The following is a 57,671-nucleotide window of genomic DNA, read 5'->3' on the forward strand; positions in this document are numbered from 1 at the left end:
ATATTTTTATCTTCACTTCTTCTATTGAAGTAACTCTATAGCCGTTTACTATTTTTAAAACAAGACTATGAAAGAGTTACTCTGGAAACATATCACAAACGTTCGTAAACAAGCACCACTGGTACAAAGTATCACCAATTATGTGGTAATGAACAACACGGCAAATGCACTTCTTGCTGCAGGCGCTTCACCGATTATGGCTCACGCACATCCCGAAATGCAAAGCATGCAAGCGATTTGTCAAGCTCTGGTGATCAATATTGGTACCCTTGATGAATATTGGGTTGAATCGATGAAGCTTGCAATTACTGCTGCAAACCAAAATAACAAACCTTGGATTCTGGATCCTGTAGGTGCCGGAGCGACCGCTTACCGGGATGAAGTTTTAAGTGAACTTCTTGCGATGAAACCCACAGCGATACGTGGGAATGCTTCAGAGATTCTAGCTTTGGCAAAGCACAATAAAACAGCAACTAAGGGTGTTGACAGTACCTCATCAAGTCTTGAAGCCGTTGAGGCAGCGCAATTTCTAAATGAAAAATTTGGTGCTGTTGTAGTTATTTCTGGTGCGGTAGACATCATTGTTTCCGAAGCAGGTATTACGCAATTAAAAAACGGCGATTCACTGATGACTAAGATCACGGGGATGGGATGTTCTGCCACAGCGCTTTTAGCTGCTTTTATCGCTGTTATTCCTAATAGAACAGAAGCAGCTATTGCAGCCACAGCCCTAATGGCGGTTGCTGGTGAACTCGCAGCTCAAAACAGTACGGGCCCCGGAAGTTTGCAAGTTGGAATTCTAGACAAATTGCATAACATTTCTGAAACTGAATTTTTAAACACCACTACAATCTTAGCTTAATTATGGAAAAACCATTTCCATACCAGTTGTACTTGGTTATTTCTGAAGAAGCCTGTCTTGGCAGAAACTTCCTAGAAGTTGCCGAAGCTGCGGTTCAAGGTGGTGTTGATCTTGTTCAATTACGAGAAAAAAACGATACTCCTCAAGAATTTCTGAATAAAGCTTTTGAACTTAAAGAACTTCTTGACCGCTACGAGGTGCCGCTCATTATCAATGATAATCTGGAAATTGCGACACAATGTAAAGCGGCTGGAATTCACGTAGGCAATTCAGATATGCTACCTACAACAATCAGAAAGTCTTGGGAGTCTGGCACGATTTTAGGCTATTCCATAGAATACCTTGAGCAACTTTATAATGAACAAACCTATACTTCTGATTATTTAGGAATAAGTCCGGTATTTAGCACCTCAACAAAAACCGATACGGTGACGACTTGGGGTTTTGACGGAGTGCGAAAAATCAGGTCTATTACTCAAAAACCTCTGGTTGCAATTGGTAATATGAATGCGTCTAACGCCAGACAAGTTGTAGAAGCCGGCGCTGATTGTATCGCGGTGGTCTCGGCAATATGTGCAGCACCAAAACCTAAAAACGCAGCGCAACTCCTTCGGAAAGAAATTCAGAAAGGATTAAAAAACAGAGCCAATCTCCTTAATTTATAGTTTATGACAAAGTATCAGTATCCCACAGTTCTGAGTATTGCCGGCTTTGACGGTAGCGGTGGCGCGGGTATTCAAGCCGATCTTAAAACCATCTCAGCCTTGGGCTGTTATGCTACTACTGTTCTTACTGCGCTTCCGGTACAAAATACCACCGGGGTTCAATCGATTTTCAGTATTCCTACTTCGGTTGTAAAAGAGCAACTCGATTCTATTTTTGACGATATACTGCCTTGCGCTATAAAAATAGGAATGGTGCACACACCAGAATTGGTAGAAACGATTGCAGCAACACTCAAAAATTATCCAAAAATCCCAGTGGTTTTTGATCCGGTGATGGTGGCTACAAGCGGACATAAACTTATCGAAGATGAAACAATAAAAAGCATTACTGAACTGCTTTTCCCACTGGCAGATGTGATTACGCCAAACATGGATGAAGCTGCAATTCTTGCTCAGATGCCTGTTGAAACCATTGAAGACATGCGAATCGCAGGAAACAAAATCCTTGATTTAAGTTGTAAATCTGTACTTCTCAAAGGCGGCCATTTAAAATCTGATCTTTTGACCTCGCTATTCTTTGGTCCTGATAAAACCGTACATGAGTTTGAATTTGAAAAGTTTGAAACTCAAAATATGCATGGCTCGGGATGCACGCTTTCTTCTGCTATAGCTTCCTATCTCGCACAAAAGAACAGCCTTTTGAATTCGGTCACCAAAGCTCAGGAATATGTACATCAGGCAATTTATCACGCTAAAGATGTCAAAATCGGAAAAGGCAACGGACCTTTAAATCATTTTTTCAATCCTCAAAAATTAATCAAATATGAGTTGGAGTAAAGAAAGCTGGAAACGTATTGAAGGTATTTATACCGAAATTCTAAATATGCCTTTTATCACACAATTGACCGAAGGAACACTTCCGCTAGAACAGTTTCAATTTTATGTTTTACAAGACTCCAGTTATCTGGAAAATTTTGGTCGAGCGCTTGCTTTGATCGCGGCACGGGCGCACGATGTTGAAGATATCTTGACATTCACCCGTTTTGCTGAAGGTGCCATCGTTGTTGAAAATGCGTTGCATGAATCTTTTTTCAAGGAATTCAATATTGATAAAAGCGGCCCTATAGGACCTACTTCACACCATTATGCACATTATTTAAAAAGTACAGCTGCCCTAGATCAGGTCGAAGTTGCAATGGCGGCGGTTTTACCATGTTTCTGGATTTATAAAAAAGTAGGCGATGAAATTCTTAAAAATCAGAAAACAAAAAACAATCCATATCAAAAATGGATTGATACTTATGCCGGTGAAGAATTTGGAATCCTAGTCGATCAGGCAATCAAAACTTGTGATCGTGTCGCCGCAACCTGCACTTCACAACAACAAGAACGTATGCACGCTGCTTTTTACACTGCGAGCCAACTAGAATTTATGTTTTGGGATAGTGCTTCCGCTTTACGGAAGTGGCCCTTTTAACGGCTATTGTTAAATAATTATTAATTCAAATAAAAAATTGTCACGCACATCAAAAAGCAGCGTCTTTTAAGTAGTGTTACAATTAACAAAGTGATTTTCATTTTATTTATTTGGATTAGCCGCCATCAGAATTGAAAATTAAATTTAGCGTTAATTATATATTCAAAAGCCCCAAGCTGCTTAGCTTGGGGCTTTTTCATTTTAAAAACGCAGTATATTAGGCTAAATCGTTTAAACCACTAAAGATTAAGCTTTTAACTTAATTTTAGCATTACTACAAAAACCCACCTCACTGCTGATTCCGTAAGTCTAATTGAATTAAACAAAAGATTTTTCAAATTTTCTAATCAAAATCAGCATTTTATGAAGACAATTTTTACAAAAATTAGCGTAATCGCAATTGCGGTTTTCACGCTTACTTCCTGTAATAACGATGACGATATTAACACGATCGTGATTGAAGAACCGACCTGTAGTGACGGAATTATGAATGGAGATGAAACCGGCGTCGATTGTGGTGGTTCGTGTATGCCTTGTGAAATGGCAACCAATCCTGGAAGACGCGCAGACCTTTATGTGACCAATAATACCGATGGAAACATCACAAAATACAGTGTGTCTGGTGACTCTATTGTAACCTACACCACAACTTCAACTGCAGCTGAAGGAATTTATTACGACGCAGATGCAGACCTTCTTGTACAAGCTTCAAGATCGGGTTTGATGCTTGACGCGTATGCAGGTACAAGTACTCTTGGTAATGCAACTATAAATGCTTCGTTCAGCACTTTTACAGATTTGAATAGTCCGCGTGAACTGGCTGTTAGCGGCGATTATTACGTAGTTGCAGATAATGGTGAAAACAAATTCTTTGTATATTATAAAGCAGGAAACAGCTTTGCGCTCTACTATACTGTTGAAATTCCGTTCCCGGTTTGGGGAATCGCTTTTAAAGGAAATGACCTGTATGCTGTGGTGGATACTACGAGTGATCTTGCAGTCTTCTCAGACTTTATAGTAAATGCGATGGATGGCATGATGAATCCTTCCAAACGCGTTACCATTGAAGGTATCGTGCGCACACATGGTCTGACTTATGATGGAACCAATGATGTAATGATTATGACCGACATAGGTGCAGCATCTAATGCTACAGATGATGGAGGCTTCCACGTGATTAATGACTTTTCAACAAAATTTGATGCGCTTTCTGATGGAGATGTGCTGCCTGTAGGGATGCAAACCCGTATTGCAGGTGCTTCAACCTTAATGGGAAATCCTATTGATGTCGCTTATGATTCTGAAACCGGTGCAGTTTATATTGCAGAAGTAGGTAACGGTAAAATTCTAGGATTTACAAATTATGGTGATGGCGGAGATATAAGTCCAAGCTTAGAGATTGATTTGGCGACAGCTTCTTCAATTTACTTTTCAAGCGATGAAACTGATGGAAATACAGGTATGGCGTCAATGAATCAAATGACGCGTTTATACACCACCTCTACCGCAGACGGAACTATTACAGTCTACGATGAAACAGGTGCTATGGTCAATATGATAAGCAGTGCTTCCTCAAGTTCTGAAGGTATTTATTATAATGCTTTAAATGATGCGCTGTTGTTAGGATCTCGCTCAGAAGGTGAGTTACAATATTATAGTGATTTTTCAAGCCTTACCAGCGGTGCAAGTGCTACAGCTGCTTTCACAGCAGATCTAGCGACTTCAAGTCCACGTGAAATTGCGGTGTACGGCAACAAGGTAGTAGTTGCAGACAATCCTGCAAATATGTTCTATGTGTATTCTTACAATGGTAGTTCATTTACTTTAGAAAACACCTTTGATCCCGGATTTCCGGTTTGGGGCGTTGCCTTCAAAGGAGACGATTTGCTAGCAGTTGTTGATACCACGAGCGACCTAGCCATTTTTGAAGATTTCTTCAGTAATACAATGGATGGAAGCATAACACCTACTAAACGTGTTACGATTTCAGGAATCACGCGTACTCATGGAATTACTTATAGTGCTGCTGATGATGTTCTGGTAATGACAGATATTGGTCTTGCTGCAGGTGGTGCCATTGACGGTGGAATTAACGTGATCGCAGATTTTTCAACGGTAATAGATGCGACCAGTGATGGTGGAACGATTAGCACTGCAGATCAGAACATCATTGAAGGATTAAGCACCTTAATGAATAATCCTATCGATGTTGCTTACGATCATAAAACAAAGACCATCTTTGTTTCAGATATTGCTACCGGTGCAGTCCTTGGTTTCAGTAATGCACTTACCACAAGTGGAAATATTGCGCCTTCAGTGAACAATACATTAGCTTCGGCTTCGTCACTTTATCTTTACAACAATTAAACTAGTTGTAGTTCTTAAAATTGAAAAAGGCCTCAAATGAGGCCTTTTTTATTGATATCGCTTAGAAATTGATATCCCGAAGTATTCCTAAAAAATCGATTCTTTTTATTACGAATGCTTGGAGGGGCTACTATAAAAAATCTTCAATAAAAGAATACAGCAGCAAGAGCCATCCCGTAGCAAGCAGCAAACCACCTAAAGGTGTTACCGGTCCCAAGAATTTCCATTTCTTACCAGAAGCTCCACTTATACACAAACCATAAATGGAGAACGAGAATAAAAGCGTTCCGAAAACAAAGCAATTGATCATCACTTCTTCTAATACGGTATTAAAATTTAGATTGAAACTTAAAATCAAAAGCAGTATGGCGTGATACATCTGGTATTTCACTCCCGTTTCAAAACTAGCCATTTGATCGGCTGTAAAACGCTTTTTCAACGCGTGCGCTCCGAAGGCGCCAAGAACGATGGCCAAAAAACCGTAAAACGCTGCAAAAAACTGACTGAGTAAAATAGTTTCCATATAAGTCTTCAATTTTGAGGAATGCAAAGGTAATCGCTTACATTTAGTAAAGGCTGCTTTGAAAGAAACAAATCAATCTTCTATTCTGCAGCGCTACCAATTGACTGAGTTTATGATTAAATTTATAAAGCATAAGCTAGAAAATTTCTATATTCTACATATGAACTTAAAAACATACGTCAAGGACGTCCCGGACTTTCCTAAAGAAGGAATTATTTTTAAAGATATTTGCCCACTTCTCGCTTCTTCAAAAGCTACAAACTATGCGATTGATCAACTCGCCAAAGGTTTACACGAAATCAATGTGACAAAAATTGTAGGCATTGAGAGTAGAGGCTTTTTACTAGGCTTGGCTCTTGCTCAAAAGATGGGAGTTGGTTTCGTTCCTATTAGAAAACCCGGTAAATTACCCGGAGCAATTATCAAGGAAACTTATGCTTTAGAATATGGTGAAGACACTATCGAAATTCAGGAGAATGCGATTCAAGAAGGTGATCAGGTAGTAGTTCACGATGATATTTTAGCTACCGGCGGGACGGCTGCTGCTGCTTGCAAATTGATAGAGCAATGTGGAGGCACCGTAGTGCAATGTAATTTTTTACTAGAATTAGGTTTTCTAGATGGAAGAGCAAAACTTGAAGATTATGCTTTACATAGCTTAATGCATTATTAGTCTAATGCATTTTTAGTGACCCATAGTTTATAACCAAAAAGAGCCAACTGTACTTTACTGGCTTTGGCTAAGTCTACTTCTTTTTTGGTAAGGCTAGGTAGTATTTTTTTATTGATCCTGGCTAATGTTTTAAAAAATCGTTTTTTCATAGTTGCGATAGCTTCTAACAAATTAGAGATTCAGATTACTCAAATTTAGACATTTAACAGTACTCTGTGCGCGCTTCCAGAATATGTTAAGACTTATTTGTGATTATCCAAATATTGTCTCGATGATTGTTAAAACTAAAGTGACCATACTATTGATTTTTTGATTGTTAAAAATTTATCTGACCACAAATACGGAAGTAAAAACAATATCTACAAGGTTTTCATCAAATATTAATGTATTTAAATACAGTATTGTAATTAAAAAAATGCGTATTCTAAAAAAATAAAACCCCAACAGTTTAATCCGCATTTCAATCGTCAATTAAAAACGAAGTTGAAGTTTATAATTAAAACATTTCAAGACGTTATTTAAGTACTTTTCAAATTCTCAAGGCAAAAAAGCGCTCTTTTTAATTGAAAAAATTGATTTTCATCTTTTTGAGCACAAAAAAACCGATGTTAGTAAGTGTAACATCGGTTTTCAATTTTGATTGATGAATGGGTTATTTTAATCCTTTTTTGATTTCTTAGTATTGATCTCAATAACACCTTCTGTGTCATCATCTATATACTTTTTATACTTCTTTGTTGGCTCTTTTCCTTTTAGAACACTTATAGATTCGATGGTTTTTATATCTATTGATTTAAAGTCAAAGTCTTTATCTTCGATTACCTTACCATCAATAACAAAAATTACGTTTGAAGCATGCTGCGGTTGGCGCACTCTGTAATATATGTTTTGAGATTGTTTGTTATTAGCATTGCTATACTCTGAAGCATTTATAGGGCGCTCTCTTTGTACAAAAACACTATCTGCCTCCAGAAGCATCCGTTCTTTCAATCTAATACGCAGTTCTTCTTCACGCTCCTGCATTTCAGCACGGCGTTCTTCCATACGTGCTTCAATTTCTTCTTTGCGTTTTTCCATTTCAGCCTGGCGCTCTTGCATTCTAGCCTTCATTTCTGTGTTCCACTCAGTAGAATCCTTCAGCTTTTCCATCATTTCCTCTCTACGCACCATCATCTCTTCTCTATGCTCTTCCATTTTAGCACGTTGAAGTTCCATTTCTGCGCGGCGTTGTTCAAGTTCTTCTTTAGCCATTGCACTGCGCTGCACTATTGAATTCTGACCAGATACCACTCCAAAAGTCCCATCTGCACTTCTATAAACAGCGATAGGTATGATTGCGTTTTCGTCTCTGTTGTAACTAGCCGAAGCTTTATTCCCGGTTTTGCGATCCTCAACCTCAATTTTAATTCTTGAGATTTCTCCTGCATCATTATATTTCAGTCTAGAAAATCGCATAGCTACATCATACTCGGTGTCTAACTCACTCACGATAGCTTTGATCTCACTTTCAGAAGTTGACGGTGTTATGATCTTTTTAAAAGGCTTAGATCCCGATCGCTGCGTTTTTTTAGAAGGTTTGGCCGGAGCATCTTCTATAATCTCCGGTAAACTCATTTTCGCTGTACTTTGAGAAGGCGAAGACAAGGCATTTTTAACCTTAGCATCTAATACAAATCCTTGTACACCTTCTTTTGTAATGAGCGTCTTTGTTATTCCGTTTTTAACGTCTACGATTGCTATACTGGAATCATCATAACTTAATGCATACTCAAATGCTTCGGTTTGCGCGTCTTCAGCTTTTAACTCCAGATTCTTTTTAAAATCATTCTCTCCTTCAAATCGCGTATAAATGGCAAAGTCGGTAATTGTCCCCGATGCATCACGCTGCACTTCTTGTATTTTTAAATCTACCTGAGGAATTTCAGTTTCAAAATACTGCTCTATTGCCAACAGTTCTTCAGCATTACTTGAGGAAGTTAAATACATTACAGCAGCCGTGTTTTCTGTAGTCGACAATGCCCTTTCTGAAGTGTACTTGATCTCTTCCTTTACGTTAAAACTCCACATAAATGCGCCAAGGATGGGCACGACGAGGAGCATTTTCCATTTTCTAAATTCGCTTGATGATTGCTTGTTTAACATAACTATTCGTTTTTTGATGAATGATTGATAAAAGGAATTGGTCAAAGCCGGCGCCAGTTTGGGCGCTGCTACCTTAACCAACGCGAGTTGGTAACTTTTTTGATTTTGAACTTGATTCACGGTCGCAGCATCGGCCAGATATTCCAGATTTTCTATTACCGCGTTTTTATAAAGCCAAGCCACAGGATTGAACCACTGTGCCGTAAGTGCCAGCTGTACCAGCAAAACGTCTATACTATGATTTTGACGGGCGTGTTCCTGCTCGTGCATAATGATCATCTCCAGATCTTCTTCAGAATGCGCGCGCGCATCGAGCACAATGGTATTAAAAAATGAAAATGGAGAATCTAAACCATCAACCTGTACAAACCGAAAACCATTAGAAGTATATTGTCTTGATGATTTTATAAATGAGAAAATCTGATAAAGTTTTCTCCCGAAAGCAATCAGCATAACCGCCAGTCCTATCCCATAAATTAGTGCTGCTATTTGCCAGAAATCTACACTTGGTTCATTTGAAGCATTTACAGCTACCTGCGTATTTGCGTCAGATAAGAAATCAAAATCCATCGCAGGCATTTCTTTATAGACCGTTCGCTTTAACACGAGCAACGGAGCCAAGAAAGAAGCGACTATTCCGGTTAACAGGAACTGTCTGTTTGATCTAAAAAAGGTTTCATCTTTCAATAAAAAGATGTAGATCATATAAAAGAACAACAGTATCACACCGGATTTAAAAAGGTATATGAGTGCTTCCATCTTATTTTTTATTTTCTATGATTTCTAAAATTTCGCGAAGTTCATCTGCAGTGATTTTTTCTTCCTTTGCAAAAAATGAAACCATGTTTTTGTAAGAACTGTCAAAAAAGCGTCGGGTCGCTTCATTCCAAAAGCGTTTTCCATAAGCTTCTCTGCTAATTACCGGGTAATATTGATGTGTTTTTCCAAAAGCCTTGTGCCCCACAAAACCTTTTTCTTCAAGATTACGCACGATTGTAGAAACCGTGTTATAATGCAAATTCTCATCCTCTAAACCTGCCTGAACCTCCTTTACAAAGGCTTTCTCAAGCTTCCATATAATGTGCATTATCTCTTCTTCTTTATTGGTCAATTTTTCCATCTGGAGGTTTTTAAGTTGATTCTTGGTGAACTAATTAAAAATATAAAGAACTAAATCTCAACGAGCCTTTATACATATTTCCTTTCAACAAACATAAAACGAAAAAATTAGTTACACAACTATTTTTATAGTTATGTTAGGGTTTTGCTTTTTGATGCGGTTTATTTCATGCAGATATTATCCTATTGTTTAACTTAGACAACCGCAACTTTTACCCTATTTTTACAAAAACAGCTAACCTTTGGATCTACTCGAAAATTTCAGAATACTCGATCTTGTCGATATTGTTTTGGTGGCTACCCTACTCTACTACTTATATAAACTGGTAAAGGGAACTGTCGCCATAAATATTTTTCTGGGAATTTGTATCATTTGGGTGATGTGGAAAATCACACAATTGCTCCAGATGGAAATGCTGAGTACCATTCTGGGACAGTTTATAGGTGCTGGAATGTTTGCACTTATTGTGGTTTTTCAACAGGAAATCAGAAAGTTTCTACTTATGATTGGGTCTACCAATATTGGTCGTAAGACAGGCCTTTTAAAACATATCAAATTTCTTCAAGACGAAGCGCAAGACACTTCTAAAACAAAAGTTGAAGAAATCATTGATGCCTGCGATAAAATGGGACAGACGCGTACCGGAGCGCTAATTGTAATTCAGCGAACCACACAATTAGATTTTGTCAAGCAAACGGGAGATCAAATGAATATAGAAGTGAATCGTCCCATTCTTGAAAGTATCTTCTTTAAAAATTCGACACTACACGATGGGGCTGCCATAATTGAAGATAACACGATTGTCGCCACACGGGCAATTTTACCGGTTTCTAATGAGCGTAATATTCCTTTGCGTTTTGGCTTACGACATCGCGCTGCAGTAGGCATTACTGAAAAAACAGATGCGGTTGCATTGGTAGTGAGCGAAGAGACCGGAAACATTAGTTACCTTAAAGATGGTGAGTTTGTCTTATTTAAAAACTTAACCGAACTTATTGAGATTTTGAGAAAGGACCTTAGCTAAACTCCTATGAAAACCGAGAAATCAGATAGCAAACTCGTTGTTGTTGATTATTGCAGAAACTGCTTGAAAAACCTTCCTCCTAATGCGGCTTTTTGTGACAGTTGTGGTGGCAAAATAATCAAGAATCGCATCACTTTTAAAAATCTTCTCGAGGATTTTAATGATCGGTTTTTGAGTATTGACGGCGCCTTCCCTAAAACATTTCTAGCGCTTTTTACCAAACCTGAAGATGTTATTGGAGGTTACATCAACGGGGTAAGAAAAAAATACATTTCTGCATTTGGCTATTTTGCTTTATCACTTTCTTTTGCGGGTATTTACGTGTTTGTGATTAAAGAATATTTTATAGACGATTTTTTTGATGAAATGGCAGTACCCGCTACTCAAAATCAAATTCAGATGAATTTGGTCAAAAAAATAACCCTTGGCTTAACAGAATATCAAGCCTTATTGAGCATACTTAGCATCCCTATTTATGCTTTAATTTCACGCCTTGTTTTCTGGAATTACAAACAATTCAATTACTTAGAGCATATGGTGATCTACCTCTATGCTTTTAGCCACATCAACCTTACTTTTTATGTTCTGGTTATTTTAACCATGTGGTCGTCTTCTTTATATAGCATGTTTAGCTTTCTGGCGATGTTTGCCTATATTTTCTATACATGCTATGTACTTAAGCGCCTTTATCGTTTAAATATGTTCAACCTTATTTTAAAAACCTCCTTGTTTGCTGTAATCGGGAGTGTTTTCTTGATCATAATTTCAGTGATCTCCATTGCCATTATGGTTAAAATGGGAATGTTTGACGAACTTTTTGAAAGTATAAAGCAAGCCGAAGCTAGCAAAGCTTAAGCCGGCTCTTGATTGGCTGCAAACTGCACCTCGTGCAGATTGCGATAATGACCGTTCTCTACTTGTAGAAGTTCTTTATGGCTTCCCATTTCAACGATCTGACCTTTTTCCATCACGATGATTTTATCTGCTTTTTTGATGGTTGCAAGACGGTGCGCAATCACAATAGATGTACGGCCTTTCGTGATTTTATTGATGGCTTTCTGAATTAAATATTCACTGTTAGAATCTACTGATGAAGTGGCTTCATCTAAAACCAGAATACTTGGATTGCTCACATAAGCTCTTAAGAATGCGATAAGCTGACGCTGACCACTAGATAACATGGCTCCGCGTTCTTTTACATTATAATGATAGCCATTAGGCAAACTGCTTATAAATTGATCTACCCCAATCGCCTTTGCGGCGTCAACGACATCTTCTTCACTGATTTCAGGGTTATTGAGCGTGATATTATTCAAAATAGAATCAGCAAATAAGAATACATCTTGTAATACCACTGCAATTTCAGAACGCAAAGAAGCCACCTGAACATCGCGAATGTCAACACCGTCTATCTTAATGGTACCGCTGTCTATTTCATAAAAACGTCCAAGAAGATTAATGATCGTAGATTTTCCGGCACCGGTAGAACCTACAATTGCAACCGTCTCTCCTGCTTTTACTTCAAGATTGATTCCGCGTAAAACTTCTTCATCCTGCACATAACTAAAACGCACATTCTCAAAACTGAGATCACCTTTTATTCCGCTTAATAAATGCGTGCCATTATCTTCTATACGGGCTTCAGTTTCTAGAATACCAAAAACTCGATTTGCTGCCACCATTCCCATCTGCAGTGTATTGAACTTATCTGCAATTTGACGTAAAGGCGTAAAAAGCATTTGAGAAAATTGAATAAACGCAGTAACCAGACCTATCGTGATCACGTCGCTTTGTGCTGCTCGTAAACCACCATACCACACGAGCAAACCAATGGTTATTGAAGTGACCATTTCTGCTATGGGAAAAAAGATTGAATTGTACCAGACCGTCTTATTCCAGGCCTTCATATGCTTTTGATTGATCTCATTGAATTTCTTACGTTCAACCGCTTCACGCGAAAAGATCTGAACGATTTTCATTCCGGTCACACGCTCCTGAACAAACGAATTAAGATTGGCGACTTGCGTACGCACTTCTTCAAAAGCTACTTTCATTTTCTGCTGAAAAACGCGCGTCGCATAAAGAATAAACGGAAGTATCGCAAAAACGATCAATGACAACTGCCAACTCTTATAAAGCATTACTCCTGCAATGACAAGCATTTTAAGCAGATCACTTATAATCATAAACAGCCCCTGACTGAAAATACTCGCAATGGTTTCAATATCATTTACGGCACGAGTTACCAGTCTTCCTACAGCAGATTTATCATAGTACTGCATTTTGAAGTAGATCATATGCTTAAAAAGCTTGGTACGAATATCAAGCACCACTTGTTGTCCCAGCCAGTTGGCAAAGTAGATAAACAGCAGCTGAAAGATAGATTCTCCCAAAAGTACGAGTAGGCTCAACCCAATATAGTAGATTAGGTTATCCATATCTTTGGGCTGCATCCCTTCATCAATCGCATACTCGATATATATGGGTCTAAGTACAGCACAAATAGATATCAATACTGCCGATATCGCAACAAAATACATGCGTACTTGATACGGCTTGGTATAGCTTAAGAGCTTTTTAAATAAGCCAAAATCAAATGCATTTCCTTTACTACTCGCCATATTTTTCAAAAATTTCTTTAGGGTAAGCCACTTCAGTGAGATATAAACCGTGCGCCGGAGCCGATGCCCCAGCCTCAGATCGTGTTCGGCTAGCTATAATAGTTTTTAAATCTTCAGGCTTTAATTTGCCCTGCCCGATTTCAAGCAGCGTGCCTACTATTGCCCGCACCATATTGCGTAAAAAACGATCTGCAGAAATACTAAATTTCAATTGCGCACCATCTTGATCCCATCTCGCTTCAGTAATCTCGCAAATGTACGTTTTAACGTCTGTTTTTGAACGGCTGAAACACTTAAAATCTTGTCTTCCCAAAAGGAATGCAGCTGCTTCATTCATCGCATCAACATTCAAAGGTTTTTCAAAGTAATAGGATTGATTGACCAAAAAAGGATTTTTGCCCGTATGAATTTTGTATTCATAACTTCGACGTACCGCATCAAAACGCGCATGCGCTTCGGCAGAAACCGGCTGTAACGCGTTTACAGCGACAGCTTCCGGCAAAAAACGATTCAACCTAAACTTTAAATGCGATAAGGCTTCAACGGAATAAGACTCTTCAATCTCAAAATGTGCAAAAAGCTGTGTCGCGTGAACGCCGGCATCTGTGCGGCCGGCACCAACCACAGCAATTTCAGACCGTAATAAAGTTGATAAGGCTTCCTCTAAAACCTCTTGAACCGTAATACTTTGTGGCTGCCTTTGCCAGCCGTGATATAATGTTCCGTCGTATGCTATCTCAATGAAATACCGCAAGCCTCTTGTTTGTGATTGAAGGTGCAAAGATACATCTTTGTAGCAGCTCTGAAAGTAGAGCCTGCTTGATACTTTTGTTATGAAAAAAATACTTTTACTTAGCGACACGCACAGTTACATCGATGACCAAATTTTAAAACATGCTAAAGCAGCAGACGAAGTTTGGCACGCAGGAGATATTGGAGATCTCGCAGTCACTGAAGCTTTAAAAAATGCAGCACCTTTAAGAGCGGTTTTTGGTAATATTGATGATCACGAGATCAGGAAGGAATTCCCTTTGAACAATCGGTTTTCTTGCGAGGGGGTTGATGTTTTAATTACGCACATAGGCGGCTATCCGGGCAGATATTCTCCGGCAATACGAGAAGAATTAAAGGCTGATCCTCCTAAATTATTTATTTGCGGGCATTCGCATATTTTGAAAGTTATGCCAGATCGCAAATTGAATTTACTTCATATGAATCCCGGAGCTATTGGAAAACATGGTTTTCATAAGGTACGTACGATGCTTCGGTTTACAGTAGATCAAGGCAAGATTGATAATCTCGAAGTCATTGAGATGAAACGCTAAATGAATTACGGCAGAAAAAGCGCTCAAAGCATGCGTTATAGAAACAAATCTTCAATTCTAAAGTAATCTGAGCGTATTAAAATTCAATGAAGAATCCTATAAAAAAACCTGCTAGTTGGCATACTAGCAGGTTTTTCGCACTAATTAACTAAGATAGTAGGTCTATCGCAACCGGTCAACAGATTTTACAAGATCCTCATCCCGCTTGATTGCTTTGTTGGCCAAAGCGATAAAAACGATAGAAATGAGGGGAATAAGCATCCCAATACCTTTCTCTGGGGCCGCCGCCCCTCCAGATAAGAGTTGTGACTGGTAAACCAATACACCTAGCAAAATAAAGTTCAATATTATATTAAGTCTGCCCAGAACAAACTGAAGCTTTCTATTTTTAAATAAAAAAATCGCAATTAACGATAAGAACGCGCTACCAAAAAACATAGCTACCAACTCTACATGATCTACAGCGTAAACAGGCGCTCCGTCTGTTGTGCCATATACCGGAATCGCGAAGTGCAAACCAGCGGCAACAAGAGCTGCAAGAAATAAGTAAATACTTTGTATACGTTGAATCATTGCTTATGTATGCATTGCGGGTGACAAAAATAAAAACTTCTTTTAGACTAGAGCCAAATAATTAAAAAATATTGTTGTATACTTGTATCCATAATGGTAACCGCTTCTATGTAGGTTACTTATCTTGCCAAAAAAATTATTAGATCTTCTCTCAAATTTTTTTGTTCGCATTCAAACCAATTCAATTACAGAATTTCATACCTATAATTAATGTTTACTATTTCAGAATTAAAAGCTAAAAAGCTGCCTGAATTACAAGAAATCGCAAAGGGATTAGACATTCCTAAATACCGATCGCTCAAGAAGTTAGATCTGGTTTATAAAGTTCTTGATCATCAAGCCGCAGACCCCAAAGCGGTTGCAGAAGTTATAGAAGAGACTTCTTCTGAAACCCCTACAAAATCAAAAGCGCCTCAAAAGAAAACTCAAAAAAGCGCCCCTAAGAAAAACACCCGCTCAGCATCTAATGACGAGAAAAAAGATTCTTCTAAGGACACCCCTCAAAAAGAATCTTCTCAAAAAAACGAGACTAAAACCAGCGGTAAAACTGAAGAAAAAACCGAAAAGCCACAGCGCAAACCAAGACAAACAAAGGCTTCTTCAGACAACGACAACACGAAGCAATCTGACAACAACAGATCAAAAAATAACCGCTCTCGTAAAGACAACAATTCGAATTCAAATAATAATTCGAATAACAATAGAAATTCTAAGGACAACAACTCGAATAACAACAACAATTCGAACAGCAACCGCAATAACAACAATCGCAACAACAATAACTCGAATAATAACAACGGGAACAAAGACACCCGTAACCGTTACAGAGAGCCTGATTATGAGTTTGACGGCTTAATTGAAAGCGAAGGTGTTCTTGACATTATGCAAGACGGTTATGGCTTTTTGCGCTCAAGTGACTATAATTACCTGTCGTCTCCAGATGACATTTATGTCTCACAATCTCAAATTAGATTGTTCGGTTTAAAAACCGGAGATACAGTTCTTGGAGTTATTCGCCCTCCTAAAGAAGGTGAAAAGTATTTTCCTTTGATCAAGGTTTCAAAAATCAATGGTTTGGACCCAAGTGTGGTACGCGACCGTGTTTCTTTTGAGCATTTGACTCCGCTATTCCCTAAGGAAAAATTCAATATTGCTGAACGTCAAAGCACGATCTCAACACGCATCATGGATTTGTTTGCTCCTATCGGGAAAGGACAACGTGGTATGATCGTATCACAACCTAAAACCGGTAAAACGATGCTTCTAAAGGATGTTGCCAATGCAATCGCAGCCAACCATCCTGAGGTTTATCAAATGATCTTACTTATCGATGAGCGCCCTGAGGAAGTTACCGATATGCAACGTAACGTAAAAGGTGAAGTTGTTGCTTCAACTTTTGATAAGGAAGCTCACGAGCACGTACGCGTAGCCAATATCGTTCTTGAAAAAGCAAAGCGACTGGTAGAATGTGGTCACGATGTGGTTATTCTTTTAGATTCTATCACGCGTTTGGCTCGTGCTTACAACACGGTTCAGCCGGCCTCTGGTAAAATTCTGAGTGGTGGTGTTGACGCCAACGCGCTTCACAAGCCAAAACGTTTCTTTGGTGCTGCTCGTAATATTGAAAACGGAGGTTCTCTTTCAATCATCGCTACTGCGCTTACTGAAACCGGATCTAAGATGGATGAAGTAATTTTTGAAGAATTTAAAGGAACCGGTAATATGGAACTTCAGTTGGATCGCAAGATCGCTAACCGAAGAATCTTCCCTGCGATCGACTTGACTTCTTCAAGCACGCGCCGTGATGACCTGTTACTTAATGAGAACGCCATTCAGCGTATGTGGGTGATGCGTAAATATCTTGCAGATATGAACCCTATTGAAGCTATGGAATTCATCAGCGATCGCATTAAACAAACTAAAAACAACGAGGAGTTTCTAATCTCTATGAACGGGTAGAAACTAATCTCATCTTAAATGTAAAAGCGGCATCTTATCGGGTGCCGCTTTTTTTGTGCTCTTATTTAGGCTAAGCAAAACTCGCACAATGCAAGAACCACTTAACATCGAAAGAACTATACTATTTAAAATGACTTTCAGCAACCGATTAATTCGTATTACTGAAAACAAGCATACAAATATATAGACAACAAAAAAACTCCCACGCAATTTGCGAGGGAGTTCTCTTAATTCTTAAACAGGACTTATTAAAGCGCGTTTACGTGCTTTGCAAGTTGAGACTTTAAGTTAGAAGCTTTGTTATCGTGAATGATATTGTTCTTAGCTAACTTATCGATCATAGAAACTACTGAAGGAAACAAAGTCTCTGCTTCTTTCTTATCAGCTTCACGTAATTTTTTCATTGCATTACGTGTAGTTCTACTCTGGTAGCGATTTCTTAAACGCTTAGTCTCGCTGTTTCTAATTCTTTTTAAAGATGACTTGTGATTTGCCATTACCTTGCTCTGTTTTAAATTGTAGCCCGTAGGGGAATCGAACCCCTCTTACCAGGATGAAAACCTGGCGTCCTAGCCGATAGACGAACGGGCCATTAAGTTTAATAACGCTCACACATTAGGTGTGAATCTTTTTCGTAGTCCGTAGGGGAATCGAACCCCTGTTACCAGGATGAAAACCTGGCGTCCTAACCCCTAGACGAACGGACCATTATTTTGCTTAATTGCGGATGCAAAAATACACATATTTTATTACCGCACAATAGCAAAACAAACTTTTTTTAAATTAATATGCTTTTGCAAATAAAACACGCATTTTAGCGGGTTTCCCACTATAAACACAAACACCTTCTTCCTCTTTAACATTCAAAGGAATACAGCGTATTGTCGCTTTAGTTTCGGTCTTTATGCGCTCCTCAGTTTCTTTGGTTCCGTCCCAAAAGGCACTTACAAATCCGGTTTTATTCTCAAGAATATCTTTAAACTCATCATAAGTTTCTACTTCGGTAATATGCGTATCTCTAAAGCTCTTAGCCTTATCAAACAACGCCTTCTGCATTTCAACCAACAAATCCTGTACGCGACTTACGATATCGTCTTTAGAAACCGTCTCTTTAGTTAGTGTATCTCTACGTGCTAATTCTACAGTACGCTTTTCTAGGTCACGCGGTCCAATTGCGATTCTCAACGGAACGCCTTTTAACTCATACTCATTAAATTTCCATCCCGGTTTATGTGTATCTCTATCATCAAACTTCACACTTATTCCCAAAAGTTGTAATTCGCGTTTAAGCTCTTTTGCAACCTGCGAGATAGAATCTAGTTGCTCTTCCCCCTTATAAATAGGAACGATCACCACTTGAATAGGTGCCAATTTAGGCGGAAGCACCAATCCGTTATCATCGCTATGTGTCATCACTAAAGCCCCCATCAATCGTGTAGAAACTCCCCAACTGGTTGCCCAAACATGTTCTTGCCCACCTTCTTTAGTAGCAAACTTTACATCAAAAGCTTTTGCGAAATTTTGCCCCAAAAAATGCGAAGTACCAGCTTGCAAAGCCTTTCCGTCTTGCATTAAAGCTTCGATACAATAGGTTTCTAAAGCACCTGCAAAACGTTCACTTTCGGTTTTTGTACCGCGTACTACCGGAAGCGCCATAAAATGCTCAGCAAAATCAGCGTACACACGCATCATTTGTTCAGCTTCGGCAATAGCCTCGTCTTTAGTTGCGTGAGCAGTATGCCCCTCTTGCCATAAAAATTCAGCTGTGCGTAAAAACAAACGCGTACGCATTTCCCAACGCACCACATTTGCCCATTGATTTACTTTAATTGGTAAATCTCTATACGATTGAATCCATTTTCTATACGTATCCCAGATAATCGTTTCTGAAGTTGGTCTTACGATAAGCTCTTCTTCTAGCTTGGCTTCCGGATCAACAATGATACTTCCATCCTCATCATTCTTTAATCGATAATGCGTAACAACAGCACATTCTTTTGCAAAACCATCTACGTGACTCGCCTCTTTACTGAAATAGGATTTAGGAATAAATAGCGGGAAATACGCATTCTCGTGACCGGTTTCTTTAAACATGCGATCCAGCTCTGCTTGCATTTTTTCCCATATAGCATATCCATAAGGCTTGATTACCATACAGCCTCTAACACCGGAATTCTCGGCTAGATCTGCCTTAACAACCAGTTCGTTATACCATTTTGAGTAATCTTCTGCTCTTGTGGTTAAATTCTTTCCCATAATTATTTCTTTGGCACAAATATTGTGTCTTTATAAATGATTTTAAAGTTTTGCAACAAGTTTGTTAAATGCACAAAATTGACGGCAAAACTAGCTAAATTTACAATGTATAACAATAAATAACTGATGATATGCGCGGCTTGACAATTACTTCAAATACACTTTTAAAACCTGCTTTAGGTTTACTTGCGCTTGTAGGGTTAATTTCTTGCGGGCCTTCTCAATATACAATGAACGACAGCATTTACGGCGGTCGATCAACAGTTTATGAAGAGCCTACCCAAGAAGTTGCCAGCACTACTGCAAATGGCGGTGTATATGCAAATTACTTTAATCAAGGTGCTGCAGATCTAGATGCTGCACAACAGTCAGGAGATATTTTTACAGACATCGATTCATACAGTTCGAATTCTGAATATACAACTGAAGAAGCAATACTAGATGAAGGTTTAGCTTATCAAGCACAACCGGGTTGGGGTGATGTCGTTGACGACATTACTATAAACATTTATCCAAACTTTTATAATCGTATAGGTTTTGGCGGATTTTACAGACCTTTCTGGAATACCGGTTGGGGCTGGGGTGGCTGGAGCTACCCTAATAGCGGCTTTGGTTGGGGCGGCTGGTGGAATCCTTACAATGGCTACGGCTGGGGCGGTTGGGGTAACCCATATTTTGGCTATGCTTACAACGGCTGGGGCTTTGGCGGTTGGGGTTATCCATATGGTGGATGGGGCTTCGGCTGGAATGCACCTTTCTATGGATATTATGGCTACAATATTTATTTTGGAGCTCCATTCATTAGAAACAGATACTACGCAAGATACAACACAGGTAGAGTCGCTTATTCTAATTCAAGACGTGCAAATAGCCTTTACAGCAGCAGGTCAAACGCCAGAAGTTCTGCAACACGATCTTCGCGTAGATCTAATGTAAACTATGCAAGAACCAGCAGAACTTACAGCAGAAATAATGTTGGTGTTAATACCAACCGATTAAGCAGAAATTCGAGCAATTCTTCTCGTGCTACTAACGCAACACGTACTTCTAGCAACTCTTCAATATACCGAAGTAATGCCCGAAGAACCTCTAGTAATACCATTACCAGAAATTCTAGCAGATCTTCAACTCCTGTACGCGCAACACGCTCTAGCACTTACTCACGAAATTCTGTAAGCACTCCTACAAGATCATCATCTAGATCGGTTAGAAGCTCTACCCCTACACGAAGCGCTTCACCAGCAAGATCTAGCGGTGGTGGACGTAGTAGTGGCGGCCGTAGTAGCGGTGGTTCATCACGAGGTGGCGGTCGCGGAGGTCGCGGATAAAATTCTGTTTGATATTTTCAAATTAAAGAGATGAAAAAATTACTCACACTCCTAATTATTGGGATAAGTGCTCAATACACTTTTGCTCAAAATGTAGCAGACGCCGTGCGCTATAGCACTCAAAACATCACAGGTACTGCACGATTTCGCGGTACCGGTGGCGCCTTTGGAGCGCTTGGTGGTGATGTTTCTGCGATTAATGTAAACCCGGCAGGTTCTGCAATATTTAACCGAAGTTTTGTATCGCTATCCTTATCCTCAGATACTTTTGATAATCAAACGTATTATAATGATGGCATTACTGCAACTGAAGATTCAGATCTTGACCTGAATCAGTTTGGCGGCGTATTTGTATCGAATGGAGCCGCTGGATTACGCAAATTGACTTTCGGCTTTAATTACGACCGCACTACCGATTTTGACAATGGCTTTATTGCTTCCGGCACGAGCAACAATTCCATTTCTGATTATTTTTTAGGTTATGCACAAGGTACTTCTTTAGACCTCTTGGAGCTACAATCTGACGAAACCATTGATGATCTATATCAATATCTAGGAGAAAGTGCAAGTTTTGGTGCCCAACAAGCCTTTCTAGGTTATCAGGGTTACTTAATCGATCCTGTTTCTTCAGACCTAAGCAATACGGAATACACCAATGCACAAAATGGAAACACATTTGATCAAGATTATCAATACACAACTTTTGGTAACAGCAGCAAGTTTTCGTTTAATGCTGCAGCACAGCTGAGTGATCAATTTTATTTAGGACTTAATCTTAACGCACATACATTTGATTTCACAAGGAATACCATTTTTTATGAAAGCAATACAGGCACCAACAACGCCGTAACTAACGTGCGTTTTGATAATGAATACAGAGCTTTTGGAACAGGAGTTTCTGCACAGTTTGGAGCGATCTATCACGCTTCTTCCAGCTTGCGTTTGGGAGCATCTTATGACACACCTACCTTTTACACGATTTCAGAAGAAACTGAACAATACCTATCGACGGCAGGAGCAAATGGCAATATTATTCTCGATCCTGATGTTATCAATATTTATGAAGACTACGATCTAGTAACACCAGGAAAATTAACCGCTAGCATCGCTTATGTTTTTGGACAAAGAGGCTTTTTAAGCTTTGATTATTCTTATCAAGATTATGGCTCAATTCGATTTAGACCTGATAGCGATCCCTTTTTTGATGATCTGAACAATCAAGTCAACAACCAACTAAAACCAGTCTCCAGCTTTAAATTAGGAGGAGAATTCATCGCCAGCAATTGGAGTTTTAGAGGAGGATATCGCCTTATTGAAAGCCCTTATGAAAATGAATATACTCTTGGAGATATCACCGGGTACTCTTTAGGTATTGGATACTCTTTTGGCAACACCAGAATTGACGTAGCTTACGACTGGGCAAAACAAGATCAAAACCCATCGCTTTATGATGGCGCATTTACAAATACAGCATTTATTGACACTATAAATAGCAGTATTTTGGCTTCGGTATCTTTTCAGCTTTAGATAAGTAGTAAAAAGATTTTTATGATTAGATAAATTAGACCTTCTGAAAGCAATTTCAGAAGGTCTTTCTTCTTAAAAACTAGAAAGCAGTAATTCATAAAATGAGTGCTTTTTCTTGAGTATTTTAAATTGTTAATTTAACTATCTTTGCAAGCCTTTAGCCCAAGCGGCGACTAATAGCTCTATGAAAATGAATATTGAGAACGAAGAATTGAAAGCAATTGACGAAATAGGTGATAATCACCACAATACATCGGCAGAAACTCCGTTAAGAGACGATGCCTTCGAGCTGAGCGACTCTGAAAAGATCGAATTAATCAAAGAAGATGTGACACGCATTATGCAAACTTTAGGTCTGGATCTTGAAGACGATAGTCTTAAAGGAACTCCTAATCGTGTTGCAAAAATGTTTGTAAACGAAATTTTTGGAGGTCTAAATCCTCAACGAAAGCCTAAAGCGTCAACGTTCAAAAACAACTATAAGTACGGCGAGATGCTTGTAGAAAAAAACATCACCGTCTATTCTACCTGCGAGCATCATTTACTTCCTATCGTAGGAAGAGCACACGTAGCTTACATTTCTAACGGAACCGTCGTAGGGCTTTCAAAAATGAATCGTGTGGTAGATTATTATGCAAAACGTCCTCAGGTTCAAGAGCGCTTAACAATGCAAGTGGTTCAAGAACTTCAAAAAGTTTTAGGCACAGAAGACGTAGCTTGTGTTATCGATGCAAAACACCTTTGTGTCAACAGCCGCGGAATTCGCGACATTGAAAGCAGCACGGTCACTAGTGAGTTTGGCGGTAAATTTAAAGAAGAAGCGGTTAGACGTGAATTTTTAGATTACATCAAACTTGAAACTCCATTTTAATCTTACTTTTCTATTTTTAAGATTTTAGAACTCGCATTCCAATAAAAAATTAAGCACTTTTTAAGTTTATGGCGCCTTTAAACCAGAAGCAAGAAATCAAAGTTTACAATTCACTAAGCGGAAGTAAAGAAACTTTTAAACCGCTTCTAGAAGGCAATGTTGGGATGTATGTCTGCGGCCCTACGGTTTATAGCAATGTGCATTTGGGCAACGTGCGCACATTCATGTCTTTTGATATGATTTTTAGATACCTCAAACATTTGGGCTATAAAGTGCGCTACGTGAGAAACATTACAGATGCCGGTCACTTAACCGATGATGCTGATGAAGGCGAAGACAAAATCGCTAAGAAAGCGCGTTTAGAGCAAATAGAACCCATGGAAGTGGTGCAGCAGTACACCATCGACTTTCATACGATTCTTCAAAAATTCAATTGCCTTCCTCCCAGCATCGAACCCACTGCAACGGGACACATCATTGAACAGATAGAAATCATCAAAGAGATCATTGATAATGGTTTTGCTTACGAGAAAAACGGATCGGTTTATTTTGATGTTTTAAAATTTAATGAAAGTCACGATTACGGAAAATTAAGCGGCCGTAATCTTGAAGATATGATCGCAAATACGCGCGAATTGACTGCGCAAAGCGAAAAGAAAAATGCTCAGGATTTTGCACTCTGGAAGAAGGCAGAACCGCAACACATCATGCGCTGGCCTTCTCCTTGGGGAGATGGTTTCCCCGGTTGGCATTTAGAGTGCACCGCGATGAGCACCAAATATTTAGGCGAACAATTTGACATTCACGGCGGCGGGATGGATTTAAAATTTCCGCATCACGAGTGTGAGATCGCTCAATCTGAAGCTTCAAATGGCAAGAATCCTGTGAATTACTGGTTACACGCCAATATGCTTACACTTAACGGTAAAAAAATGTCTAAAAGCGACGGGAACAACATCTTTCCCGCACAGATCTTTACCGGTGATAGTCCGTTTTTGACCAAAGGCTTCTCTCCTAGCGTTGCTCGATTCTTTGTTATGCAAGCGCATTACCGCAGCGTGTTAGACTTTAGCAATGACGCCTTACTTGCAAGTGAAAAAGGTTTCAATCGACTTATGGAAGCCGTAAATCTTCTAGAGGCGCTCCCCACATCAGAAAAAAGCAGCATAGATGTTGAAACCTGGAAGCAATCGTGCTACGATGCAATGAATGACGATTTCAATTCTCCAATTTTGATCGCGCAACTTTTTGAAGCTGCAAAATTCATTCATCAAATTAAGGACAGCAAAGCAACAATTACACAAACCGATCTTGAAGATTTCAAAACAACCATAAAAGCCTTCGTTTTTGATGTTTTAGGATTAGAGGATGTTAACGCAGCAGCCGAAGCCAATACCGATAAATTAAACGGAGCGATAGAATTATTGATTCAGCTTAGAAAAGAAGCGCGCGCAAACAAAGATTTTGCAACCAGCGATCAAATTAGAGATCAATTATTAGAACTTGGCATTCAACTTAAGGATGGTCGTGAAGGAACAACCTACACCCTATCTTAAAACTCTAGTTTGGTGAAAAGTTTAGCTAAAAAAGTACTCATTTTTCCCATTCGGTTATATCAAAGATTTTTATCTCCGCTTCTCCCTCCTGCCTGCCGGTATTCACCCACGTGCTCTCAATATAGCATAGAAGCCATTCAGCGTCACGGCGCACTAAAAGGCAGCTGGCTTGCCATAAAGCGTATTGCAAGCTGCAATCCCTGGGGAGGCTCAGGTTACGATCCCGTTCCACCGGCAGGTGATGAAAAGTCACATAAAATGCCTAAAAAAGATTAAATAGCTTTTAGGCTTTGTTATATTTACAGCATAAAATTTATAAAGCTTATGCTGCCTTTAAAAATGACCTGGAATCCTTCAACAGGTTTAGATCTTGGATTTTTCACAATTCATTACTACAGTTTAATGTTTGTCATCGCTTTTTCTTTGGGCTGGTACCTGATGAAAAAGGTCTATAAAAATGAAGGGGTTGAAGAAGAAAAACTTGACCCTTTATTCATTTATTCAGTATTAGCTATACTGATTGGCGCGCGTTTGGGCCACGTATTTTTCTATCAAACCGAATTGCTTTGGCAAGATCCACTCTCTGTCTTTCTTCCGTTTAGATTTGTACCGGAGATCGAGTACACCGGTTTTCAAGGTTTAGCCAGCCACGGTGCTGCGATAGGAATGATCGTAGCGATGTATCTCTATAACAAAAAAGTACTACATAAAAGCGTACTTTGGCTGCTTGACCGCGTGATTTTACCGGTAACACTAGGCGCTATTTTTGTGAGAATTGGGAATTTTTTCAACTCTGAAATGGTAGGTAAAATAACCGATTCGAATCTAGGAATTAAATTTGTTCAAGATCAATACAACAAGTATGAAGTGCAGCGTTTGACAGGAATTCCTAACGAACACAAAGCATATCAAGCGCTAACTGATGACCCTCAATTTGCAACTTATATTGCAGATATTCCCTACCGTTTCCCGGGGCAGTTGATGGAATCTTTTGGATACGTTTTTGTTTTCTTAATCCTTATGCTGGTTTACTGGAAAACCGGATTACGCAAAAAAGAAGGCTTCCTTTTTGGTCTTTTTCTAGTACTACTCTGGACCGTTCGCTTTATCGTAGAATATTTTAAACGTGCTCAAATTGAAAATCGCGAAGACTGGATCTTCGGCTTCAACACCGGCCAGATCTTAAGTATTCCATTTATAATTATAGGTATCGTTTTAATCTTTAGAGCGCTTCAGCAAAAAAACGCTCCACAATACTAATCAGCCATGCTTAAAAAAGCCTTTCTCCTACTTACTTTAGTTTTATCGCTCATTTCGTGTAAAAACAAAGAAGCTGAACCTAATGAAATTTCTCAGGAAGAAATCACCTTTACCCAAGACGGAAAACTTCAGATCATTAAAGAGAACCAAGAAAAAGTATTTTTAAATATTGAAGTAGCAGAAACGGAGTACGAGACCGAAACCGGCCTGATGTATCGGGAGTCGATGGCACAAAACAGAGCGATGCTTTTCATTTTTGACGATGAGCGCCCGCACAACTTCTACATGAAAAACACCTACATTCCACTCGACCTATTTTTCATTACTAAAGACAAAACCATAGCGACCATCATTGAAAATGCGAAGCCAATGGATGAAACTAGCCTTCCTTCTAAAGTGCCAGTAATGTATGTTTTAGAAACGAATGCAGGTATTGCCGAACTTTGGGATATCAAAGAAGGCGACAAGGTGGATTGGAAGCTAATGAGATAGCAAATATGACCTCTAGAATTCTCTTTTTATTTTTTGTATTATATAGCATTTCTACTACCGCCCAACGGGTAAAATATCATTTTGATATAGAGGGAAAAGAAATAAAAGAAAAGGAATTTGACAAACTTTGGCGTGATCGCGATTCGGCATATTCAAGGTGGGATTATGAAACTAAAGACAGCAGCCGTGTGGCGCGACTAATCCCGCAATACACACAAGGTGTTGTAAACCGTAATCAACTCAAAGAGTATTTAGAAAAAGTCACGCACAAGAAGTTTGATAAGAGCACAATTTTTTTCATCTGCTACACGTATGTTAATGATCTGTGCAGCCAATATTCAACAAACAACTATACTAAAAAGGTTATAAAACACTGGAAAAATTACACCGACAATAGCAAAGCTTTTATCGAAGAAAATTACCCAAACATAGTTATTCTAGAGTTCTTTGAATCAGGCATAACACTTGAGAACAATCCCAATGATAGTACAGAATACTACTATTCTGATAAAGAAGATTTTTTAAGAGAACTAATGTTTAGAACTCCTGCTTGGTGCGGTTCACAAGCCTTGATAAAACCCAACGGCGAGACTTTAGTTCATAATGGAGAATCATATATTCCCAGCAGAATACAATTAATAGAAGATAGAAATTGGAATTTATTTTTCCCTAAAGAATGAATTATCAAAGCATTCTAGATAGCATCCAAAAGGAAATAAGCTCATTCAAGAACACCGGAAAAGTGGCCACTTATATTCCGGAGCTTGGTAAGGTGGATGCTCATAAGTTTGGCTTACATCTTCAATGCGTAACTGGTGAACATTTCGCTTTAGGCGATGCAGAAGAGCGTTTTTCAATACAAAGCATCTCTAAGGTCATAAGCCTTTCATACGCTTTAAAATTAGCAGGAAACAGCATCTGGCAACGTGTTGATGTTGAACCCTCAGGAGACCCTTTCAACTCTTTAGTTCAACTGGAATACGAAAAAGGCATTCCCCGCAATCCATTTATCAATGCCGGGGCTTTGGTCATCACAGATATTCTTATGGGACACCTCAAAAAACCAAAAGAAGACTTTTTACACTACGTGCGTGACATCGCAAATGACCAAACAATAACTTACGACGAAAGCGTCGCAGCTTCAGAAATGAAGCATAAATTTCGTAATGCCTCTCTTGCCAACTTAATGAAAGACTTTGGCAATTTACAGCACAACGTTGATGATGTTCTGGATTTTTATTTTCATCAATGCGCCATCGCCATGAGCTGCAAACAGCTTTCAGAAGCCTTTACTATTTTTTTAAACTATCCTAAGGGAGACCATAGCAAACAAGCGCGCACGCTTGAACCCATTCTTGCAAAACGCATCAACGCCTTGATGCTTACCTGTGGTTTTTATGATGAATCTGGAGAGTTTGCATTCCGTGTAGGTCTTCCCGGCAAAAGTGGTGTAGGAGGAGGCATCGTAGCGCTACACCCCAAACAGTATTGTATCGCGGTTTGGAGCCCTCCTTTGAACGCAAAAGGCAATTCTGAATTAGGAATGAAAGTTCTCGAACTTTTTACATCCAGAACAGGTATTTCGGTTTTTTAGAAACTGTTAAAAAACAAAAAAGCTCGATTCAAATGAATCGAGCTTTTTTGTTTTGCGAACTTAATCAAGTTAAGCCACTGGCTCTTCTTCCTCTTTTTGTTTTTCTGGCTTTAATGCTTTCTTCTGTATTGTATCAAACATTACAGGAGTTGCAATAAAGATCGAAGAATAAGTACCCACGAGGACACCTACAATCAAGGCAAACATAAAGCCCATTATACTCGCACCACCAAAGATAAAAATAGCCAATAATACAATTAAAGTGGTCATAGACGTATTCAACGTACGACTAATGGTACTATTGATTGCCTGATTGATTATAAGTCCCATTTTACGGCTTGTGCCGTATTCTTTCATAAACTCTCTAATACGGTCAAAAACAACCACGGTATCGTTAAGCGAGTAACCAATAACCGTAAGAATTGCCGCGATGAATGACTGATCAATTTCCATATTGAATGGCATAAATTGATAGGTCAATGAGAAAATTCCTAAAACAATTAAAACATCATGGAATACTGCCGCAACAGCTCCTAATGAGAATTGCCATCTTCTGAATCGTAATAAAATGTATAAGAACACAACTACTAACGAACCTAAAACAGCCCAGAAAGAATCTTTCTTAATGTCATCTGCAATAGTTGGCCCTACTTTGTTATACTCTAAAATACCTACTTTATCTTCAGTTGAACCACCTTTTACAAACTGCGTGAAGGTAAGATCTGATGGAAGATAGCTTTGTAAAGCAGTAAATAATTTCTGCTGAATATCATCATCTACTTCTGAAGCTTCTTCATCAATACGATACTTTGTAGTAATCTTTAATTGATTTGCTTCACCGTACGTTTTTGCCTGAGCACTTTCGAGTTCAGCGATAAGTTTTTGCTCAACTTCTGTTGCATTTACAGGGTTTTCAAAACGCACCGTGTAATTACGACCTCCAACAAAATCAACACCTTGATCCAGACCGTTAGTGAATAAAGAGATCAAACTTACAACGATAAGAACACCACTAATTATATAAGCAATCTTACGTTTAGCAAGGAAATCTCTATTGAAGTTGGTAAATAGATTACGTGTTGCTCCTGTAGAGAACTGTAATGACTTACCATTCTTACCATAACCGTCAATGAAAAGACGTGTTACAAAAATTGCAGTGAACAACGAAGTACCAATACCTATCATTAAAGTAGTTGCAAAACCTTGAATAGGTCCTGTACCGAATAAGAATAAGATCAACGCCGTTAAGAAGGTTGTAATGTTAGCATCAAGAATTGAAGACAATGCGTTGCTGAAACCGTCCTTTATAGCATCTTTTTGAGACTTTCCTTTTGCGATCTCTTCTTTTATACGCTCAAAGATAAGTACGTTCGCATCTACCGACATACCAATCGTAAGCACAATACCTGCAATACCAGGTAAGGTTAGAACCGCTCCTAATCCTGCAAGAACACCGAAGATAAAAAGAATGTTTACCGCTAGTGCAACATCTGCAAAAAGACCTGCTTTACCATAGTAAAACACCATCCAAATAAGAACTAAGACTAAAGCAATTACAAATGACATTAAACCACTGTTGATTGCCTCTTGACCTAATGAAGGCCCAACTACGTCGTAAGAAATAATTTTAGCTGAAGCAGGAAGTTTACCCGCTTTGAGAACATTCGCTAAATCCTGTGCCTCTGTTACGGTGAAGCTTCCTGAGATTTCAGTGGCACCACCTTTGATTTCTGCTTTTGCTGAAGCTGCAGAATATACAGTACCGTCAAGCACAATAGCAATTGTATTTCCTTCGGTAGCAACTTCTCCGGTTAATTTAGCCCACTGACCAGGACCCTGACCTTCAAAATCAATACCTACAGAAGGCTGACCTGCTTGTGTATATTGTTGACGTGAATCTTGTACAACATCACCGTCCATTGCAGGAGATCCACTTCTATCTGATTGCAATGCGTAAAGCGGCACAACATCAGTTTCCCCTTCTGTAATCCCCCATCTGAATTTAGCAAAACGCAATCCTTGTGGACGTAATCTTGCAATTTCTGGCATTGCAAAATAACGGTTGATCGTTGCAGTATCTTTAACCTGAGCATAACCTACAACAGGTGCTTGCGCATATTGCTGGATGGCTGGATTGAAGCTAAACACTTCAAATAATGGGTTATTTGCCTGAGCCGGACTAATAGAATCTTCTTCACTAGCCAAAAGCTCTTCAATAGATTCATCTGTAGATTCTGATGAATCAACTTCAGCAACCGCTTCCTCTTCTTCTGCTGGAGCAACAAGCTCTTTAAGCTCAGCATTTACTTGCAATAAATAAGGTGCAACTTCAGAAGCGTAATGTGTTTTATAAAATTCTAACTGCGCTGTACTTTCTAATTGAAATTTTACACGCTCGATATCTGTTGCTCCGGGAAGCTCGATCAAGATACGTGATTGATTATCTAAACGCTGAATGTTAGGTTGCGTAACACCAAATTTATCGATACGATTACGCAATACTTCAAAAGCAGAATTGATAGACTCTTCTACTTCTTTTGCTAAAATAGGCTCCACTTCGTCATTTGTCATATTGAAGTTTACCTTCTCACCTAAAGTCGTATTCGCAAAAATATCTGGCGATGCTAATTTGTTATCTCCAGGGATCGCTTCAAAAGCATCAAAGAAATCTTCTAAAAAGCTATTTTGACTATCCTTTTGCGCTTCTGCCGCCTGATCTAAAGCCTGGTTAAAAGCAGGATCTGTACTGTCGTTACTCAAACCTCTTAAAATATCTGCAACAGAAATTTCAAGAATTGCATTCATACCTCCTTTAAGATCCAGACCTTTATTAAGCTCTTTCTCTTTTGCGTCATTATACGTAATTCCCAAAGCGATTGGATCATTACCTATAGAATCTAAATAACGACGCTCAACCTCACCTCTTCTGTCAACATAGTCCTCTACAGTAGTAGCAACTTGATCAGCCGCAAAAGCAGCAGCTTTTTCTTCAGTTTGATTAGTGAAATACGTAAACGAAAGCTGGTATAAACACACCAACCCAAATAAAATCGCAAATACTCTAATGAGTCCTTTATTTTGCATTACTCTTTAATATTTATTTAATTCTTCCCGAACCTTTTTCAGGCGATTTTGTAAAACGTGCAAATATAGGGTTTCAACCTAGAAATGCCAATAAATATCTTTTTGATTTCTTTAACCTTTTAAAGGATTAACAATCAATAGAATAACCCCTGAAAATTGAATTAATTTCATAGTTTTAACACTCTCAACCACACCAGATTAGACTACTTAAAAGAGGTTCATTTAAATCTATTTCCTTCAATTTTCATCCGTTCTGATGTACCAATGAGTCAAAACGATTAGAACACATACATCAATTAGCCCAATTTACCATAGGTTTTCAGCGGTCAAAAATCAGTTTTATGAGATTTGGATATTCTAGGCCTCCCTGATAAAAACTTCTTCAAAATCTCCTCCTATTTCAATCATTAAAACGACAAATCAAGCCATTCAAATAAAAACATCACATCAAAGATTTAAAAATCAAAAATTGAAAAAATTGTCAACTTTTTAATGTTGATAATTTTTCAAAATACTGTTTTTCAAGTACTTATATTATTTTACTGTAAACTTTTGAATATCACAGGTTTTATAATTTCGATATTTCTACTAACTTCACACAACCGAAGCAAACATTTAACCGCACTAAAGCCTAAAACACAATGTCTACACAAATCACCGACCCCATTGCTAAAACATACACCCAAGATGAAGCTTTTGAAGCCTCTTTAAAATACTTTAAAGGAGACGATCTGGCTGCTCGCGTTTGGGTAAACAAATATGCGCTTAAGGATTCTGACGGAAATATTTATGAGAAAACGCCAGATGATATGCACACACGCATCGCTAAAGAGATTGCGCGCATTGAGGCACGCTACCCCAATCCGATGCAAGAAGATGAAGTTTTTGATCTTATTAAAAACTTTAAATACATCGTTCCTCAAGGCAGCCCAATGGCAGGTATTGGAAATCCATATCAGGTAGGTTCACTTTCTAACTGTTTTGTAATTGGCAATGATGGTAGCTCTGACTCATACGGTGGGATTATGAAAATTGACCAAGAGCAAGTGCAATTGATGAAGCGTCGCGGTGGCGTAGGTCACGATTTATCACATATACGCCCCAAAGGTTCTGCTGTAAAAAATTCAGCCTTAACCTCAACAGGCTTGGTTCCATTTATGGAACGTTATTCAAACTCTACACGCGAAGTGGCCCAGGACGGAAGACGTGGAGCTTTGATGCTTTCGGTCTCGATAAATCATCCGGATGCTGAAGATTTTATAGACGCCAAAATGGAGCAGGGTAAAGTTACCGGCGCCAATGTTTCGGTACGTATTGACGACGGCTTTATGCAGGCGGTTAAAGATCACAAGCCTTATACGCAGAAATATCCTGTTTTCAGTCCAAACCCTATCAAACATAAAGAGATCGATGCTGAAAAACTCTGGAAGAAAATCGTTCACAATGCATGGCAATCTGCAGAACCCGGAATTTTATTCTGGGATACTATCGCTCGCGAATCTGTGCCCGACTGCTATGCTGATTTAGGCTATAAAACGGTCTCTACAAATCCTTGTGGTGAGATTCCACTTTGTCCTTATGACTCATGTCGCTTATTGGCTATCAATTTATTTTCTTATGTAGAAAACCCGTTTACACCAGAGGCTTCTTTCAATTTTGAATTGTTCAAAAAACATATTACCAAAGCCCAACGCATAATGGACGATATCATCGATCTGGAGTTAGAAAAAGTAGATGCGATCTTAGCCAAAATCGATGCAGATCCCGAGAATGACGAGGTGAAAAATGTAGAGCGTAATCTTTGGTTAAATATCAAAAAGAAGGCTGAAGAAGGACGCCGTACCGGAATAGGAATTACTGCAGAAGGAGACATGCTTGCTGCTCTTGGCATCAAATATGGTAGTGAAGCAGGAAATGAATTTTCAGTAGAAATACATAAAACAATTGCAGTTGAAGCCTATCGCGCTTCGGTTTATGCAGCAAAAGAACGTGGTGCGTTCCCAATTTTTGATTCAGAAAGAGAAAAGGACAACCCGTTCATTCAACGTATAAAAAATGCTGATGAGAAGTTATACTACGATATGCTGGAGTACGGCCGTCGCAACATCGCTTTGCTAACGATCGCACCTACGGGAACAACAAGTTTAATGACGCAGACTACATCAGGTATTGAACCTGTTTTCTTACCGGTTTATAAACGCCGAAGAAAAGTAAATCCTAACGATAAGGAAGCACGCGTAGATTTTGTTGACGAGGTAGGTGACTCTTGGGAAGAATACGTTGTTTTTCACCACCGCTTTAAAGAATGGATGCAGGTAAACGGTATTGCAACCGATAAAAACTACAGTCAGGAAGAGCTTGATGTCATCGTTGCCAAATCTCCATATTACCAAGCAACTTCAAATGATGTAGACTGGCTCAATAAAGTGCGCATGCAAGGCGCTGTTCAAAAATGGGTAGATCACAGCATAAGTGTTACCATAAACTTACCTAATGATGTAGATGAAGAACTTGTAGGGCAGCTCTATCTCGAAGCGTGGCAAGCAGGCTGCAAAGGTGTTACTGTCTATCGTGACGGCTCGCGCTCTGGCGTTTTGATCTCTAATGATGAAAAGAAAAATGAAGAGGAAGACAGCGAAACCTTAACCGCATTCCCAACAAAAAGACCACAAGTGCTTGAAGCAGATATTGTGCGCTTCCAAAACAATAAAGAAAAATGGATTGCTTTCATAGGCTTGATCGAAGGAAAACCTTACGAGATCTTCACAGGAATCGCAGATGATGAAGACGGAATTTTACTTCCGCGTTGGGTAGAAAAAGGGCTTATAATCAAAAACCGAAACGAAGACGGAAGCTCGCGTTATGACTTTCAGTATAAAAACAAAAGAGGTTATAAAACCACTATCGAAGGTCTGTCGCATAAATTTGATCCTGAATATTGGAATTATGCTAAACTCATTTCAACTACGTTACGCTATGGGATGCCTATTGAAAAAGCCGTTGAACTCACCAACAGTTTACAATTAGACAGCGCCTCGATCAATACGTGGAAAAACGGAGTTGCGCGCGCACTTAAACGCTATGTTGCCGATGGCACTATCGCCCGAAAGCAAAAATGCGACAACTGTAATTCATCAGAATTAATATATCAGGAAGGTTGTCTTACATGCCAAAGCTGTGGCTCTTCAAAATGCGGTTAATAGCTTAAGAATTCCCCAACAAAAAAGGCGCTCATTGAGCGCCTTTTTTTTATTTACTGAACGAACCGGAGATTAAAGCTCTAGCAATCCGTTTGTTTTCTTAACAGCTGCAGCACTTTCTTGAAGTTTTGCTTTTTCAGCATCAGAAAGATCTACAGGTACAATTTTTTCAATACCGTCTTTTCCTAAAATTACAGGAACACCGATACAAATATCATCAAGATCATATTCTCCTTCTAACAATGCTGAACAAGGGAACATTTTTTTCTGATCACAAGCAATTGCTTGTACTAATCCAGAAACAGCAGCTCCCGGAGCGTACCAAGCAGAAGTTCCTAATAATTTAGTAAGGGTTGCTCCTCCTACTTTAGTGTCTTCCATCACTTGCTCTAAGCGATCTTCAGCTAAAAATTCTGAAGCCAAAACACTATTGCGAGTAGCCAAACGCGTCAAAGGAATCATTCCCGTATCACTATGACCACCTATTACCATACCGTCTACATCAGAGATCGGGCATTCTAAAGCCTCTGCTAAACGATATTTAAAACGCGCACTATCTAGCGCACCACCCATACCTATAATTTTGTTTTTAGGAAGTCCGGTAGTTTTATGCACAAGATAAGTCATCGTATCCATTGGGTTACTTACCACGATAATGGTTACATCTGGAGAATGCTTGATCAGGTTTGAAGAAACATCCTTTACGATGCCGGCGTTGATCCCGATAAGTTCTTCACGAGTCATACCCGGCTTACGCGGAATACCACTAGTAATTACAGCAATATCACTTCCTGCTGTCTTAGAATAATCTCCGGTGGTTCCGGTGATTCGGGTATCAAATGCATTTAAAGAAGCAGTCTGCATCAAATCCATCGCCTTTCCTTCAGCAAAGCCTTCTTTGATATCAACAAGAATAACATCTGAGGCAAAATTTTTCATGGCTATATATTCGGCACAACTTGCACCTACAGCTCCTGCTCCTACTACGGTAACTTTCATGGGTATGTATTTAAATAAGTTATTAATTAAGTTTAAAATCAGATAAGCGTGCGTTATCGATTGCGGCTCTAAAATTACGACTTCATTTACTCATTTAAGACTCTAAAAGCCTAAAATTAGGTTATGATTTACATCCTAAGCTTTATACTTCCTTTTCTAAAACCTACTCAAAATATAAAGCCACTTAAAAGCAATAGACCTCTAAGTGGCTTTGGCAACCATTTGAAAAAATGGAAAAGTAGCTTATCTAAAACTGAATGCAATTCCTGCACTCAAATTACTGTATTCTTGCACAGTGTAATCTGCAAATATTTTAAAGAATGCCAAGTTTAAACGCGCTCCTAAAGATGCACGCACGCTAGAAGGATTATAAGAAAGCATTATAGGATCTGTAACCTCTCCCGGAGTTCCATTATCATACTCAAACTCATAAGTCCCTAGGACATTTATTTCTGATTTACCTCCGGTATATCCCAAACCTCCATAAAACGTCAAGAATTTAAAATCTAAAGAAGCCACACCTTGAACGGTATAGGAGTTCAACTTAAATTCAGCCGCTTGATTACGACCGTCAATATCAGATTCTGCCTGAATATCGTAATCTACATTCATATTGGTAAATGCACCCATAACTGCAATATTTAAAGGCAGCTTCTCTAAAGGACCAAAATATTGCATAAGATCATGCTTAAGACCTGCGCCAAAAAGCTTTCCTTTTACATTATCACTACCTACTTCAGGAACAAAGCGTACCATAACGTCTGTCCCTTTAATCACCCCTATACTGGCTTGAATTGCCGGAGCCGGAACTGCGTTAATTGGCAGATCGTCTTTTACCCCTTCTGGCATTGTAAAGGTCACATCACCTTCGCTTGTATCAAAGGTAACTTCAGCAGGCGTTCCGCTACCGGCTACTGTTGGTGTAATGTCTGATGTGGCAGTATAATCATTCTGAAAAGTCAATTCACTGAAAGCAAACAACTCCTTTTCTGAAGGAACAATCGCCCCATTAAAACCTATGGTTATATCAAAACCTAAGGATTTATGCGTTTTTGCTGTATGATACCAGCCTCCGGACATACTATAAACAAGACCTTCCATCGCGGGAGCGATGTAAGCCCCCATTAATGTTGTCGCATCTGCAGTACCTGCCTTTACGATCGCTTCAAAGCCATCGTCTTCTTGAGCAAAGAGATTTGCAGAGGCCAAAATTGAAATACAAAAAAGTAATGTTTTTTTCATTTAATAATTGATTTGGTTTCTTCAAAAATAACAAAACCCCTGAGAGTCACCGCCGTATATTCTTTGAAATTTTAACAAAAAAAAAGCCTGCTCCATTATGAACAGGCTTTTAAAACATTATTTAACCGATTATTCTTAAACGTCGATGTTTGCGTAAACGGCATTCTTCTCGATAAACTCACGTCGTGGCGGCACCTCATCCCCCATCAACATAGAGAAAATACGATCTGCCTCAGTGCCGTTATCAATAGTTACTTGACGCAGGGTTCTGAATTCAGGATTCATGGTAGTATCCCACAATTGCTCTGCATTCATCTCACCAAGACCTTTGTAACGCTGTACAGAAACACTTCCTCCCATTTGTGCATTATATTCATCACGCTCCTTCTCACTCCACGCATAACGCATCTTTTTACCTTTTTTAAGCAAGTAAAGTGGCGGTGTCGCGATATAAACGTGACCACCTTCAACAAGCTCCCGCATATAACGGAAAAAGAATGTCAAAATAAGTGTTGCAATGTGGCTACCATCAACATCGGCATCACACATAATCACGATTTTCTTATATCTTAATTTTGAGAGATTCAGTGCTTTACTATCCTCTTCGGTACCAATGGTCACACCTAGAGCCGTAAAGATATTTTTGATCTCTTCGTTTTCAAAAACCTTGTGCTGCATCGCTTTCTCTACATTCAGGATTTTTCCGCGTAGCGGAAGAATCGCCTGAAAGTTACGATCACGACCCATTTTTGCAGTTCCACCTGCAGAGTCACCCTCTACCAAAAATACTTCGCAAGCTTCAGGATCGGTCTCTGAGCAGTCGGCTAATTTCCCTGGCAAGCCACCTATACTCATCACCGTCTTACGCTGAACCATCTCACGTGCTTTCTTAGCCGCATGACGTGCCTGAGCAGCAAGAATTACTTTTTGCACAATGGTTTTGGCATCATCAGGATGTTCTTCCAGATAGATCTCTACCATTTCTGAAACTGCCTGAGAAACCGCTGAAGTCACTTCGCGGTTACCCAATTTGGTTTTGGTTTGTCCTTCAAACTGAGGCTCTGCAACCTTAACCGAAATAATAGCCGTAAGTCCTTCTCTAAAGTCGTCACCGGCAATTTCAAACTTCAACTTATCAAGCATTCCTGACGCGTCTGCATATTTCTTAAGCGAACTTGTAAGTCCTCTTCTAAAACCTGCTAAATGCGTACCTCCCTCGTGCGTGTTGATGTTGTTTACGTAAGAATGCAAATTTTCTGCGTAGCTATCATTATAGATCATCGCCACCTCAACAGGAATGTCGTTCTTTTCACCTTCCATAGAGATCACCTCTCCAATGATTGGCTGGCGGTTTCCGTCAAGAAAACGAACGAATTCTTTAAGTCCTTCTTCAGAATGAAAAGTTTCAGAAACAAAATCTCCCTTTTCATCTTTCTGACGCTTATCTGTCAAAGAAATTTTAATTCCCTTATTCAAGTATGCCAATTCACGCATACGACTTGCAAGCGTATCGTAATTGTACTCTGTTGTCGTTTGAAAGATAGATGGATCTGGTAAGAACGTCACCGCAGTACCGCGATCATCGGTATCGCCTATGCCCTTAACCGGGTACATCGCTTTACCTTTTTCATATTCTTGCTCCCAGATCTTGCCGTCGCGATAAACTGTAGCTTTTAAATGTGTTGAAAGTGCGTTTACACAACTCACCCCAACCCCGTGCAAACCACCGGATACTTTATAGGAGTCTTTATCAAATTTACCTCCCGCACCAATCTTAGTCATTACAACTTCAAGTGCAGAAACCCCTTCTTTTTTATGCAAGTCTACGGGAATACCACGCCCGTTATCTTTTACTGATATTGAGTTATTCTCATTAATGATCACTTTGATGCTGTCGCAGTGGCCCGCCATAGCTTCATCTATGGAGTTATCTACAACCTCATAAACTAAATGATGCAAACCGCGCACCCCTACATCTCCAATATACATCGAAGGACGCATACGCACGTGCTCCATCCCCTCAAGGGCCTGGATACTGTCTGCCGAATACTGCTTCTTATTGGCTTCTTCGCTCATAAATCTTTATTAAGTTAATCTTTTATCTAAAAAAGCGTCGCCTTTTTAGCCGCTCTAAGCACATTTCTTGAGCGTGCTGAGAGATAGTTAACAAATATAAAAAAAGGCTCCCCGATACCCTTGCAAATGGCAAGCCAAAGCGTTGAAGTTATCAACAAATTGTGAAAAAATTCAGGTTAAAATCGATGATTCTAAATGAAGTTGAGTTTTTCCCTCATAAACCATAAAAAAAAGGCGCTTCTCAAAATGAAAAGCACCTTTTAACTTACGTGGTTATGGCTGGCTAAGCGAGTCAGTCTTTTTATAAGCATCACTGTGTACGTTTGCCACAGCTCTACCTGATGGATCGTTCATATTTTTAAATGCTTCATCCCATTCTAAAGCGATTTTGGTACTACATGCTACAGAAGCTTCCTGTGGTACACTCAATGCAGCAGCATCACTTGGGAAATGCTCAGCAAAAATGCTTCTGTAATAGTATTCCTCCTTATTCGTTGGCGTTTGAATTGGGAATTTGTACTTAGCATTTGCCAATTGCTCATCGCTAATTTTTTCATTTACCAATTCTTTCAGCGTATCAATCCAGCTGTATCCTACACCGTCTGAAAACTGCTCTTTTTGTCTCCAGGCAACACTCTCTGGCAAATACGATTCAAAGGCTTTACGAAGTACCCATTTTTCCATACGCTCTCCGTTGATCATCTTGTCTTCTGGATTGATGCTCATCGCAACGTCCATAAACTCTTTATCTAAGAATGGAACGCGACCTTCGATCCCCCAAGCAGCTAATGATTTGTTTGCTCGCAAGCAATCGTACATATGCAGCTTGCTTAATTTACGCACTGTTTCTTCATGAAACTCCTGAGCGTTTGGTGCTTTGTGGAAATAAAGATATCCTCCAAAAACCTCATCTGCTCCTTCTCCTGAAAGTACCATTTTTACCCCCATTGACTTAATAACACGAGCCATCAAATACATAGGAGTTGAAGCTCTAATCGTGGTGATGTCGTAGGTTTCTAAGTTGTAAATAACATCTTTTATAGCATCCAAACCTTCCTGAATGGTAAATTTGATCTCGTGGTGCACCGTACCAATATGGTCCGCAACTTTCTGTGCTGCCGCTAAATCCGGCGAACCTTCAAGACCTACAGAAAAAGAGTGTAACCTTGGCCACCAAGCCCCGTCTGTATCTCCAGATTCAATTCGTTTTTCAGCATATTTTTTTGCTACCGCTGAAGTAATAGAAGAATCTAATCCTCCTGAAAGTAAAACACCATAAGGCACATCAGACATAAGCTGGCGATGAACTGCCGCTTCTAAAGCTTCTCTTAACTTTTCTATACTGGTCTCGTTCTCTTTAACCGCATCATACTCCATCCAATCGCGAGAATACCATCTTTTCAATTCACCATCAGAACTGTGTAAATAATGCCCCGGAGGAAACAATTCAATTTTTGTACAAGTTCCTTCAAGAGCTTTCAATTCTGAAGCTACATAGAAGGTTCCGTGCTCATCCCATCCCATATAAAGTGGAATAACACCCATATGATCACGAGCAACGAAATACTCATCTTTTTCTGCATCGTATAGAGAAAAGGCAAAAATTCCGTTTAGCTTGTCTACAAAACCAGGACCTTCTTCCTGATACAAAGCTAAGATCACTTCACAGTCTGACTGTGTTTTAAAATCGTATTGTCCTTTAAGTTGCTTACGCAGCTCTTGATGGTTATAGATCTCGCCATTGGCAGCAAGAATTAATTTTCCGTCAGGACTTAATAAAGGTTGTTTTCCTGAAGCAGGATCAACTATAGATAAACGCTCGTGCGCAAGAATGGCTTTTTCATCACTATAAACACCATTCCAATCTGGACCACGATGACGTATTTTTTTAGACATTTCTAAAAGCTGTGGTCTTAAAACCTCAGCAGATTGTTTCAATTCATAGGCACATACTATCCCACACATAATCGTATTGTTTTAATTTGATGGTTCAAAGATGTATATTACATTCTAATTCACAAACAAAAAACACCTATATGATTACATATTGAAACTTTAAAAGTTCATTTCAATACAAATTCAAACTATACAATGCCTATTTTATGCAGATCGATTTACAGGCGTAAACTTCAACCATTTTAGTAAAGTCTTAACAATTACAGTTTTTACCACATTGTACATTTGTATAAAATTTTGATACTCAACAATAAAATACATTTTATGAAGTCCCTTTTAGCAAGTAGTTTTTTAATTGCAGCTTTATTTTTTGGAAGCAGCGTAAATGCGCAAAAATTTAGTGAATTAGATAAAAGTCCGTTAGATATAGCAATGTATCGCGGGCAAGACAAAGCACCGCGTGTACGTGTAATTTATAGTCGTCCTCAGAAAAAAGGTCGTGATGTTTTTGCCAAGAAAGATGGTTTAGAAAAGTACGGTGATGTTTGGAGAACAGGCGCAAACGAATCTACCGAGATCAAGTTTTATAAAGACATGATGGTAGGAGACACAAAGGTTCCTGCAGGAACTTACACACTTTTCACGATTCCTAATGAAGATGAATGGACAGTAATTTTAAACAAAGACTTAGATACTTGGGGAGCTTACGGTTATAAAGAAGAACGCGACTTAGTGCGTTTTACGACTCCATCGCATAAAACCGCAGCACCTATCGAATCTTTCTCAATCTCTTTTCAACCTACAGAAAGCGGTTCTGATATGTTTTTAGGATGGGATGACACCTACATTCAAATACCTATCGAAGAAGTTGAAATGTAACAGTAGTTTTCACACAAAACAACAAAGGCTTCCAATTTGGAAGCCTTTGTTGTTTATTCAAGCGCTTGTTATTCAAATAACACGCTTAAGGTATATTCAAGTATTTATGTGTTTGAAGACTCACCTTCCATTTAGGATTTGCCATAACGTAGTCTACAATTAATGGCGTCATTTTTTCTCTCACACTCCATTCGGGCTGCAAAAACAGTTGACAGTTACCATTAACTTTTGCTGCGTGTTCTTCCGCGAATGCGAAATCACTTTTATTATATATGATCACCTTCAACTCGTGTGCTTCCTCATAAATACGCGGCTTAGGCAGCATACGCTTTTTAGGAGAAAGACAGATCCAATCCCAGTGACCGCTTAATTCATAAGCTCCCGAAGTCTCGATATGTACTTGCAAACCTTCTGCTTTCAACATTGAAGTCAGATGATTCATATCCCACATCAACGGCTCACCTCCTGTGATCACAATGGTCTTACTGTATTTTTTAGCATTAGCAACAATTGCTGCAGCCTCTGTAGGCGGATGAATCGCTGCATCCCAACTTTCTTTAACATCGCACCAATGGCAGCCCACATCACAACCACCCACACGAATAAAATATGCAGGGGTTCCTGTGTGATAACCTTCACCTTGAATGGTGTAAAACTCTTCCATTAACGGAAGTAACTCTCCCAGCTCTACCCGGGTCGCTGTCGCCTCTTTTGTCATAGGGCGCAAAGATACGCCGCATAAAAGTCGTTACCAAAGGCTTACAACCTTATTTTAAAAGCGCTTCTAAAGCCTGCAAAAAGTGTTAAAAATTAAATTTTACAAGTCGGTTTGATTTTGGCATTAATCCTTATTTTTAGTCCAAATTTCTACCCATGAGTCATACCGAAGCCTTTAAAGAACACATCATACAAGGAAACACGTGTAAAGGAGCATATATCACCGTTGGTGCTGCAATGCTCGATGGGACGACTATTACCGGCGCACACGTGAACCTTCCGCTAAAAACATTGAATCGCCACGGATTAATCGCCGGAGCTACAGGAACAGGTAAGACAAAGACACTTCAGGTTTTAGCCGAAAATCTTTCAGAAAAAGGCGTACCTGTCTTATTAATGGATATGAAAGGGGACCTGAGCGGGATTGCTAAGGCAAGCGAAGGGCATCCCAAAATCAATGAGCGTCACGCAAAAATAGGATTACCTTTTGAGGCCAAAGATTTCCCGGTAGAATTACTCACCTTGTCTGAGCAAGATGGGGTGCGACTGCGCGCCACGGTGAGTGAATTTGGTCCTGTTTTGTTCTCAAGAATTCTTGACGCTACCGATGCCCAGGCAGGTATCATTGCTATTCTTTTTAAGTATTGTGATGACAAAAGTTTACCGCTTCTTGATCTTAAAGATTTCAAGAAAGTCCTGCAATATGCAACAGACGAAGGTAAAGAGGAAATACAAGATTTATATGGAAGAATCTCCACTTCTTCCGCAGGAGCGATCTTGCGTAAAATCGTTCAACTGGAGCAACAAGGAGCTGATATCTTTTTTGGCGAAAAATCTTTTGACGTAGATGATCTGCTTCGGCTGGATGAAAGCGGAAGAGGCAAAATAAACATCATTCGCCTCACCGATATCCAAGATCGACCCAAGCTTTTTTCAACTTTTATGCTGAGCTTACTCGCTGAAATCTACAGTACCTTCCCAGAGCAAGGCGATAGCGACCAACCTGAACTGGTGATTTTTATTGATGAGGCCCACCTTATTTTTAAAGAAGCTTCAAAAGCGCTTCACAGCCAGATTGAAAGTATAGTAAAGCTCATACGTTCAAAAGGTGTTGGTTTGTATTTTGTAACGCAAAACCCTACCGATGTTCCTGATGGCGTTTTGAGTCAGTTAGGTTTAAAAATTCAGCATGCGCTTAGAGCTTTTACTGCAAAAGATCGAAAAGCGATAAAACTCACCGCAGAGAACTATCCCATTTCAGAATTTTACAATACCGCAGAAGTGCTTACGCAGTTAGGAACCGGTGAAGCGCTTGTTTCTGCTTTGGATGAAAAAGGGCGTCCTACTCCACTTGCAGCTACACTAATGCGCGCACCTATGTCTCGTATGGATATTCTGACTAAAGACGAACTCGAAGAGCTACATCGCAAATCTGTTCTTGCACCTAAATACAATGACGCGGTAGATCGTGAAAGCGCCTATGAACTGCTCAATGAAAAAATTAAAAAAGCCGAAAGCGAAGAAGCAAAAGAAAAGGCACAGCAAGAGCGTGCAACAGTAAAGCGAAACACCCGTACTTCTTCCCGAAGCAATTCAACAGAAAAAGCAATTATTAAAGTACTTACCAGCGCTACGGTTATTCGTGGAGTTTTAGGTATTTTAGGAAAGCTTATTAAATAGAGTAAGACCAATACAATTAAATTAAATAATCGAATAAACCAGATCCTAAATATGAAACGTATACTATTTGCTGCACTTATTGCCAGCGTTCTTTTTACCTCTTGTAATTCTGAAGATAAATTTGCAATCACCGCTACTCAAGTTGGCCCATTGACCAAAGACACTCAAGTAAATGAACTCAAAACCCTTTTTGAGAACGATAGTGTGGTTGATCAAAATTCTGGCTTGAGTGAAGAGCTTAATGTAAATGCCATTGAAATTTATGAAAAAGGCGGAACGCAGTTATTAAGTCTGATGCCTGTAAAAGAAGGAAATCCCAAAACAATCAAAACGGTTCAAATCTTTGATGCGCGTTACACCACTGAAGAAGGCATCAATTTAAACAGCACGTATAAAGACCTGACCGATGCGTATGAAATTTCACGCATAGAAACGCTTATAAGTAGTATTGTTATTTTTGTTGATGACATCAACGCGTATTTCACTATTGATCGCGACGAACTGCCTGGAGAATTACGTTTTAATATGGACACCAAAGTCACTAAAGCGGAAATTCCAAACGATGCGAAGATCAAGTATTTTATGATTGGGTGGTAATTCAATAATGCTATGGCTAAAAAAAACTATACCCTTCAAAAAAATCCGTTTGTGGTTCCTACAGATGATGGTAAATACATCGGGGAACATTTTGGCAAAGCCAGCGATGGCAATTCAGAACTTAGTATTGCTCATATGATTGCTCCTCCAAACTGGAGCGAACCTTTTCAAACGCCAGAATTTGATGAATATACATTTATCTTTTCCGGTCAAAAACAATTTATAATTGAAGACGAAAAGATCATTCTAAAAGCAGGGGAATCTATCAGAATTAATGCGGGTACTCGAGTACAATACAGCAATCCTTTTGATGAGCCCTGCACTTACATATCGGTTTGCAAGCCTGCTTTTGACTTCAACAAAGTGAATAGGGAAGCGCTCTAGCACCTCCTCAACACCTTGAAAGTCAAAATCAAAGGAAATCTAAAACTTATAAATAAGTATTAATTCTTAGCTAAAGCCTCGTTAATCTATATTATTGACTTAGACGATTCTAGTACTTTTAAAGTCTAACCAATATGTATAAAAATTATGATTAAGATTTTAGCTATAATAATGGTCGTTGGAGGTGCAATCTCACTTGTTGTGGGTATTATGGGTGTTTTTGGAAGCATGAGCACAGGCGTTAGCCCTTGGGCGCTTGCCATTCTTGGAGGTATTTTCTTTTTATCTGGAATCTCACTCTTGAAATACCGAAAAGATACAGACGTGATCGACGCCGAAAACAAACATTAGAAATTAGATAACACGTATATTTAACCCTCCCAAAAAGAGGGTTTTTTTATGAATACATTTTTGAAAAAAGCGCTTCCAAAAGCCATCGGAAGCTCTATAAACGTTCTAGCAATTTTCTCCCCGAAGACCGCGGCAAAACAGGCCTTCAAGGTCTTTAGTAAACCCCGTCGCGGGAAGATAGGACCTCATCACGAAGAATTTCTAAACCCAAATTTAGAGCCTAAAATAAGCGTTGAAGAACACCACATTCAACCTTATAAATGGCCAGGGACCGGTAAAACCATTTTACTGGTACACGGCTGGGAAAGCCACAGTCACCGCTGGAAAGAAATGATTATCAGACTTCAGCAAGAGAATTACAACATCATAGCCTTTGATGCTCCGGCCCACGGGTATAGTAGTGGCAAATATTTTTATGTACCGCTTTACCATCAAGCTTTAAATAAAATTTTAGAGACTTATCAGCCCGATTATCTCGTAGGACATTCTGTTGGAGGGATGACCGTACTTTACAATCAATCACAAAAAGAAAGCTTCAGAACAAAAAAACTTGTGATCCTCGGCGCGCCAGACACGCTAGAAAGTATTCTTAGTGATTATCAAAAGATCTTAGGGCTCAGCAACAGAGCTCTCGCAGCATTAGACCGCTATTTTCAAGACACCTTTAACTTTAAAACAGTTGAATTTTCTTCTTCGGCTTTTGCCCGAAAAATAAAAGTTCCTACACTGATCATTCACGATAAAGAAGACACCATCACTCCGTTTTCAGGATCACAAGCCATACACGAAGCGCTTGAAGAATCTGAATTTGTAGAGACCGAAGGCCTTAACCACTCGCTTTATGATATTCAGGTAAATGAGAAAATCGTTAAGTTTTTAGACCAATAAGTCTTATCTTAAATTACAACAAACTACTATGTCCGAAAATAAATTAACGCGCATAAATAAATTCTTGAGTGAAGTAGGCTACTGCTCCCGACGCGAAGCTGATAAACTTATTGATGCCGGTAGAATTACCGTAAACGGAAACATCCCAGAAATGGGTACCAAAGTTAGCAGCGAGGATGAAATTAGAGTCGACGGAAAGATTGTAGGCGAACAAAAAGATCCGCCGGTTTACCTTATTTTTCATAAGCCCGTAGGCATTGTTTGTACTACAGACACACGAGTAGAAAAGGATAACATTATTGACTATATCAATTATCCTACCCGTATTTTCCCGATAGGAAGATTAGACAAAGCCAGTGAAGGATTGATTTTTTTGACCAACGATGGTGATATTGTAAACAAAATACTCAGAGCTCGTAATAATCACGACAAAGAATACATTGTAGATGTAGACAAACCCATCGATGCATCTTTTGTAAAGCGGATGTCTGACGGAATTCCGATTTTAGACACCATAACCCGAAAATGTGAAGTAGAACAGCTTGGGAAAAAGCGTTTTAAAATTATCTTGACACAAGGTCTTAATAGACAAATACGCCGTATGTGCGAATACCTAGACTACAATGTAACCCGCTTAAAACGCGTGCGTATTATGAATATTAATCTGGATATTCCCGTTGGCAAATACAGAGCCTTTACTACAGCCGAACTGAAAGAACTCAACAGCCTTCTAGAAGGAAGCTCAAAGACTTTTGAACCAGAAAGCCAAACAGGTAACAAACCAGAAATTAGACCATCAGGACCTCGACGCAGGCGCCGCAATTAAAGCCTTAGTCCATCCACGAGGAGTAACACACAAAATAGACAAATCTTTAAACCTGTGTTAATAGCGCCGCATAAGTGTTGAAATCGTCTTACATTTAAGTTAAGATCAAGAAAATAATACTTATGGCAGCCCAAATTCCTTCAGTTAAAAACGAAGAGCAGTACGAAGCTTTACGAGATAAAGGCTACAGTAAAGAGAAATCAGCCCGAATCGCAAACACTCCAGATTCTGGTGAAAAAGGTGGTAAAGCCGAAAAGTACGAAGAGCGAACCAAAGAAGAGCTCTATCAACAAGCTCAGAAAGTAGGTATTGATGGTAGATCTAAAATGTCTAAGAAAGAATTGATCAAAGCCCTACGTAATAATTAAGCAACCTAATACGCTATTCAATTTATGCCAGCTCCTTTTCACTTAGCAATCCCTGTAGATGATGTCGCCAAAGCCCGTGAATTCTATCGAGACGTCTTAGAATTACAAGAAGGTCGCAGCGATACGCATTGGGTAGATTTTGACTTTTTTGGGCACCAACTCGTCATTCACTACAAACCTAAAGAGGAAAAAGAAAGTACGCATCATAATGCAGTAGACGGCAAAGCGGTGCCCGTACCACACTTTGGCGTTGTCCTCGAGTGGAACGATTTTGAAGCCTTTGCTGATAAATTGAAACATAAGAATATTCAATTTGTCATTGAACCCTATATACGCTTTGAAGGGCTTCCGGGAGAACAAGCCACAATGTTTTTTTATGATCCTTGCGGTAACGCTCTAGAATTTAAAAGCTTCAAAGACCTTTCTCAATTATTTGCTAAATAATGAATAAACTCAAGCCAGAACTCGTACGTCAACTTTTTTTAATCATACTCATTCTCTTTCTATTCATCTTGATTATAGAAGAAATGACACCTTATTTATCTGGAGTTTTAGGCGCAATAACCTTGTATGTACTCCTGCGCAGGTTCTATAATTATTTAGTTGACAAACGTAAATGGAAAGAAGGCATTGCTGCAGGAGTTGCAATGCTCGCTTCTTTTTTAGTAATACTCGTTCCTATAGGACTTACGGTGATGATGCTTACCAATAAAATAGGTAAAGCGGTTAAGAACTCTGAACGGGTTGTTGAAGTTGTAAAGCAGCAAGTAGGTGTTTGGGAAGCTGATCTTGGTTTTAAAGTGAGTGAATCTATCGACACCAACGCTATCACAAGCTGGGTTTCTACCAATCTTCAAAATTTTGCAGGAGGAACGTTCAATGTGTTTATTGCTATAGGTATCATGTATTTTATTTTATACTATATGCTCGTCAACAACGATAAACTGCACCAATCACTTTACGCATTCATCCCCTTAAATAAAGAAAATATTGCGCGCATAGGTCACGAGAGTGTCGCAATGGTAAAAAGTAATGCGCTAGGAATACCCCTTGTTGCTCTTGCTCAGGGAATCGTAGCATTAATAGGCTTTTTCATTTTTGGTGTTCCCGATCCCTTTTTCTGGTTTGTTATTACTGCTATTGGAAGCATGATTCCCTTTATAGGAACTTTATTAGGTATTGTGCCGGTCACAATCCTAATGATCGCCAGCGGGAACAATTTACAGGCTGTGGGTATTGCAATTTACGGCCTCGTAGTTGTAGGTTCTACCGATAATTTGATACGCCTTTACGTGCTAGAACGCTTAGCTAATGTGCATCCGCTGGTAACTCTGATCGGTGTTATCGTCGGTGTACCATTGTTTGGGTTTATAGGCTTAATTTTTGGGCCACTTCTTATAAGTTTATTCTTGCTGGTTGTAAAGATCTACAAACACGAGTACGGCGATCCTGAACCTGAAATCATCAACCAAATCATTCCTGATGTTTCAGAAGATCAAGAAAACTAAATTTCCTCCTGAAAACAAACCCGTACTCATATGGGACGGCACTTGCGGGTTTTGCAAATATTGGGTCACACGTTGGAAACTCAAAACCAAAGATGCTATTGCTTATAAAACCTATCAAGAGGCGCACAAAGCATTTCCTGATATTCCATTAAAAGAATTTAAAAAAGCCAGCAGATTAATTGAGCCTGACGGAAGCGTCTACAGCGGTCCTGACTCGGCCTATCGCTGTTATACATATAGTGATTCTTTAAAAATCAATATGCACAAATGGTACATCAACAGCCGAAGTTTTCAATACTTAAGCGATAAGGGGTATAACTTTATTGCAAAAAATCGCCCATTCATGTTTAAGATTACCAAACTGCTTTTGGGCTCAGACCCGACGCACTTTAAACCCTATTGGCTCTATTACATTCTTACAATTATTTTACTTGTTTTTATCATTTTTCAATAAATTGCCACTTAAGATTACCAGCTGCTTAAAATTTAATATTGAATTTTGAGTACTTTTTATTTGAGACCAAAAAATTATTTATGCAAATACTGGGAGTAGACGTAGGTGGATCAGGCATCAAAGGAGTACCTGTAAACCTCGAAAAAGAAGAATATTTAGGTGAACGTTTTAGACTCGACACTCCCGTTCCCCGCGAACCCAAAGCCATGGTCAAAACCATAGCAGAAGTTGTAAAACATTGGGACTGGAAAGGTCCTGTAGGCGTAGGATTCCCAACAGTTATTCATAAAGGAAAAGCGATAGAACATGGTAATCTCGATAAGTCTTGGGTGGGCATCCAAGTAGATGATATGATCTCGCAAAAAATAGGTCTTCCTGTAAATGTAATGAACGATGCAGATGCCGCCGGCTTGGCTGAAATGGAGTTTGGCGTTGGCAAAGGCGTTGAAGGTCTGGTTATCGTGGTGACCGTAGGCACAGGAATAGGAAGTGGTGTTTTTTATAACGGCGAACTCATCCCTAATTTTGAACTTGGGCAAATGCGCTACAAGAAGAAAAAAATTATTGAAAAGTATGCTTCTCGTCGCGTCCGTCTGGATAACAAAATGAGTTTTAAAAAGTGGGGAAAACGTTTCAATAAATTTATACAGCTCACTACGCAGATTTCGCAACCCGAAATGATCATCATTGGTGGTGGCGCTAGCAAAAACCTGGACGAATACATCAAGTATTTAAAGACAGACATTCCTATTGTAGCGGCACACACACGTAATCACGCGGGAATCATTGGAGCAGCCTTAGGCGCAAGACATTTACTTTAATTCAAATTTCACTGAAAAAATCTACCTTAGGGCAATCGTTGAGGCACTGGCTTAAAACGAATTTTCAAATTCAAGCCAAGCCTCAAAATATTGAATCCTTTGGTGTCACCAATAAAAAAGAGGTCTGTGAGACCTCTTTTTTTATACTTAACTTTCAACACTTAAGATTGAAGTTCGTTATGTCTTGCTCTGGCAAGCAAGGTGTTTTTTAACAACATCGCAATGGTCATAGGCCCTACTCCACCAGGAACCGGCGTAATAAAATCTGCTTTTTTACTTACCTCAGCAAAATCTACATCACCCGCGATTCGATAACCGCGCTCTTTAGTTTCGTCTGGTACGCGAGTAATGCCCACATCGATAACCGTTACATTATCCTTAACCATGTCGGCCTTTAAAAATTCAGGCACTCCTAAGGCTGTAATAATGATATCTGCTTGCTTAGTAAGTTCTTCAAGATTTTTAGTTCGACTGTGCGTCAAGGTAACTGTACTGTCACCAGGCGTTCCTTTCTGAGACATCAAAATACTCATAGGACGACCTACAATGTGACTACGGCCAATTACAACCGTATGCTTTCCTGAAGTCTCTACGTTGTAGCGCTTGAGCAATTCCATTATTCCAAACGGTGTCGCTGGGATAAAAACAGGCATATCTTGCGCCATTTTACCAAAGTTAGTCGGGTGAAACCCATCTACATCTTTGTCAGGATCTACAGCCAATAAGACTTTTTGCTCGTCAATATGCTTCGGTAAAGGCAGCTGAACAATATAGCCGTCAATCTCAGGATTGTTATTCAGCTTATTGATATGATCTAAAAGCTCTTCTTCTGTAGTTTCCTCAGGCAATTGAATTAATGTAGACTCAAAACCAATACGCTCGCAAGCACGTACTTTACTTCCCACATACGTCAAACTTGCGCCATCGTTACCTACCAAAACAGCCGCCAAATGAGGTACTTTTTCACCTCGTTCTTTCATCGCCTTTACTTCTTCGGCGATCTCGTTTTTTAAATCGTTACTGGTTTTCTTTCCGTCTAAGATTGTCATTTTATATCAGTTGGCAGGAACAGTTGGCAGTATTCAGTTTGAACCAAATTTTCCCGGATTATTAATCATATAATTTATTAATCTACCTACTTCCTGACTTTTCTCAAGAGTAGCCAAATACATTTCTACAGAAATATAATTGCAAGCTTTTGCAAATTTTAACCACGTTTGGGTCTCTCCATTTTCGGCATCACAATCAGTTAACTTACTTACAAAGTGTTTCTGATACCTCTGCTTTCGGTATGATTCAGACATATTTGCACAAACAGCTCTTGATGACCTTCTAATTTGATCAGTAAGTGAATATTGCTCTTCTCTCGGAAAGGCCTTAGAGATATCGAAGACATCCATAGCTAAATCAAAAGCTTTCTGATATGCTAATAAATCTTCCACACCCATAAGTTCTATTTTTTACCGAAAGATAAATACGGCTGCAAACTGCTTACTGAAACTGCCTACAGTAAACTGAGACTGCTCGCTGTAAACTGAATGCTGCTTAGCGCATTTGATTCATCATCTGCATCATTTTGGCTCCGCCGCCACCTTGCATCATCTTCATCATTTTACTCATTTGGTTGAATTGCTTCAACAACTGATTCACCTCTTGAACCGAAGTTCCAGAACCTTTACTGATGCGTTTTTTACGACTAGAATTTATGATCGACGGCTGAGTACGCTCGTCTGGTGTCATACTGTGAATGATGGCTTCGATACCTTTAAAAGCATCATCATCTATGTCAAGACCTTTAAGCGCTTTACCTGCACCGGGAATCATCCCAATAAGATCTTTCATATTACCCATTTTCTTGATCTGTTGAATCTGCTTCAGGAAGTCGTCAAAACCAAATTGATTCTTAGCGATCTTCTTCTGAAGTTTACGCGCTTCTTCTTCATCAAACTGCTCTTGCGCACGCTCAACAAGAGAAACCACGTCTCCCATGCCAAGAATACGATCAGCCATCCGTGAAGGATAGAACACATCAATTGCTTCCATTTTTTCACCGGTACCGATGAATTTGATTGGTTTATCTACAACCGTTTTGATAGAAAGCGCCGCACCACCGCGAGTATCACCATCTAATTTGGTTAAGATTACCCCGTCAAAATTCAGGACATCGTTAAACGCCTTTGCAGTATTCACAGCATCCTGACCCGTCATCGAGTCAACAACAAATAAAGTTTCTTGAGGTTTGATCGCTTCATGAATTGCAGCAATCTCGTTCATCATCGCTTGGTCAACTGCAAGTCGCCCCGCGGTATCAATAATCACCGCGTTAAATCCGTTTGCTTTTGCGTATGCAATAGCTGCTTCAGAAATCTTAACCGGATCTTTTTCTTCTTTATTAGAATAAACCTCAACACCTATCTGATCACCAACCACGTGCAACTGATCTATCGCCGCAGGACGGTAAACGTCACAAGCAACCAAAAGTGGTTTTTTAGTCTTTTTATTTTTAAGGAAATTAGCCAGCTTACCAGAAAAAGTGGTTTTACCACTACCCTGCAGACCAGACATCAAAATAACCGAAGGATTGCCTGAAAGATTGATTCCTTCTGCCTCACCGCCCATAAGTTCGGTAAGCTCATCTTTTACCAATTTGGTCATCAATTGACCCGGTTTTAAAGCGGTCAATACATCTTGACCTAAAGCTTTCTCCTTAACCGTATTGGTAAAATCTTTAGCTATTTTATAGTTAACATCGGCATCTACAAGCGCACGACGAATTTCTTTAAGGGTCTCGGCTACGTTTACTTCTGTAATCTGACCGTGCCCCTTAAGCACGTGCATCGCCTTATCTAACTTATCACTTAAATTATCAAACATAGGTTTTATCTAAAAACAACCCTTTGTACTAAAACTCAGGTATGTGTTGAACTCTTATTTTTCATCGGCTAAAACTCCGATAGATTTAATCCATTAAATGAATTAAGGTTGCAAATTTAAGGAATTTGAACATACTTTTTTGAAGCAAAAAACAGATCAAAAACCAAATGCTACATACGCTCGGGAACTTGAATTCCTAGCAATCCAAATGCTGCTTCGATCACTTCGCCTACTTTTTTAGAAAGCGCTACGCGGAAGCTTTTTTCGGCATCGGTATCTGCTCCTAAAATAGAGACTTGTTGATAGAAGGAATTAAACTCTTTTACCAAATCGTAGGTGTAATTTGCGATCAACGCCGGACTGTGATTTTCTGCTGCCAACTGTACCGTTTCAGGATATAAAGCAAGTTGCTTGATCAGCTCTTTTTCTTTAGACTGAAGCGCTTCATACGCATAATCTTCAGCAACTCCGGTATCTGCCGCCTTTCTTAAAATCGACTGAATACGCGCATAAGTATACTGAATAAACGGCCCCGTATTTCCTTGAAAATCTACAGATTCTTCAGGATTGAAAAGAATACGCTTTTTAGGATCTACTTTTAGAATATAGTACTTCAAAGCTCCAAGACCAATAATCTTATATAACTCTTGCTTTTCAGCCTCGCTATAACCGTCTAGTTTTCCTAATTCTTGGGCAATGTTTCCGGCAGTTGTCGCCATTTCTTCAACAAGATCGTCTGCATCAACCACGGTTCCTTCGCGGCTTTTCATTTTTCCGCTAGGCAAATCAACCATCCCATAACTTAGATGGAATAAATGCTCAGCCCAGTCATAACCTAATTTCTTCAGAATCAAGAAAAGTACTTTAAAGTGGTAATCTTGCTCGTTACCTACGGTATAGATCATTCCGCCTACGTCAGGATGATCTTTCACCCGCTGAATTGCAGTACCTATATCTTGCGTCATATAAACCGCGGTACCATCACTACGTAAAACGAGTTTTTCATCAAGACCATCTTCAGTCAAATCACACCAAACCGAACCGTCTCCTTTCTTATAAAAAACACCTTTTTTAAGGCCTTCTTCAATATTGTCTTTTCCTAATAAATAGGTATTGCTCTCGTAATAATAGCTGTCAAAATCAACTCCTAGATTTTTATAGGTTTCTTCAAAACCTTCATAAACCCAACCGTTCATTTTTTCCCAAAGTGCAACAACTTCTTCATCGCCGGCTTCCCACTTGCGCAACATATCCTGGGCCTCAAGAATAAGCGGTGCTTCCTTTTCGGCTTCCTCCTTTGTTTTTCCTTGAGCAACTAAATACGATTGCTCTTCTTTATAGGCTTTATCAAACTTCACGTAGTAATTCCCTACCAACTTATCCCCTTTGAGTCCGGTTGATTCAGGAGTTTCACCTTCGCCAAATTTCTGCCACGCCAGCATACTCTTGCAAATATGAATTCCGCGATCGTTGATGATCTGGGTTTTATAAACTTTCTTTCCTGAAGCTTTTAAAATTTCGGCAACCGAATAGCCTAATAAATTATTACGAATATGCCCCAAGTGCAATGGCTTGTTCGTGTTGGGCGAAGAATATTCAACCATCACCGCTTTGCCAGATTCAGGCTCGTGACCAAAGTTCTTTTGATCTCGAATTCCGTCGAAGAAATTCAGATAATACGCATCTGCAATTACCAGATTCAGAAACCCCTTAACCACATTAAAATCTGAAATTTCGTCCAAATTCTCCTTCACATAAGTTCCTATTTGCTCACCAATCACCGCCGGATTTCCTTTTGCCACGCGCAAAATAGGAAATACAACCACTGTTAAATCACCTTCAAAATCTTTACGAGTAGGTTGAACTTCAACAGTTTCTAAGCTTGCGCTAAACAGTTCTTGAACCGCATCTTTAACGGCGTTTGTGAGTTTTTCGGATAAATTCATGAGTGCTTTTTCTGAAGGCGCAAAGATACGTAAAACAAGCAGTTGACAAAGCAAAATACAGCACCTGTCTTGTTTCTAAATGCCCAAAAAGCCAGATTATCTGGTAAATTGATATCTTTAAAAGAAAAAATGCTGCTTAACGTCTCCTACAACAATCCTGAAGTAACTCGAAAAATCAATAACGAGGTAGGAAAACCTTTCACTTTACGCGAGCGAATTAAAATGAAAGGAATTGGTTCGTCAAAACTATTTATCACCTCCACGAGTATTGAGATTCACAATTTACTTATCCTCGACAGCTATGTAAACACCTGTAATATCGAAATGCGTCCTAGCGGCATTATTGTGGGTTTTCGGTCCCTTTTAGAATCTTATGCGTTGATCATTCCTTACTACAAATTGCGTCTTTATAAAGGTAAAGCCGAAGAATACAGTATTTACAGGGATCACTATTTTATTAAGATACGCGCGAAGGCAAATGATAAGGCGACTCACAAATTCATAAAAAAAGTCATGGATTATAAAGCTGAGAATCTTCCGCTAGGCCCTGAAGATCTTTAGACTAAAGTTTTAGAACTACTTTCACAGGGTCTTACCCCTTTAAAATTGTATCTTTAAAAGGCTATGAAATTACTACTTACAGGAGCCAACGGCTACATAGGAATGCGACTCATTCCCTTTCTACTTGAAGAAGGGCACGATCTGGTTTGCGCGGTTCGTGATAAAAATCGGCTCGCCGTAAACCCACGCATACGTTCTAAGATCACTATTGTAGAAATAGATTTTCTAGAAGAACCTAATCCTAATGTCCTCCCACAAGATATAGATGCAGCATACTATTTAATTCATTCTATGACCTCATCAACTTCAGATTTTGATGAGAAAGAAAAGCGCGCCGCAGAAAATTTTAACGTGTATCTATCTAAGACCAATTGCAAACAGGTTATTTATCTAAGCGGAATCATCAATGATGAAAACTTAAGCAAGCACCTCAACTCGCGCAAACAAGTGGAAGACACACTTTATAAAGGCAAATTCAACCTTACCGTGTTGCGTGCTGCAATCATCGTAGGTTCAGGAAGTTCGTCTTTTGAAATCATTAGAGACTTATGTGAAAAGCTCCCGATAATGATCACGCCAAAATGGGTGAAAACGCGCTGTCAACCCATTGCTATTCGTAATGTGATTCAATATTTAACCGGAGTTTTAGGAAAGGAATCCTGTTATAACGCGTCTTTTGATATTGGCGGCCCAGATGTTTTAACCTACAAGCAAATGATGCTTTTGTATGCTAAAATACGAGGCCTAAGTCTTACGATTCTTGATGTACCGGTAATGAGACCAAAACTTTCTTCTTACTGGTTGTATTTTGTAACCTCAACCAGTTATAAACTAGCACTCAACCTTGTTGACAGTATGCGCGTTGAAGTGATCACAGGCGATACCCGCCTACAGGAAATGCTAGACATAAAGCCCATAAATTATAATGACGCCATTAAAATGGCCTTTGAGAAAATCGAACAAAATCAGGTAGTTTCTAGCTGGAAGGATAGTTTAGTGAGTGGGCGCTTTCGCAAAGATCTTAATCACTACATCAAAGTTCCTGAATATGGCTGCCTGAAAGACCGACAGCAAATCAAACTAAAAGACCCTGAACAGGCACTAGAAAACATATGGTCTATAGGCGGAAAACGCGGTTGGTATTATGCAAATACCTTGTGGAAAATACGCGGTTTTATTGATAAACTCTGGGGTGGCGTAGGTTTACGCCGCGGGCGAACACACGACAACGAACTCTACGAAGGGGATTCTTTAGATTTTTGGCGGGTTTTATTAGCTGATAAAAAAGAAAAAAGATTACTGCTCTTTGCAGAAATGCGCGTTCCCGGTGAAGCCTGGCTAGACTGGGAGATCGATGACGATAATGTTTTACATCAAACTGCCACCTTTAGACCCAGAGGCTTGTGGGGACGGCTGTACTGGTTTAGTATGTTGCCTTTTCACTATTTTATTTTTGGTGGAATGATACGGAATATAGCCCGATACAAACCTAAAAAAGCTGCTATATCAAACTTCTAAAAACGATAAAGAAAAACCTACTTCTTCTAGTTCCGACTGGAATTTTACTACTTGTCGCGTTCTTGATTTTTGGATTCACTGAAGAAAGCTATGCGTTGATCGAAACCCTTTCGACACACATTAGATCTTATTTTGGAAGGTTTTATCTCATTCTTGGTTTAGCTTGTGTTTTGGTTCTTGTAGTTGTAGCTAGTTCTCCTTTAGGAAAATACAAGTTGGGTACACCGGCTGAAAAACCAGCATTCAACAGACTTTCCTGGATCGCGATGCTATACAGCGCAGGAATGGGTGCTGGAATTTTGCTTAGAGCCGTTCAGGAACCTGTATTTATGCAACAAAACCCGCCTATTCTCACGCAAATATCTGCTGAAATTCAAGCCCTCGAATTTACCTTTTACCAATGGGGATTTACAGCCTGGGCCTTTTATGCTGTTTTTGCCCTAGCGATTGGTACAGTTGCATTTAAATACGGCCGACCGGCTTATACCAGCAGCACCGTTTTCTCTCACTCTAAAACGCTAACCCATAAAATAGGGATTAAGAGTATTGACATCCTCGTAATTCTGACTACCGTTTTTGGACTTATT

54 protein-coding genes, 2 tRNA genes and 1 riboswitch (2 of these 57 running past the window's edge) are annotated in these 57,671 nt (G+C 39.3%); of the genes, 35 read left to right on the top strand and 21 right to left on the bottom strand.

The genetic code is table 11. The features are described from left to right. Window positions 1-12: riboswitch (TPP riboswitch) on the top strand; it begins 82 nt to the left of the window's first position. Window positions 13-67: 55 nt separating this feature from the next. From thiM to WA338_RS05670, 5 genes are all read left to right on the top strand, one after another. After that, window positions 68-862: a hydroxyethylthiazole kinase gene (gene thiM, locus WA338_RS05650; RefSeq protein WP_272984638.1), complete on the top strand. Its 795-nt coding sequence runs from the start codon at window positions 68-70 to the stop codon at window positions 860-862. Window positions 863-864: 2 nt separating this feature from the next. Continuing rightward, the gene (gene thiE / locus WA338_RS05655; protein WP_272984637.1) at window positions 865-1,527 is read left to right on the top strand and encodes a thiamine phosphate synthase; all 663 of its coding nucleotides are present in this window, start codon (window positions 865-867) and stop codon (window positions 1,525-1,527) included. A 3-nt stretch (window positions 1,528-1,530) separates the two neighbouring features. Next, window positions 1,531-2,364 (top strand): bifunctional hydroxymethylpyrimidine kinase/phosphomethylpyrimidine kinase, encoded by an 834-nt coding sequence (thiD, locus tag WA338_RS05660; RefSeq protein ID WP_272984636.1) that lies wholly within the window; start codon window positions 1,531-1,533, stop codon window positions 2,362-2,364. Beyond that, complete coding sequence (tenA, locus tag WA338_RS05665; protein ID WP_272984635.1) at window positions 2,351-3,004, top strand: thiaminase II; 654 nt, start codon at window positions 2,351-2,353, stop codon at window positions 3,002-3,004. Before thiD ends, tenA begins: the two co-directional genes overlap by 14 nt. 363 nt (window positions 3,005-3,367) lie before the next feature. After that, window positions 3,368-5,371: a hypothetical protein gene (locus WA338_RS05670; protein ID WP_272984634.1), complete on the top strand. Its 2,004-nt coding sequence runs from the start codon at window positions 3,368-3,370 to the stop codon at window positions 5,369-5,371. 130 nt (window positions 5,372-5,501) lie between these two features. On the opposite strand, the gene WA338_RS05675 is transcribed toward WA338_RS05670, so the two are convergent. Further along, window positions 5,502-5,894 carry a DUF423 domain-containing protein gene (locus WA338_RS05675; RefSeq protein ID WP_009779264.1) on the bottom strand — a complete coding sequence of 131 codons (393 nt, stop codon included), beginning with the start codon at window positions 5,892-5,894 and terminating at the stop codon, window positions 5,502-5,504. 112 nt (window positions 5,895-6,006) lie between these two features. Here WA338_RS05675 and WA338_RS05680 point away from each other — a divergent pair, with 112 nt between their 5' ends. Continuing rightward, the gene (locus WA338_RS05680; protein ID WP_316906982.1) at window positions 6,007-6,567 is read left to right on the top strand and encodes an adenine phosphoribosyltransferase; all 561 of its coding nucleotides are present in this window, start codon (window positions 6,007-6,009) and stop codon (window positions 6,565-6,567) included. Here WA338_RS05680 and WA338_RS05685 read toward each other — a convergent pair. From WA338_RS05685 to WA338_RS05695, 3 genes are all read right to left on the bottom strand, one after another. Then, window positions 6,564-6,716: a hypothetical protein gene (locus WA338_RS05685; protein ID WP_009779262.1), complete on the bottom strand. Its 153-nt coding sequence runs from the start codon at window positions 6,714-6,716 to the stop codon at window positions 6,564-6,566. The genes WA338_RS05680 and WA338_RS05685 overlap by 4 nt on opposite strands. A gap of 508 nt (window positions 6,717-7,224) precedes the next feature. Continuing rightward, window positions 7,225-9,468 (bottom strand): M56 family metallopeptidase, encoded by a 2,244-nt coding sequence (locus WA338_RS05690; protein WP_336092608.1) that lies wholly within the window; start codon window positions 9,466-9,468, stop codon window positions 7,225-7,227. Between the two features lies 1 nt (window position 9,469). Continuing rightward, entirely contained in the window at window positions 9,470-9,829 is a 360-nt protein-coding gene (locus WA338_RS05695) for a BlaI/MecI/CopY family transcriptional regulator (RefSeq protein WP_009779260.1), read from the bottom strand. Window positions 9,830-10,070: 241 nt separating this feature from the next. Between WA338_RS05695 and cdaA the strand changes: the two genes are divergently transcribed. Then, on the top strand, window positions 10,071-10,853 hold the full coding sequence (gene cdaA, locus WA338_RS05700; RefSeq protein ID WP_009779259.1) for a diadenylate cyclase CdaA: 783 nt from the start codon (window positions 10,071-10,073) through the stop codon (window positions 10,851-10,853). A 6-nt stretch (window positions 10,854-10,859) separates the two neighbouring features. Next, complete coding sequence (locus WA338_RS05705; protein WP_272984632.1) at window positions 10,860-11,708, top strand: DUF3667 domain-containing protein; 849 nt, start codon at window positions 10,860-10,862, stop codon at window positions 11,706-11,708. Here WA338_RS05705 and WA338_RS05710 read toward each other — a convergent pair. Together WA338_RS05710 and truA are read right to left on the bottom strand one after the other, a co-directional pair. Beyond that, window positions 11,705-13,474 (bottom strand): ABC transporter ATP-binding protein, encoded by a 1,770-nt coding sequence (locus WA338_RS05710; RefSeq protein WP_272984631.1) that lies wholly within the window; start codon window positions 13,472-13,474, stop codon window positions 11,705-11,707. The two genes, WA338_RS05705 and WA338_RS05710, sit on opposite strands and share 4 nt — an antisense overlap. After that, window positions 13,464-14,255, bottom strand: a complete 792-nt coding sequence (gene truA / locus WA338_RS05715) for a tRNA pseudouridine(38-40) synthase TruA (protein ID WP_286991898.1) — start codon at window positions 14,253-14,255, stop codon at window positions 13,464-13,466. Before truA ends, WA338_RS05710 begins: the two co-directional genes overlap by 11 nt. 52 nt (window positions 14,256-14,307) lie before the next feature. Between truA and WA338_RS05720 the strand changes: the two genes are divergently transcribed. Continuing rightward, window positions 14,308-14,799, top strand: coding sequence for a metallophosphoesterase family protein (locus WA338_RS05720; RefSeq protein WP_272984629.1), 492 nt, complete (start codon window positions 14,308-14,310; stop codon window positions 14,797-14,799). A gap of 162 nt (window positions 14,800-14,961) precedes the next feature. Here WA338_RS05720 and WA338_RS05725 read toward each other — a convergent pair whose 3' ends face one another. Then, window positions 14,962-15,372 carry a DUF4293 domain-containing protein gene (locus WA338_RS05725; protein ID WP_272984628.1) on the bottom strand — a complete coding sequence of 137 codons (411 nt, stop codon included), beginning with the start codon at window positions 15,370-15,372 and terminating at the stop codon, window positions 14,962-14,964. A 210-nt stretch (window positions 15,373-15,582) separates the two neighbouring features. On the opposite strand from WA338_RS05725, the gene rho reads away from it, so the two are divergent. Continuing rightward, window positions 15,583-17,331 (top strand): transcription termination factor Rho, encoded by a 1,749-nt coding sequence (rho, locus tag WA338_RS05730; RefSeq protein WP_272984627.1) that lies wholly within the window; start codon window positions 15,583-15,585, stop codon window positions 17,329-17,331. 248 nt (window positions 17,332-17,579) lie between these two features. Here rho and rpsT read toward each other — a convergent pair whose 3' ends face one another. The 4 genes from rpsT to proS form a co-directional block, all read right to left on the bottom strand. Beyond that, a complete protein-coding gene (rpsT, locus tag WA338_RS05735; protein WP_009779252.1) occupies window positions 17,580-17,828 on the bottom strand; it encodes a 30S ribosomal protein S20 in 249 nt (82 codons plus the stop codon). Window positions 17,829-17,850: 22 nt separating this feature from the next. Continuing rightward, window positions 17,851-17,922, bottom strand: a tRNA-Glu gene (locus tag WA338_RS05740). A gap of 44 nt (window positions 17,923-17,966) precedes the next feature. Continuing rightward, window positions 17,967-18,038: transfer RNA gene (locus WA338_RS05745), tRNA-Glu, on the bottom strand. A gap of 76 nt (window positions 18,039-18,114) precedes the next feature. Then, window positions 18,115-19,587 (bottom strand): proline--tRNA ligase, encoded by a 1,473-nt coding sequence (gene proS / locus WA338_RS05750; RefSeq protein WP_272984626.1) that lies wholly within the window; start codon window positions 19,585-19,587, stop codon window positions 18,115-18,117. A 131-nt stretch (window positions 19,588-19,718) separates the two neighbouring features. Between proS and WA338_RS05755 the strand changes: the two genes are divergently transcribed. From WA338_RS05755 to WA338_RS05795, 9 genes are all read left to right on the top strand, one after another. Then, entirely contained in the window at window positions 19,719-20,915 is a 1,197-nt protein-coding gene (locus tag WA338_RS05755; RefSeq protein ID WP_272984625.1) for a hypothetical protein, read from the top strand. 30 nt (window positions 20,916-20,945) lie between these two features. Beyond that, on the top strand, window positions 20,946-22,442 hold the full coding sequence (locus WA338_RS05760) for an OmpP1/FadL family transporter (RefSeq protein ID WP_009779248.1): 1,497 nt from the start codon (window positions 20,946-20,948) through the stop codon (window positions 22,440-22,442). Window positions 22,443-22,632: 190 nt separating this feature from the next. Beyond that, window positions 22,633-23,313, top strand: coding sequence for a GTP cyclohydrolase I FolE (folE, locus tag WA338_RS05765; RefSeq protein ID WP_009779247.1), 681 nt, complete (start codon window positions 22,633-22,635; stop codon window positions 23,311-23,313). Window positions 23,314-23,381: 68 nt separating this feature from the next. Further along, on the top strand, window positions 23,382-24,869 hold the full coding sequence (gene cysS, locus WA338_RS05770) for a cysteine--tRNA ligase (RefSeq protein ID WP_272984624.1): 1,488 nt from the start codon (window positions 23,382-23,384) through the stop codon (window positions 24,867-24,869). A gap of 12 nt (window positions 24,870-24,881) precedes the next feature. Beyond that, window positions 24,882-25,145: a membrane protein insertion efficiency factor YidD gene (yidD, locus tag WA338_RS05775; protein WP_272984623.1), complete on the top strand. Its 264-nt coding sequence runs from the start codon at window positions 24,882-24,884 to the stop codon at window positions 25,143-25,145. 48 nt (window positions 25,146-25,193) lie between these two features. Next, window positions 25,194-26,129, top strand: coding sequence for a prolipoprotein diacylglyceryl transferase (gene lgt, locus WA338_RS05780; protein WP_336092614.1), 936 nt, complete (start codon window positions 25,194-25,196; stop codon window positions 26,127-26,129). A 6-nt stretch (window positions 26,130-26,135) separates the two neighbouring features. Beyond that, complete coding sequence (locus WA338_RS05785) at window positions 26,136-26,621, top strand: DUF192 domain-containing protein (protein ID WP_272984621.1); 486 nt, start codon at window positions 26,136-26,138, stop codon at window positions 26,619-26,621. Beyond that, window positions 26,573-27,301 carry a hypothetical protein gene (locus tag WA338_RS05790; RefSeq protein WP_154648903.1) on the top strand — a complete coding sequence of 243 codons (729 nt, stop codon included), beginning with the start codon at window positions 26,573-26,575 and terminating at the stop codon, window positions 27,299-27,301. Before WA338_RS05785 ends, WA338_RS05790 begins: the two co-directional genes overlap by 49 nt. Further along, window positions 27,298-28,215: a glutaminase gene (locus WA338_RS05795; RefSeq protein WP_009779241.1), complete on the top strand. Its 918-nt coding sequence runs from the start codon at window positions 27,298-27,300 to the stop codon at window positions 28,213-28,215. Before WA338_RS05790 ends, WA338_RS05795 begins: the two co-directional genes overlap by 4 nt. 69 nt (window positions 28,216-28,284) lie before the next feature. Here the strand turns inward: WA338_RS05795 and secDF are convergent, their stop codons facing one another. Continuing rightward, entirely contained in the window at window positions 28,285-31,299 is a 3,015-nt protein-coding gene (secDF, locus tag WA338_RS05800) for a protein translocase subunit SecDF (protein ID WP_272984620.1), read from the bottom strand. 641 nt (window positions 31,300-31,940) lie between these two features. On the opposite strand from secDF, the gene WA338_RS05805 reads away from it, so the two are divergent. Next, a complete protein-coding gene (locus WA338_RS05805; protein WP_272984619.1) occupies window positions 31,941-34,499 on the top strand; it encodes an adenosylcobalamin-dependent ribonucleoside-diphosphate reductase in 2,559 nt (852 codons plus the stop codon). A gap of 72 nt (window positions 34,500-34,571) precedes the next feature. Here WA338_RS05805 and WA338_RS05810 read toward each other — a convergent pair whose 3' ends face one another. From WA338_RS05810 to asnB, 4 genes are all read right to left on the bottom strand, one after another. After that, a complete protein-coding gene (locus WA338_RS05810) occupies window positions 34,572-35,498 on the bottom strand; it encodes a malate dehydrogenase (protein ID WP_009779238.1) in 927 nt (308 codons plus the stop codon). A 243-nt stretch (window positions 35,499-35,741) separates the two neighbouring features. Beyond that, window positions 35,742-36,740 (bottom strand): DUF6588 family protein, encoded by a 999-nt coding sequence (locus WA338_RS05815; protein ID WP_009779237.1) that lies wholly within the window; start codon window positions 36,738-36,740, stop codon window positions 35,742-35,744. A 135-nt stretch (window positions 36,741-36,875) separates the two neighbouring features. Beyond that, window positions 36,876-38,816, bottom strand: coding sequence for a DNA topoisomerase (ATP-hydrolyzing) subunit B (gyrB, locus tag WA338_RS05820; RefSeq protein WP_009779236.1), 1,941 nt, complete (start codon window positions 38,814-38,816; stop codon window positions 36,876-36,878). Window positions 38,817-39,089: 273 nt separating this feature from the next. Beyond that, on the bottom strand, window positions 39,090-40,781 hold the full coding sequence (gene asnB, locus WA338_RS05825) for an asparagine synthase B (protein ID WP_009779235.1): 1,692 nt from the start codon (window positions 40,779-40,781) through the stop codon (window positions 39,090-39,092). Window positions 40,782-41,036: 255 nt separating this feature from the next. On the opposite strand from asnB, the gene WA338_RS05830 reads away from it, so the two are divergent. Next, complete coding sequence (locus tag WA338_RS05830; RefSeq protein WP_009779234.1) at window positions 41,037-41,591, top strand: DUF2911 domain-containing protein; 555 nt, start codon at window positions 41,037-41,039, stop codon at window positions 41,589-41,591. A gap of 85 nt (window positions 41,592-41,676) precedes the next feature. On the opposite strand, the gene WA338_RS05835 is transcribed toward WA338_RS05830, so the two are convergent. Next, entirely contained in the window at window positions 41,677-42,309 is a 633-nt protein-coding gene (locus WA338_RS05835) for a 7-carboxy-7-deazaguanine synthase QueE (RefSeq protein WP_040532573.1), read from the bottom strand. A 155-nt stretch (window positions 42,310-42,464) separates the two neighbouring features. Here WA338_RS05835 and WA338_RS05840 point away from each other — a divergent pair, with 155 nt between their 5' ends. From WA338_RS05840 to ppgK, 11 genes are all read left to right on the top strand, one after another. After that, entirely contained in the window at window positions 42,465-43,988 is a 1,524-nt protein-coding gene (locus WA338_RS05840; protein WP_009779232.1) for a helicase HerA-like domain-containing protein, read from the top strand. A gap of 51 nt (window positions 43,989-44,039) precedes the next feature. Next, the gene (locus WA338_RS05845) at window positions 44,040-44,585 is read left to right on the top strand and encodes a hypothetical protein (RefSeq protein ID WP_009779231.1); all 546 of its coding nucleotides are present in this window, start codon (window positions 44,040-44,042) and stop codon (window positions 44,583-44,585) included. 12 nt (window positions 44,586-44,597) lie between these two features. Next, complete coding sequence (locus WA338_RS05850; RefSeq protein ID WP_009779230.1) at window positions 44,598-44,969, top strand: cupin domain-containing protein; 372 nt, start codon at window positions 44,598-44,600, stop codon at window positions 44,967-44,969. 147 nt (window positions 44,970-45,116) lie between these two features. Further along, window positions 45,117-45,320, top strand: a complete 204-nt coding sequence (locus WA338_RS05855; RefSeq protein WP_009779229.1) for a hypothetical protein — start codon at window positions 45,117-45,119, stop codon at window positions 45,318-45,320. A 48-nt stretch (window positions 45,321-45,368) separates the two neighbouring features. After that, window positions 45,369-46,208, top strand: a complete 840-nt coding sequence (locus tag WA338_RS05860; RefSeq protein WP_009779228.1) for an alpha/beta hydrolase — start codon at window positions 45,369-45,371, stop codon at window positions 46,206-46,208. A 28-nt stretch (window positions 46,209-46,236) separates the two neighbouring features. Beyond that, a complete protein-coding gene (locus tag WA338_RS05865) occupies window positions 46,237-47,034 on the top strand; it encodes a pseudouridine synthase (RefSeq protein WP_009779227.1) in 798 nt (265 codons plus the stop codon). A 122-nt stretch (window positions 47,035-47,156) separates the two neighbouring features. Beyond that, window positions 47,157-47,402, top strand: coding sequence for a DUF7218 family protein (locus tag WA338_RS05870; protein WP_009779226.1), 246 nt, complete (start codon window positions 47,157-47,159; stop codon window positions 47,400-47,402). Between the two features lie 24 nt (window positions 47,403-47,426). Beyond that, entirely contained in the window at window positions 47,427-47,846 is a 420-nt protein-coding gene (locus tag WA338_RS05875; RefSeq protein WP_009779225.1) for a VOC family protein, read from the top strand. After that, the gene (locus WA338_RS05880) at window positions 47,846-48,910 is read left to right on the top strand and encodes an AI-2E family transporter (RefSeq protein WP_009779224.1); all 1,065 of its coding nucleotides are present in this window, start codon (window positions 47,846-47,848) and stop codon (window positions 48,908-48,910) included. The genes WA338_RS05875 and WA338_RS05880 overlap by 1 nt, the downstream gene beginning before the upstream one ends. Beyond that, window positions 48,885-49,364: a thiol-disulfide oxidoreductase DCC family protein gene (locus WA338_RS05885; protein WP_009779223.1), complete on the top strand. Its 480-nt coding sequence runs from the start codon at window positions 48,885-48,887 to the stop codon at window positions 49,362-49,364. Before WA338_RS05880 ends, WA338_RS05885 begins: the two co-directional genes overlap by 26 nt. Window positions 49,365-49,444: 80 nt before the next feature. Then, window positions 49,445-50,185: a polyphosphate--glucose phosphotransferase gene (gene ppgK / locus WA338_RS05890; RefSeq protein ID WP_040533223.1), complete on the top strand. Its 741-nt coding sequence runs from the start codon at window positions 49,445-49,447 to the stop codon at window positions 50,183-50,185. A 161-nt stretch (window positions 50,186-50,346) separates the two neighbouring features. Here ppgK and folD read toward each other — a convergent pair whose 3' ends face one another. The 4 genes from folD to argS form a co-directional block, all read right to left on the bottom strand. Then, window positions 50,347-51,234, bottom strand: a complete 888-nt coding sequence (folD, locus tag WA338_RS05895) for a bifunctional methylenetetrahydrofolate dehydrogenase/methenyltetrahydrofolate cyclohydrolase FolD (protein ID WP_009779221.1) — start codon at window positions 51,232-51,234, stop codon at window positions 50,347-50,349. Between the two features lie 33 nt (window positions 51,235-51,267). Beyond that, window positions 51,268-51,633: a four helix bundle protein gene (locus WA338_RS05900; RefSeq protein ID WP_009779220.1), complete on the bottom strand. Its 366-nt coding sequence runs from the start codon at window positions 51,631-51,633 to the stop codon at window positions 51,268-51,270. Between the two features lie 97 nt (window positions 51,634-51,730). Next, entirely contained in the window at window positions 51,731-53,059 is a 1,329-nt protein-coding gene (ffh, locus tag WA338_RS05905; protein ID WP_272984618.1) for a signal recognition particle protein, read from the bottom strand. A 170-nt stretch (window positions 53,060-53,229) separates the two neighbouring features. Next, window positions 53,230-55,005, bottom strand: coding sequence for an arginine--tRNA ligase (gene argS / locus WA338_RS05910; RefSeq protein WP_336092629.1), 1,776 nt, complete (start codon window positions 55,003-55,005; stop codon window positions 53,230-53,232). A 129-nt stretch (window positions 55,006-55,134) separates the two neighbouring features. Here argS and WA338_RS05915 point away from each other — a divergent pair, with 129 nt between their 5' ends. The 3 genes from WA338_RS05915 to WA338_RS05925 form a co-directional block, all read left to right on the top strand. Next, window positions 55,135-55,566 carry a hypothetical protein gene (locus WA338_RS05915; protein ID WP_040533219.1) on the top strand — a complete coding sequence of 144 codons (432 nt, stop codon included), beginning with the start codon at window positions 55,135-55,137 and terminating at the stop codon, window positions 55,564-55,566. Between the two features lie 63 nt (window positions 55,567-55,629). Further along, on the top strand, window positions 55,630-57,084 hold the full coding sequence (locus tag WA338_RS05920; RefSeq protein ID WP_009779216.1) for an SDR family oxidoreductase: 1,455 nt from the start codon (window positions 55,630-55,632) through the stop codon (window positions 57,082-57,084). 5 nt (window positions 57,085-57,089) lie between these two features. Beyond that, a protein-coding gene (locus tag WA338_RS05925) for a BCCT family transporter (protein ID WP_272984651.1) crosses the window boundary here: on the top strand, window positions 57,090-57,671 show its beginning. It continues 897 nt past the right edge of the window; the window shows 582 of its 1,479 coding nt (coding positions 1-582); it begins with the start codon at window positions 57,090-57,092; its stop codon lies off the right edge, out of view.

Origin of the sequence: Leeuwenhoekiella sp. CH_XMU1409-2, assembly GCF_037029365.1 — a bacterium.
Taxonomy (GTDB): domain Bacteria; phylum Bacteroidota; class Bacteroidia; order Flavobacteriales; family Flavobacteriaceae; genus Leeuwenhoekiella; species Leeuwenhoekiella blandensis.

Bases quoted from the DNA above. Each gene is read 5' to 3' on its own strand.
- thiM (WP_272984638.1), top strand. From the start codon at position 68: ATGAAAGAGTTACTCTGGAAACATATCACAAACGTTCGTAAACAAGCA.
- thiE (WP_272984637.1), top strand. From the start codon at position 865: ATGGAAAAACCATTTCCATACCAGTTGTACTTGGTTATTTCTGAAGAA.
- thiD (WP_272984636.1), top strand. From the start codon at position 1,531: ATGACAAAGTATCAGTATCCCACAGTTCTGAGTATTGCCGGCTTTGAC.
- tenA (WP_272984635.1), top strand. From the start codon at position 2,351: ATGAGTTGGAGTAAAGAAAGCTGGAAACGTATTGAAGGTATTTATACC.
- WA338_RS05670 (WP_272984634.1), top strand. From the start codon at position 3,368: ATGAAGACAATTTTTACAAAAATTAGCGTAATCGCAATTGCGGTTTTC.
- WA338_RS05675 (WP_009779264.1), bottom strand. From the start codon at position 5,894: ATGGAAACTATTTTACTCAGTCAGTTTTTTGCAGCGTTTTACGGTTTT.
- WA338_RS05680 (WP_316906982.1), top strand. From the start codon at position 6,007: ATGATTAAATTTATAAAGCATAAGCTAGAAAATTTCTATATTCTACAT.
- WA338_RS05685 (WP_009779262.1), bottom strand. From the start codon at position 6,716: ATGAAAAAACGATTTTTTAAAACATTAGCCAGGATCAATAAAAAAATA.
- WA338_RS05690 (WP_336092608.1), bottom strand. From the start codon at position 9,468: ATGGAAGCACTCATATACCTTTTTAAATCCGGTGTGATACTGTTGTTC.
- WA338_RS05695 (WP_009779260.1), bottom strand. From the start codon at position 9,829: ATGGAAAAATTGACCAATAAAGAAGAAGAGATAATGCACATTATATGG.
- WA338_RS05705 (WP_272984632.1), top strand. From the start codon at position 10,860: ATGAAAACCGAGAAATCAGATAGCAAACTCGTTGTTGTTGATTATTGC.
- WA338_RS05710 (WP_272984631.1), bottom strand. From the start codon at position 13,474: ATGGCGAGTAGTAAAGGAAATGCATTTGATTTTGGCTTATTTAAAAAG.
- WA338_RS05720 (WP_272984629.1), top strand. From the start codon at position 14,308: ATGAAAAAAATACTTTTACTTAGCGACACGCACAGTTACATCGATGAC.
- WA338_RS05725 (WP_272984628.1), bottom strand. From the start codon at position 15,372: ATGATTCAACGTATACAAAGTATTTACTTATTTCTTGCAGCTCTTGTT.
- rho (WP_272984627.1), top strand. From the start codon at position 15,583: ATGTTTACTATTTCAGAATTAAAAGCTAAAAAGCTGCCTGAATTACAA.
- rpsT (WP_009779252.1), bottom strand. From the start codon at position 17,828: ATGGCAAATCACAAGTCATCTTTAAAAAGAATTAGAAACAGCGAGACT.
- proS (WP_272984626.1), bottom strand. From the start codon at position 19,587: ATGGGAAAGAATTTAACCACAAGAGCAGAAGATTACTCAAAATGGTAT.
- WA338_RS05755 (WP_272984625.1), top strand. From the start codon at position 19,719: ATGCGCGGCTTGACAATTACTTCAAATACACTTTTAAAACCTGCTTTA.
- WA338_RS05760 (WP_009779248.1), top strand. From the start codon at position 20,946: ATGAAAAAATTACTCACACTCCTAATTATTGGGATAAGTGCTCAATAC.
- folE (WP_009779247.1), top strand. From the start codon at position 22,633: ATGAATATTGAGAACGAAGAATTGAAAGCAATTGACGAAATAGGTGAT.
- cysS (WP_272984624.1), top strand. From the start codon at position 23,382: ATGGCGCCTTTAAACCAGAAGCAAGAAATCAAAGTTTACAATTCACTA.
- lgt (WP_336092614.1), top strand. From the start codon at position 25,194: ATGCTGCCTTTAAAAATGACCTGGAATCCTTCAACAGGTTTAGATCTT.
- WA338_RS05785 (WP_272984621.1), top strand. From the start codon at position 26,136: ATGCTTAAAAAAGCCTTTCTCCTACTTACTTTAGTTTTATCGCTCATT.
- WA338_RS05795 (WP_009779241.1), top strand. From the start codon at position 27,298: ATGAATTATCAAAGCATTCTAGATAGCATCCAAAAGGAAATAAGCTCA.
- secDF (WP_272984620.1), bottom strand. From the start codon at position 31,299: ATGCAAAATAAAGGACTCATTAGAGTATTTGCGATTTTATTTGGGTTG.
- WA338_RS05805 (WP_272984619.1), top strand. From the start codon at position 31,941: ATGTCTACACAAATCACCGACCCCATTGCTAAAACATACACCCAAGAT.
- WA338_RS05810 (WP_009779238.1), bottom strand. From the start codon at position 35,498: ATGAAAGTTACCGTAGTAGGAGCAGGAGCTGTAGGTGCAAGTTGTGCC.
- WA338_RS05815 (WP_009779237.1), bottom strand. From the start codon at position 36,740: ATGAAAAAAACATTACTTTTTTGTATTTCAATTTTGGCCTCTGCAAAT.
- gyrB (WP_009779236.1), bottom strand. From the start codon at position 38,816: ATGAGCGAAGAAGCCAATAAGAAGCAGTATTCGGCAGACAGTATCCAG.
- asnB (WP_009779235.1), bottom strand. From the start codon at position 40,781: ATGTGTGGGATAGTATGTGCCTATGAATTGAAACAATCTGCTGAGGTT.
- WA338_RS05830 (WP_009779234.1), top strand. From the start codon at position 41,037: ATGAAGTCCCTTTTAGCAAGTAGTTTTTTAATTGCAGCTTTATTTTTT.
- WA338_RS05835 (WP_040532573.1), bottom strand. From the start codon at position 42,309: ATGACAAAAGAGGCGACAGCGACCCGGGTAGAGCTGGGAGAGTTACTT.
- WA338_RS05840 (WP_009779232.1), top strand. From the start codon at position 42,465: ATGAGTCATACCGAAGCCTTTAAAGAACACATCATACAAGGAAACACG.
- WA338_RS05845 (WP_009779231.1), top strand. From the start codon at position 44,040: ATGAAACGTATACTATTTGCTGCACTTATTGCCAGCGTTCTTTTTACC.
- WA338_RS05850 (WP_009779230.1), top strand. From the start codon at position 44,598: ATGGCTAAAAAAAACTATACCCTTCAAAAAAATCCGTTTGTGGTTCCT.
- WA338_RS05855 (WP_009779229.1), top strand. From the start codon at position 45,117: ATGATTAAGATTTTAGCTATAATAATGGTCGTTGGAGGTGCAATCTCA.
- WA338_RS05860 (WP_009779228.1), top strand. From the start codon at position 45,369: ATGAATACATTTTTGAAAAAAGCGCTTCCAAAAGCCATCGGAAGCTCT.
- WA338_RS05865 (WP_009779227.1), top strand. From the start codon at position 46,237: ATGTCCGAAAATAAATTAACGCGCATAAATAAATTCTTGAGTGAAGTA.
- WA338_RS05870 (WP_009779226.1), top strand. From the start codon at position 47,157: ATGGCAGCCCAAATTCCTTCAGTTAAAAACGAAGAGCAGTACGAAGCT.
- WA338_RS05875 (WP_009779225.1), top strand. From the start codon at position 47,427: ATGCCAGCTCCTTTTCACTTAGCAATCCCTGTAGATGATGTCGCCAAA.
- WA338_RS05880 (WP_009779224.1), top strand. From the start codon at position 47,846: ATGAATAAACTCAAGCCAGAACTCGTACGTCAACTTTTTTTAATCATA.
- WA338_RS05885 (WP_009779223.1), top strand. From the start codon at position 48,885: ATGTTTCAGAAGATCAAGAAAACTAAATTTCCTCCTGAAAACAAACCC.
- ppgK (WP_040533223.1), top strand. From the start codon at position 49,445: ATGCAAATACTGGGAGTAGACGTAGGTGGATCAGGCATCAAAGGAGTA.
- folD (WP_009779221.1), bottom strand. From the start codon at position 51,234: ATGACAATCTTAGACGGAAAGAAAACCAGTAACGATTTAAAAAACGAG.
- WA338_RS05900 (WP_009779220.1), bottom strand. From the start codon at position 51,633: ATGGGTGTGGAAGATTTATTAGCATATCAGAAAGCTTTTGATTTAGCT.
- ffh (WP_272984618.1), bottom strand. From the start codon at position 53,059: ATGTTTGATAATTTAAGTGATAAGTTAGATAAGGCGATGCACGTGCTT.
- argS (WP_336092629.1), bottom strand. From the start codon at position 55,005: ATGAATTTATCCGAAAAACTCACAAACGCCGTTAAAGATGCGGTTCAA.
- WA338_RS05915 (WP_040533219.1), top strand. From the start codon at position 55,135: ATGCTGCTTAACGTCTCCTACAACAATCCTGAAGTAACTCGAAAAATC.
- WA338_RS05920 (WP_009779216.1), top strand. From the start codon at position 55,630: ATGAAATTACTACTTACAGGAGCCAACGGCTACATAGGAATGCGACTC.